The sequence below is a fragment of the Stenotrophomonas sp. Steno-C17 genome, assembly GCF_056393165.1.
Genome location: NZ_JBWJPD010000002.1, coordinates 224,485 through 280,944 on the forward strand (window position 1 = coordinate 224,485; position 56,460 = coordinate 280,944).

General features: G+C 67.7%; 50 protein-coding genes. 28 read left to right on the forward strand and 22 right to left on the reverse strand.

Annotated features, from left to right (window positions below; all coding sequences use genetic code 11):
* Nucleotides 1-69: 69 nt before the first annotated feature.
* The 7 genes from pyrH (at nt 70) to bamA (ending at nt 8,109) form a co-directional block, all read left to right on the forward strand.
* Nucleotides 70-798: a UMP kinase gene (gene pyrH, locus AC06FA_RS02855; protein WP_108749066.1), complete on the forward strand. Its 729-nt coding sequence runs from the start codon at nt 70-72 to the stop codon at nt 796-798.
* 97 nt (nt 799-895) lie between these two features.
* The gene (gene frr, locus AC06FA_RS02860; protein WP_108749065.1) at nt 896-1,450 is read left to right on the forward strand and encodes a ribosome recycling factor; all 555 of its coding nucleotides are present in this window, start codon (nt 896-898) and stop codon (nt 1,448-1,450) included.
* Between the two features lie 5 nt (nt 1,451-1,455).
* Entirely contained in the window at nt 1,456-2,223 is a 768-nt protein-coding gene (gene uppS, locus AC06FA_RS02865; RefSeq protein WP_478067024.1) for a polyprenyl diphosphate synthase, read from the forward strand.
* Nucleotides 2,220-3,065: a phosphatidate cytidylyltransferase gene (locus AC06FA_RS02870; RefSeq protein ID WP_478067025.1), complete on the forward strand. Its 846-nt coding sequence runs from the start codon at nt 2,220-2,222 to the stop codon at nt 3,063-3,065. The genes uppS and AC06FA_RS02870 overlap by 4 nt, the downstream gene beginning before the upstream one ends.
* Before the next feature lie 2 nt (nt 3,066-3,067).
* Nucleotides 3,068-4,258 (forward strand): 1-deoxy-D-xylulose-5-phosphate reductoisomerase, encoded by a 1,191-nt coding sequence (locus tag AC06FA_RS02875; RefSeq protein WP_478067026.1) that lies wholly within the window; start codon nt 3,068-3,070, stop codon nt 4,256-4,258.
* A 54-nt stretch (nt 4,259-4,312) separates the two neighbouring features.
* On the forward strand, nt 4,313-5,671 hold the full coding sequence (rseP, locus tag AC06FA_RS02880) for an RIP metalloprotease RseP (RefSeq protein WP_478067027.1): 1,359 nt from the start codon (nt 4,313-4,315) through the stop codon (nt 5,669-5,671).
* Between the two features lie 74 nt (nt 5,672-5,745).
* Nucleotides 5,746-8,109, forward strand: coding sequence for an outer membrane protein assembly factor BamA (gene bamA / locus AC06FA_RS02885; protein ID WP_478067028.1), 2,364 nt, complete (start codon nt 5,746-5,748; stop codon nt 8,107-8,109).
* 159 nt (nt 8,110-8,268) lie between these two features.
* Here bamA and AC06FA_RS02890 read toward each other — a convergent pair whose 3' ends face one another.
* Entirely contained in the window at nt 8,269-8,811 is a 543-nt protein-coding gene (locus tag AC06FA_RS02890) for a hypothetical protein (RefSeq protein WP_478067030.1), read from the reverse strand.
* 235 nt (nt 8,812-9,046) lie between these two features.
* Entirely contained in the window at nt 9,047-9,643 is a 597-nt protein-coding gene (locus AC06FA_RS02895) for an NMCC_0638 family (lipo)protein (RefSeq protein WP_478067031.1), read from the reverse strand.
* 148 nt (nt 9,644-9,791) lie between these two features.
* On the opposite strand from AC06FA_RS02895, the gene lpxD reads away from it, so the two are divergent.
* From lpxD to AC06FA_RS02935, 8 genes are all read left to right on the forward strand, one after another.
* On the forward strand, nt 9,792-10,814 hold the full coding sequence (gene lpxD / locus AC06FA_RS02900) for a UDP-3-O-(3-hydroxymyristoyl)glucosamine N-acyltransferase (RefSeq protein ID WP_478067032.1): 1,023 nt from the start codon (nt 9,792-9,794) through the stop codon (nt 10,812-10,814).
* On the forward strand, nt 10,811-11,266 hold the full coding sequence (fabZ, locus tag AC06FA_RS02905; protein ID WP_108749058.1) for a 3-hydroxyacyl-ACP dehydratase FabZ: 456 nt from the start codon (nt 10,811-10,813) through the stop codon (nt 11,264-11,266). Before lpxD ends, fabZ begins: the two co-directional genes overlap by 4 nt.
* A gap of 19 nt (nt 11,267-11,285) precedes the next feature.
* Nucleotides 11,286-12,077, forward strand: a complete 792-nt coding sequence (lpxA, locus tag AC06FA_RS02910; protein ID WP_108749057.1) for an acyl-ACP--UDP-N-acetylglucosamine O-acyltransferase — start codon at nt 11,286-11,288, stop codon at nt 12,075-12,077.
* Nucleotides 12,074-13,333 (forward strand): lipid-A-disaccharide synthase, encoded by a 1,260-nt coding sequence (gene lpxB / locus AC06FA_RS02915; protein ID WP_478067033.1) that lies wholly within the window; start codon nt 12,074-12,076, stop codon nt 13,331-13,333. Before lpxA ends, lpxB begins: the two co-directional genes overlap by 4 nt.
* Nucleotides 13,330-13,995 (forward strand): ribonuclease HII, encoded by a 666-nt coding sequence (locus AC06FA_RS02920; protein WP_478067034.1) that lies wholly within the window; start codon nt 13,330-13,332, stop codon nt 13,993-13,995. The genes lpxB and AC06FA_RS02920 overlap by 4 nt, the downstream gene beginning before the upstream one ends.
* A 168-nt stretch (nt 13,996-14,163) precedes the next feature.
* A complete protein-coding gene (dnaE, locus tag AC06FA_RS02925) occupies nt 14,164-17,757 on the forward strand; it encodes a DNA polymerase III subunit alpha (protein ID WP_478067035.1) in 3,594 nt (1,197 codons plus the stop codon).
* Between the two features lie 53 nt (nt 17,758-17,810).
* The gene (locus tag AC06FA_RS02930; protein WP_478067036.1) at nt 17,811-18,677 is read left to right on the forward strand and encodes a hypothetical protein; all 867 of its coding nucleotides are present in this window, start codon (nt 17,811-17,813) and stop codon (nt 18,675-18,677) included.
* 146 nt (nt 18,678-18,823) lie between these two features.
* Entirely contained in the window at nt 18,824-19,783 is a 960-nt protein-coding gene (locus tag AC06FA_RS02935; protein WP_478067037.1) for an acetyl-CoA carboxylase carboxyltransferase subunit alpha, read from the forward strand.
* A 27-nt stretch (nt 19,784-19,810) separates the two neighbouring features.
* Here the strand turns inward: AC06FA_RS02935 and AC06FA_RS02940 are convergent, their stop codons facing one another.
* Nucleotides 19,811-19,975 (reverse strand): hypothetical protein, encoded by a 165-nt coding sequence (locus AC06FA_RS02940; RefSeq protein WP_478067038.1) that lies wholly within the window; start codon nt 19,973-19,975, stop codon nt 19,811-19,813.
* Between the two features lie 47 nt (nt 19,976-20,022).
* The gene (locus tag AC06FA_RS02945; RefSeq protein ID WP_108752581.1) at nt 20,023-20,478 is read right to left on the reverse strand and encodes a CopD family protein; all 456 of its coding nucleotides are present in this window, start codon (nt 20,476-20,478) and stop codon (nt 20,023-20,025) included.
* Between the two features lie 137 nt (nt 20,479-20,615).
* Between AC06FA_RS02945 and AC06FA_RS02950 the strand changes: the two genes are divergently transcribed.
* Nucleotides 20,616-21,206, forward strand: coding sequence for a class I SAM-dependent DNA methyltransferase (locus AC06FA_RS02950; RefSeq protein ID WP_478067039.1), 591 nt, complete (start codon nt 20,616-20,618; stop codon nt 21,204-21,206).
* A 93-nt stretch (nt 21,207-21,299) separates the two neighbouring features.
* Nucleotides 21,300-22,607 (forward strand): polyhydroxyalkanoate depolymerase, encoded by a 1,308-nt coding sequence (locus AC06FA_RS02955; protein WP_478067040.1) that lies wholly within the window; start codon nt 21,300-21,302, stop codon nt 22,605-22,607.
* A gap of 112 nt (nt 22,608-22,719) precedes the next feature.
* Here AC06FA_RS02955 and AC06FA_RS02960 read toward each other — a convergent pair whose 3' ends face one another.
* The 3 genes from AC06FA_RS02960 to AC06FA_RS02970 form a co-directional block, all read right to left on the reverse strand.
* On the reverse strand, nt 22,720-23,697 hold the full coding sequence (locus AC06FA_RS02960) for a sensor domain-containing protein (protein WP_478067041.1): 978 nt from the start codon (nt 23,695-23,697) through the stop codon (nt 22,720-22,722).
* Nucleotides 23,694-24,059 (reverse strand): PadR family transcriptional regulator, encoded by a 366-nt coding sequence (locus AC06FA_RS02965; RefSeq protein ID WP_478067042.1) that lies wholly within the window; start codon nt 24,057-24,059, stop codon nt 23,694-23,696. The genes AC06FA_RS02960 and AC06FA_RS02965 overlap by 4 nt, the downstream gene beginning before the upstream one ends.
* 92 nt (nt 24,060-24,151) lie before the next feature.
* Nucleotides 24,152-25,636 carry a hypothetical protein gene (locus AC06FA_RS02970; RefSeq protein ID WP_478067043.1) on the reverse strand — a complete coding sequence of 495 codons (1,485 nt, stop codon included), beginning with the start codon at nt 25,634-25,636 and terminating at the stop codon, nt 24,152-24,154.
* 122 nt (nt 25,637-25,758) lie between these two features.
* Here AC06FA_RS02970 and AC06FA_RS02975 point away from each other — a divergent pair, with 122 nt between their 5' ends.
* On the forward strand, nt 25,759-26,661 hold the full coding sequence (locus AC06FA_RS02975; protein ID WP_478067045.1) for a peptidylprolyl isomerase: 903 nt from the start codon (nt 25,759-25,761) through the stop codon (nt 26,659-26,661).
* Nucleotides 26,662-27,229: 568 nt separating this feature from the next.
* Here AC06FA_RS02975 and AC06FA_RS02980 read toward each other — a convergent pair.
* Nucleotides 27,230-28,102 (reverse strand): DMT family transporter, encoded by an 873-nt coding sequence (locus AC06FA_RS02980; RefSeq protein ID WP_478067046.1) that lies wholly within the window; start codon nt 28,100-28,102, stop codon nt 27,230-27,232.
* A gap of 116 nt (nt 28,103-28,218) precedes the next feature.
* Between AC06FA_RS02980 and AC06FA_RS02985 the strand changes: the two genes are divergently transcribed.
* Both AC06FA_RS02985 and AC06FA_RS02990 read left to right on the forward strand, forming a co-directional pair.
* Nucleotides 28,219-29,163: a LysR substrate-binding domain-containing protein gene (locus AC06FA_RS02985; RefSeq protein ID WP_478067047.1), complete on the forward strand. Its 945-nt coding sequence runs from the start codon at nt 28,219-28,221 to the stop codon at nt 29,161-29,163.
* 69 nt (nt 29,164-29,232) lie between these two features.
* Entirely contained in the window at nt 29,233-29,526 is a 294-nt protein-coding gene (locus AC06FA_RS02990; RefSeq protein ID WP_108749042.1) for a hypothetical protein, read from the forward strand.
* Between the two features lie 44 nt (nt 29,527-29,570).
* Here AC06FA_RS02990 and AC06FA_RS02995 read toward each other — a convergent pair whose 3' ends face one another.
* Complete coding sequence (locus tag AC06FA_RS02995) at nt 29,571-30,386, reverse strand: DUF4349 domain-containing protein (protein ID WP_478067048.1); 816 nt, start codon at nt 30,384-30,386, stop codon at nt 29,571-29,573.
* Between the two features lie 112 nt (nt 30,387-30,498).
* Here AC06FA_RS02995 and AC06FA_RS03000 point away from each other — a divergent pair, with 112 nt between their 5' ends.
* A complete protein-coding gene (locus tag AC06FA_RS03000; RefSeq protein ID WP_478067049.1) occupies nt 30,499-32,307 on the forward strand; it encodes a DUF885 domain-containing protein in 1,809 nt (602 codons plus the stop codon).
* 91 nt (nt 32,308-32,398) lie between these two features.
* Here the strand turns inward: AC06FA_RS03000 and agp are convergent, their stop codons facing one another.
* Nucleotides 32,399-33,616: a bifunctional glucose-1-phosphatase/inositol phosphatase gene (gene agp, locus AC06FA_RS03005; RefSeq protein WP_478067050.1), complete on the reverse strand. Its 1,218-nt coding sequence runs from the start codon at nt 33,614-33,616 to the stop codon at nt 32,399-32,401.
* A 124-nt stretch (nt 33,617-33,740) separates the two neighbouring features.
* Here agp and AC06FA_RS03010 point away from each other — a divergent pair, with 124 nt between their 5' ends.
* Nucleotides 33,741-34,523, forward strand: a complete 783-nt coding sequence (locus AC06FA_RS03010; protein WP_478067051.1) for a hypothetical protein — start codon at nt 33,741-33,743, stop codon at nt 34,521-34,523.
* Nucleotides 34,524-34,577: 54 nt separating this feature from the next.
* Here AC06FA_RS03010 and smrA read toward each other — a convergent pair whose 3' ends face one another.
* Complete coding sequence (gene smrA, locus AC06FA_RS03015; protein ID WP_478067052.1) at nt 34,578-36,410, reverse strand: multidrug efflux ABC transporter SmrA; 1,833 nt, start codon at nt 36,408-36,410, stop codon at nt 34,578-34,580.
* A 111-nt stretch (nt 36,411-36,521) separates the two neighbouring features.
* Entirely contained in the window at nt 36,522-38,084 is a 1,563-nt protein-coding gene (locus tag AC06FA_RS03020; RefSeq protein WP_478067053.1) for a serine hydrolase, read from the reverse strand.
* Nucleotides 38,085-38,194: 110 nt separating this feature from the next.
* Here AC06FA_RS03020 and AC06FA_RS03025 point away from each other — a divergent pair, with 110 nt between their 5' ends.
* The gene (locus AC06FA_RS03025; RefSeq protein WP_478067054.1) at nt 38,195-38,638 is read left to right on the forward strand and encodes a VOC family protein; all 444 of its coding nucleotides are present in this window, start codon (nt 38,195-38,197) and stop codon (nt 38,636-38,638) included.
* Nucleotides 38,639-38,716: 78 nt separating this feature from the next.
* Nucleotides 38,717-39,664, forward strand: coding sequence for a DMT family transporter (locus AC06FA_RS03030; RefSeq protein WP_478067114.1), 948 nt, complete (start codon nt 38,717-38,719; stop codon nt 39,662-39,664).
* 173 nt (nt 39,665-39,837) lie between these two features.
* Here the strand turns inward: AC06FA_RS03030 and AC06FA_RS03035 are convergent, their stop codons facing one another.
* From AC06FA_RS03035 to AC06FA_RS03055, 5 genes are all read right to left on the reverse strand, one after another.
* On the reverse strand, nt 39,838-40,908 hold the full coding sequence (locus tag AC06FA_RS03035; RefSeq protein ID WP_478067055.1) for a sensor domain-containing diguanylate cyclase: 1,071 nt from the start codon (nt 40,906-40,908) through the stop codon (nt 39,838-39,840).
* 69 nt (nt 40,909-40,977) lie between these two features.
* Nucleotides 40,978-41,700, reverse strand: a complete 723-nt coding sequence (locus tag AC06FA_RS03040) for a pseudouridine synthase (RefSeq protein WP_312706132.1) — start codon at nt 41,698-41,700, stop codon at nt 40,978-40,980.
* A gap of 34 nt (nt 41,701-41,734) precedes the next feature.
* Complete coding sequence (locus AC06FA_RS03045) at nt 41,735-43,363, reverse strand: sensor domain-containing diguanylate cyclase (protein WP_478067115.1); 1,629 nt, start codon at nt 43,361-43,363, stop codon at nt 41,735-41,737.
* Between the two features lie 146 nt (nt 43,364-43,509).
* Nucleotides 43,510-45,927, reverse strand: coding sequence for a putative bifunctional diguanylate cyclase/phosphodiesterase (locus tag AC06FA_RS03050; protein WP_478067056.1), 2,418 nt, complete (start codon nt 45,925-45,927; stop codon nt 43,510-43,512).
* Between the two features lie 165 nt (nt 45,928-46,092).
* Nucleotides 46,093-48,018: a DEAD/DEAH box helicase gene (locus AC06FA_RS03055; protein ID WP_478067057.1), complete on the reverse strand. Its 1,926-nt coding sequence runs from the start codon at nt 48,016-48,018 to the stop codon at nt 46,093-46,095.
* Nucleotides 48,019-48,274: 256 nt separating this feature from the next.
* On the opposite strand from AC06FA_RS03055, the gene AC06FA_RS03060 reads away from it, so the two are divergent.
* Nucleotides 48,275-48,496 (forward strand): RNA-binding S4 domain-containing protein, encoded by a 222-nt coding sequence (locus tag AC06FA_RS03060; protein ID WP_108752563.1) that lies wholly within the window; start codon nt 48,275-48,277, stop codon nt 48,494-48,496.
* A 20-nt stretch (nt 48,497-48,516) separates the two neighbouring features.
* Here the strand turns inward: AC06FA_RS03060 and ubiM are convergent, their stop codons facing one another.
* The 4 genes from ubiM to AC06FA_RS03080 form a co-directional block, all read right to left on the reverse strand.
* The gene (gene ubiM / locus AC06FA_RS03065) at nt 48,517-49,695 is read right to left on the reverse strand and encodes a 5-demethoxyubiquinol-8 5-hydroxylase UbiM (protein WP_478067058.1); all 1,179 of its coding nucleotides are present in this window, start codon (nt 49,693-49,695) and stop codon (nt 48,517-48,519) included.
* Nucleotides 49,696-49,791: 96 nt separating this feature from the next.
* Nucleotides 49,792-50,181 (reverse strand): MAPEG family protein, encoded by a 390-nt coding sequence (locus AC06FA_RS03070; RefSeq protein WP_478067059.1) that lies wholly within the window; start codon nt 50,179-50,181, stop codon nt 49,792-49,794.
* Nucleotides 50,182-50,193: 12 nt separating this feature from the next.
* Nucleotides 50,194-50,739 (reverse strand): DUF4019 domain-containing protein, encoded by a 546-nt coding sequence (locus AC06FA_RS03075; protein WP_478067060.1) that lies wholly within the window; start codon nt 50,737-50,739, stop codon nt 50,194-50,196.
* Between the two features lie 58 nt (nt 50,740-50,797).
* On the reverse strand, nt 50,798-51,961 hold the full coding sequence (locus tag AC06FA_RS03080; RefSeq protein WP_478067061.1) for a COG3904 family protein: 1,164 nt from the start codon (nt 51,959-51,961) through the stop codon (nt 50,798-50,800).
* A 417-nt stretch (nt 51,962-52,378) separates the two neighbouring features.
* Between AC06FA_RS03080 and AC06FA_RS03085 the strand changes: the two genes are divergently transcribed.
* From AC06FA_RS03085 to AC06FA_RS03095, 3 genes are all read left to right on the forward strand, one after another.
* The gene (locus AC06FA_RS03085; protein ID WP_478067063.1) at nt 52,379-53,857 is read left to right on the forward strand and encodes an AlkA N-terminal domain-containing protein; all 1,479 of its coding nucleotides are present in this window, start codon (nt 52,379-52,381) and stop codon (nt 53,855-53,857) included.
* Nucleotides 53,854-54,345 carry a methylated-DNA--[protein]-cysteine S-methyltransferase gene (locus AC06FA_RS03090; RefSeq protein ID WP_478067064.1) on the forward strand — a complete coding sequence of 164 codons (492 nt, stop codon included), beginning with the start codon at nt 53,854-53,856 and terminating at the stop codon, nt 54,343-54,345. The genes AC06FA_RS03085 and AC06FA_RS03090 overlap by 4 nt, the downstream gene beginning before the upstream one ends.
* A gap of 471 nt (nt 54,346-54,816) precedes the next feature.
* Nucleotides 54,817-56,061 (forward strand): alkaline phosphatase family protein, encoded by a 1,245-nt coding sequence (locus tag AC06FA_RS03095; RefSeq protein WP_478067065.1) that lies wholly within the window; start codon nt 54,817-54,819, stop codon nt 56,059-56,061.
* Between the two features lie 110 nt (nt 56,062-56,171).
* Here AC06FA_RS03095 and AC06FA_RS03100 read toward each other — a convergent pair whose 3' ends face one another.
* Entirely contained in the window at nt 56,172-56,351 is a 180-nt protein-coding gene (locus tag AC06FA_RS03100) for a 30S ribosomal protein THX (protein WP_108749022.1), read from the reverse strand.
* Nucleotides 56,352-56,460 lie beyond the last annotated feature (109 nt).

A 56,460-nucleotide genomic window follows, 5' to 3' on the forward strand; every position in this document is an offset into this window, starting at 1 on the left:
ACAAAACGCTTTGGCCGCGCGCTGCATGCGCGTAGAATCGCCCGCGATTTCCACGCACCCGAGGTCCTCATGTCCAAGCTCGCCTATCGCCGCATCCTTCTGAAACTGTCCGGGGAGGCGCTGATGGGAGACGAGGACTACGGCATCGACCCGAAGATCATCAACCGCCTGGCCCGTGAAGTGATCGAGGCCCAGCAGGCCGGCGCCGAAGTGGCCCTGGTGATCGGCGGCGGCAACATCTTCCGTGGCGCCGGCCTGGCCGCAGGCGGCATGGACCGGGTGACCGGCGACCAGATGGGCATGCTGGCCACGGTCATCAACGCCCTGGCCATGCAGGATGCGCTGGAAAAGCTCGGCGCCAAGGCCCGCGTGATGAGCGCCATCAAGATCAACGACGTGTGCGAGGACTACATCCGCCGCCGCGCCATCCGCCATCTGGAAAAGGGCCGCCTGGTCATTTTCGCCGCCGGCGTCGGCAGCCCGTTCTTCACCACCGATTCGGGCGCCGCCCTGCGCGCGATCGAGATCGGCGCGGACCTGCTGCTGAAGGCGACCAAGGTCGATGGCGTGTACGACAAGGACCCGAACAAGTACAGCGACGCGGTGCGCTTCGACAGCCTGAGCTACGACGAAGTGATCCGCCGCGGCCTGGAAGTGATGGATACCGCCGCCTTCGCCCTGGCGCGCGACAGCGACCTGCCGATGCGCGTGTTCGACATGGGCCAGCCGGGCGAGCTGCTGAAGATCCTCAACGGCGCCAACATCGGCACCCTGGTCCAGGGCCGCGATCCGGCCTGAGCCTGAGCGCCAGCCGGGCCCTGCGCCGATCCAGGCCCGGCAGCGTCCCGTATTCGCCTATAATCGCCCGATTCCAGTTACATCCAGGACCCGGGCGATGCTCAACGACATCAAGAACAACGCGCAGACGCGCATGGCCAAGAGCATCGACGCTCTGAAGCACACCCTCACCTCCATCCGCACCGGTCGCGCCACGCCGGCCCTGCTGGACCGCGTGACGGTCAATGCCTACGGCAACGCCAGCACCCCGCTGAACCAGGTCGCGTCCATTTCCAATGCCGACGCCCACTCCCTGCTGGTCACGCCCTTCGACAAGAGCATGATCAAGGAGATCGAGAAGGGCCTGTACAACGCCGAGTTCACCCCGAACACCCTGGGCACCGCGATCCGCATCAACATGCCGCCGCCGACCGAAGAGCGCCGCAAGGAACTGGCCAAGCAGGTGCAGAAGGAAGGCGAAGGCGCCAAGATCGCGATCCGCAACATCCGCCAGGATGCGAACAAGGAAATCGCCAAGCTGGTCAAGGACAAGGCGATCAGCGAAGACGAAAAGAAGCGCGGCGAAGACGACATCCAGAAGCTGACCGACAGCAACATCAAGGATGTCGACAAAGTCGTAGCCGACAAGGAAAAGGAACTGTTGTCGGTCTGAAGTCGATGCCTTCAGTCCCGCCACCTCTGCCGGCCGCCCTGCCCCGCCACGTTGCCATCATCATGGATGGCAACGGGCGCTGGGCACAGCAGCGCCGCCGCCCGCGCGTGATCGGCCACCGTGCCGGTGCCCGCGCGGTCAATCGCACCATCGAGCGCTGCCTTGAACTGGGCATTCCGGCGCTGACCCTGTTCGCGTTTTCCAGCGAGAACTGGGGCCGGCCGCAGGAAGAAGTCGATGCCCTGATGAAGCTGTTCCTCGGCGCGCTCGATCGCGAAGTGGACGAGCTGCATCGGCGCGGCGTGCGCGTGCGCTTCATCGGCGAACGCGAACGTTTCGGCGCCGGGCTGGTCAGCCGCATGCAGCTGGCCGAACAGCGCACCGCCGAGAACACCACCCTCACCCTGTCCATCGCCGCCAGCTACGGCGGGCGCCAGGACATTGCCCGTGCCGCCCGCGCACTGGCGGTGGAAGTGGCCGCCGGCCGCCTGTTGCCCGAGCAGATCGATGAATCGCTGCTGGGCCGCCAGGTCGCACTGGCCGACCTGCCGCCGCCGGATCTGTTCATCCGCACCGGTGGTGACACCCGCATCAGCAATTTCCTGCTGTGGCAGCTGGCGTATACCGAGCTGTGGTTCACCGAAGCGCTGTGGCCGGATTTCGATGCCGCACTGCTGCAGCAGGCGCTGGACGCCTATGCCAGCCGTGAGCGCCGCTTCGGCCTGACCAGCGCCCAGATCGCCGCCATGGCCACCGAGACGTCCAGCCCATGACCAAGACCCGAGTCCTCGCCGCGCTGATCATGGCGCCGGTCGCCATCGCCGCGATCCTGCTGCTGCCCACGCAGTGGCTGGCCGCCGCCGCGGCCGCCGTGTTCCTTGTCGGCCTGTGGGAATGGCTGAAGCTGGCCGACGTGGAAGACACCCTGGCCCGTACCGTGCTGTTGGTGCTGAACCTGCTGCTGATGGTGCTGCTGGTCTGGGCCGATGCCGGCAGCCTGGTGCTGTACCAGATCGCCACCCTGGTGGGCGTCGGCTGGTGGCTGTGCGCCCTGCTGTGGCTGCGCTTCTACCAGTTCGGTGCGCAGCCGGGCAGCCCGGCGCGCATCCTCAAGCTGCTGGCCGGCACCCTGGCCATCGTCCCTTCGTGGGCGGCGCTGGTGCTGATCCACGCCGGTGGCGACGTCGACACCACGCGCAGCGGCAATGGCCACCTGTGGCTGTTCGCCGCGCTGGCGCTGGTCTGGGCCGCCGACTCCGGTGCGTATTTCGCCGGTCGCCGCTTCGGCAAGCACAAGCTGGCCCCGCGCATCAGCCCCAACAAGACCTGGGAAGGCCTGCTGGGCGGGCTGCTGGCCGGCGTGGCCGTGGCCGTCGGCCTGGGCCTGCTGGCCGGCGTGGACACCGCCCACCTGCCGGGCCTGCTGGTCACCGCCGTGGTGGCGGTGTTCGCCTCGGTGCTGGGTGACCTGTATGAAAGCCTGATCAAGCGCCATGCCGGCGCCAAGGATTCGGGCCATCTCATTCCTGGCCACGGCGGCGTGCTGGACCGCATCGACGGCGTGCTGGCCGCCCTGCCCGTGTTCGCGCTGGGCAAGGAAATCTTCGGGTTCTGACCATGGACGTTGCTGCACACCCCCGCCGGGTCGCCGTGTTCGGCGCCACCGGCTCCATCGGCGCTTCCACGCTGGACGTGATCGCCCGCCATCGGCAGCAGTACCAGGCGACCGTTCTGGCCGCCGGGCGCCAGGTCGAAGCGCTGCTGGCGCTGTGCCGGGTGCACCGTCCAGCGCACGCGGTCATCGCCGACGAAACCCTGTTCGCGCAGCTGCGCGACGGCCTGCGCGATGCCGGCCTGGCCACGCAAGCGCATGCCGGCGCCCGCGCCCTGGACCAGCTGGCCGCCAGCGATGCCTGCGACACCGTCGTGGCCGCCATCGTCGGCGCCGCCGGGCTGTCCTCGACCCTGGCCGCCGCCGCCGCGGGCAAGCGCATCCTGCTGGCCAACAAGGAGTCGCTGGTCCTGGCCGGCGAGCTGCTGACCCGCACCGCCGACCAGGCCGGCGCCGAAATCATCCCGATCGACAGCGAACACAGCGCCATCTTCCAGTGCCTGCGCTCGCGTGACGCCAGCCTGGACGGCGCCGGCGTGCGCCGCATCCTGCTGACCGCCTCGGGTGGCCCGTTCCGTGGCCGCAGCCGCGCCGAGCTGGCCCAGGTCACCCCGGCCCAGGCCGTGGCCCACCCGAAGTGGTCGATGGGCCCGAAGATCTCGGTCGATTCGGCCACCCTGATGAACAAGGGCCTGGAAGTGATCGAGGCCCACCACCTGTTTGCCGTGCCGGGCGAGCGCATCGAGGTGCTGGTGCACCCACAGAGCCTGGTCCATTCGCTGGTCGAATTCGTCGACGGCTCCACCCTGGCCCAGCTGGGCCTGCCGGACATGCGCACCACCCTGGCGGTGGGCCTGGGCTGGCCGCAGCGCATCGAATCGGGCGTGGGCGGGCTGGACCTGCTGGCCCAGGGCCGGCTGGATTTCGAGGCCCCCGACACCGAGGCCTTCCCGTGCCTGGCCCTGGCCTGGCAGGCCATGCAGGCCGGCGGCACTGCCCCGGCGGTGCTGAACGCGGCCAATGAAGAGGCCGTTTCAGCGTTTCTTCAGGGCCGGATCGCTTTCCTGAGCATTCCGGACCTCGTGGCTAACGCTCTTTCAACACTGCCCAGCGAGCCAGCCGATACACTGGAGGGCCTGTTGGCCGCCGACCAGCGGGCACGCCACCTCACCCTGAACGCCATCGCCGCTGCCTGAACGCCTCGACGAACTGCATGACGCTTCCGACCCTGTCCGCCACTGTGAGCCTGCATGACTGACTTCATCGGATCGGTCTGGTGGATGATTGTCAGCCTCGGGCTGCTGGTCACCTTCCACGAGTTCGGCCACTACTGGGTGGGCCGCATGTGCGGGGTGAAGGTGCTGCGCTTCTCGGTCGGCTTCGGGCGGCCGCTGTGGTCGCGCCGCGACAAGCACGGCACCGAGTTCGCCATCGCCGCCCTGCCGCTGGGTGGCTACGTGAAGTTCCTGGACGAGCGCGAGGTGGAAGTCCACCCGCATGAGCGCGGCCAGGCCTTCAACCACAAGACCGTCTGGCAGCGCATCGCCATCGTCGCTGCCGGCCCCGCCGCCAACCTGCTGCTGTGCATCCTGCTGCTGTGGGCGATGTTCGTGATCGGCAAGCAGGACTACTCGGCCACCCTGGGCCGGGCCACCGGCATGGCCGCCACCGCCGGCCTGGTCAGCGGCGACCGCGTGCTGCGCGTGGATGACCGCAGCGTGGTCACCCTGGGCGAGGCCAGCATGGCGCTGACCGCCGCCGCGATGGACCGCCGCGACGTGAACGTCGAGGTGGTCGACCTGGCCGACCAGATCCAGACCCGTACCCTGCCGCTGTCGCAGCTGCCAGCCGGCTTCGACGAACGCCGGGTGCCGCTGCTGGCCGGCCTGCACTGGCAGGCGTGGATGCAGCCGGCACTGGTGGACAGCCTGACCGCCGATTCGGCCGTGGCCGGCCAGCTGCAGGCCGGCGACCTGATCGTGGCCATCGACGGCCAGCGCATCGACAGCGCCGAACAGGTCAGCCCGGAAATCCAGGCCCTGGGGCGCCACGGCGGCCCGGGCATGATCGAAGTGCTGCGCGGTGGCGAGCGCCTGGCGCTGGAAGTCACCCCGCGCCAGGGCAAGGACGGCAAGGGCCAGCCGCAGTGGCAGATCGGCGTGGGCTTTGCCAGCACCTACAGCCCGCCATACGACACCCTGATGCGCTACGGCCCGCTGGATGCGGTCACCGCCGCCGTGCGCGAAACCGGCCGCCTGGGCGCCGATTCGCTGGCCATGATGGCCCGCATCGTCACCGGCAAAGCCTCGCTGCAGAACGTTTCCGGCCCGGTCACCATCGCCCGCGTGGCCAATATTTCGGCCAAGCGCGGCGTCGACTGGTTCCTGCAGTTCCTGGCGCTGCTGTCGCTCAGCCTGTGCATCATCAACCTGCTGCCCATTCCCATCTTGGACGGCGGGCACCTGCTGTATTACCTTATTGAGTTGGTCAAGGGCAGCCCGCTGAGCGAGCGTGCCATCGCCGCCGGACAGTACATCGGTCTGGCGCTGCTGGCCGGGCTGATGGGACTGGCGTTCTACAACGACATCCTCGGCCTGGTCCCGCGATGAACTTTTCCACGTTGTTGCCGTCTACAGCGTCGGCATCCCGCACCAATGAAATCGACCTTCCTACCGGACGTGACATGACGCGACTCCCCAATCGCCGCCTGCTGGCCCTCGCCCTCGCCGCCGTCACCGGCGCCCCCGTGCTGGCCCAGGCTGCCGAGCCCTTCACTGTCAGCGACATCCGCGTCGACGGTCTGCAGCGCATCAGCTCGGGCACGGTGTTCACCTATCTGCCGGTGGAACGCGGCGAGACCGTGACCGACAGCAAGGTCAGCGACACCATCCGCGCCCTGTACAAGACCGGCTTCTTCGAAGACGTGCAGCTGGACCGCCAGGGCAGCATCCTGGTGGTGACCGTGAAGGAACGCCCGGCGATCAACAAGCTGACCGTCACCGGCAACAAGGACATCAAGAGCGACCAGCTGTTGAAGGGCCTGTCCGACATCGGCCTGACCGAAGGCGGCACCTTCGACCGCCTGAGCCTGGATCGTGTGACCCAGGAGCTTCGTCGCCAGTACAACGACCGTGGCAAGTACAACGTGGAAATCACCCCGACGGTGAGCCCGCTGGACCGCAACCGCGTGGACATCGCCATTGCCATCAAGGAAGGCAAGGCGGCCAAGATCCGCCACGTCAACCTGGTCGGTACCGAGAAGTACGACGCGCGCGACATCCTGGAAATCTGGGAATCGAAGGAGCACAACTGGGCCTCGTGGTACCGCCGCGATGACCAGTACTCCAAGGAAAAGCTGTCCGGCGACCTGGAAAAGCTCAACTCCTGGTACCTGGACCGTGGCTACGTCGATTTCAGCATCGATTCCACCCAGGTCTCGATCAGCCCGGACAAGCGCGACATGTTCGTGACGGCCGGCGTGACCGAGGGCAACCAGTACAAGATCTCCGACATCAAGGTCAGCGGCGACACCATCCTCCCGCAGGAAGATGTCGAGCGCATGGTCGTGCAGAAGGCCGGCGATACGTTCTCGCGCGCCCTGCTGGAGTTCAGCTCCGACTCGATCACCAATTCGCTGTCCAACATCGGCTACGCGTTCGCCAAGGTGAACCCGATCCCGACCACCAACCGCGCCGAGCAGACCGTGGCGGTGAACATGCAGGTGGTGCCGGGCCCGCGCGTGTCGGTGCGCCGCATCATCTTCAAGGGCAACACCCGCACGTCCGACGAAGTGATGCGTCGCGAAATGCGTCAGTTCGAGAACACCTGGTACTCGCAGGCCGCCATCGACCGTTCCAAGATCCGCCTGCAGCGCCTGGGCTACTTCGAAACGGTGGACGTGGAAACCCCGGCGGTCAGCGGCAGCAATGACCAGGTGGACGTGGTCTACAACGTGAAGGAAACCACGTCGGGCAGCTTCGTGTTCGGCCTGGGCTATTCGCAGTCCTACGGCATGACCACCTCGGTGCAGCTGTCGCAGAACAACTTCCTGGGCGGCGGCAACCGCGTGTCGGTGGAAGCCTCGCGCAGCAGCTACCTGCAGCGCTACGGCTTCAGCTACACCAACCCGTACTTCACCGATGACGGCGTGTCGCTGGGCTACAACCTGTCCTGGCGCGAGCTGGACTACTCCGACTTCAACACCGCGCAGTACAACAGCACCAACGGTGCCGCGCAGGTGGTGTTCGGCGTGCCGCTGACCGAGACCGACACGGTCTCGCTGATGTTCGGCATCGACAGCAACCAGATCTCGACCTACAACTACGCCACGCCGCAGTCGATCATCGACTACATCAACGTGATGGGCAGCAAGACCTTCCATGCCTGGCGCACGGAACTGGGTTGGGCCCGCGATTCGCGCAACGATTACTTCATGCCGACCCGCGGTACCTACCAGCGCGTGGGCCTGGAAACCACCCTGCCCGGCTCGACCGTCGAGTACTTCAAGCTGAACTACCAGATCAGCAAGTACTGGCCGATCATCCCCTCGCTGGTCATCAACACCCGTGCGGAAATCGGCTACGGTGACAGCTATGGCAAGGACAAGACGGCCATCGTGCCGGATGCCGACGGCAACCTGCGCGAGGTGACCGCGTCGGGCCTGCCGTTCTATGAGAACTTCTACGCTGGCGGTACCAATTCGGTGCGCGGCTTCGAAGACAACACCCTGGGCCCGCGTGAGAAGACCCCGAGCTACCCCGATGGCCAGCCGCTGGGCGGTTCGCTGAAGACCGTCGGCTCGATCGAAGCCTACTTCCCGCGCCTGTTCGACAGCCCGTCGGCACGCGTGTCGGCCTTCGTCGACTTCGGCAACGTCTACAACGGCGTGGACAACTTCAAGGCCAACGAGCTGCGCGTGTCCACCGGTGTGGCCCTGCTGTGGCGCGCCCCGGTCGGCCCAATCTCGATCAGCTATGCGTTCCCGCTGAAGAAGGAAGACGGCGACGAAATCGAACGTCTGCAGTTCACCTTCGGCGGGCAGTTCTGACGAACCGCGGGGCGGTTCGCAGGAACTGCCCCCGCATTCCACCTATCCCCCGCGCCGTTGGCGCGCCCCCCTTAACAAAGGGGGGCTTTCCACCAGACGGGTTACGAAAACGCCGGGCGCTGCCCGGCGTTATTCGTTTCTGCGAGAACAGAGTGAGTGCTACAGGAACACGTAGCCAAGGACGCCGCCGGTGCCTCCAACACCCTCGCAGGCAAAATCACGGCTGTCGAAATGGCGGATTTTCCCCTGCCAGATGAAGCCGCAGCGGTACAGGGGGACCGAGCCCGGCACCTGGACCGTGGAAATGTATCCAAGGCGCTGATCACCCGGCATCACCACGCCCCCCGTCGCCGCCTCGCAGTCGGGATCCGGTGATGTGAATGAATTCCAGGGGTGCGGCCCGATGCAGTTTCGAATCAGGACGCTGTTCTCGAAGGGGGTGGCCGAGATGAAGCCGAGCGTGCCCTCGTACTGGTGCCCGATGTCCTCCCAATTTTCAGGCCAGTAAAAATGCGTGGTGTGGGTATTTGTTTTCGGACGATAAATGCGGAAAATCTCGCGCAGCTCGACCCCCGGCGGCAGCGACATCGCTGACACTTCGGGAGCCACACCGGCCCCTACGACAGGCGCCGCAGATGAAGCGGCGGCCGAAACCAGTCCAGCACACAGCAGCAATGCAACGCCCGTAACCTTTCTGCTCATACAAATTCCATCCAATGGACGCAGGCATCTTGCCTGCCATTCGATGCTATCAACGCGATTTTGACGCGACGAAATCCGCGGTCTTTTTCGTACTTTTCTCAATACGGAAGGTGACAAAACACCGCAATGTTCGTGTTCCCTCGTGCATTGCGGCGGATCACCAGACGGATTACGAAAACGCCGGGCATTGCCCGGCGTTTTTTTTGTCGTAGCGTCGAGCTTGCTCGACGGCGGTTCAACGCTGCTTCGGCGCCGCCACGGGAACGAACTCGCGGGTGGACACGCTGGCCATCGAGGCCATCGCCTGCAGCGGCATGGCCGGATCGGTGGACGTGGTGAGGGTGAACAGCACGCCGGTCGGGGCCTCCGGCGCATTCACGCCCCACGAGCGGGTGTGGGTGCCTTCGCGGTTCGGCCCGGACGTCTTCACCTCGGTGACCTGCAGCGGTGCCGGCACGCTCTGCAACATCCGCTGGAACTCGGCCACGAAGGCATCCGGCTGCGCCTGACGGGCAAAGACCGCGCACACCCCGTCGTCGGTCTGCGCCACCGCATAGTTGCCGCCGCCCAGGCTGATGGCCCAGGCCTTGCCGGTCTTTCCCAGCAGGAAACTCTGCGCGGTACCGGCGGGCAACGGGGCCAGCCCGTTCGATTCCATGAACTGCTCGACCTTGCGGGCATCGCCAAAGGCGGCCAGGCAGGTATTGGTGAACAGCCGACCAAAGTCGACGGCGCCCCCGGCGGGTGCGTCGGCGGCACGAACCGGGCCGGACAGGGCAAGGGCAGCGGCAACGGCAACGGCAACGGCCACCGGATACAACAGGTTTCGCATGAAAGATCCTTTTTCGTGGCCCACGCACACCGCGCGGGCATCCAGAGGGTGCGGCCACCCTAGCCTACGCAGCGCCTCGATGACCAGCCCGGGGCGGCCGCAGACGCCTGCGCATGACCGGAATGGCGTCACACGGTAAACTCCCGCCGTGAATACTCCTACCTACACCGCCCAGCAACTCGCCGATCAGTTCGGCCTGCAGGTCCATGGCGATCCTGCCACCGCCATCCACGGCGTGGCCACCCTCGCCCATGCCGGTGCCGGCCAGCTGACCTTCCTTGCCAACCCGCGCTACCGCGCCCAGCTGGCCGACAGCCACGCCTCGCTGGTGGTGCTGCGCGCCGACGATGCCGAGGCCGCCCCCGGCGCGGCATTGATCGCCAAGGATCCCTACACCACGTTCGCCAAGATCGCCGCGCTGTTCGACAGCGCGCCGGTGCGCGAGCCCGGCATCCACCCCAGCGCGGTCATCGACCCGCAGGCGCAGGTGGCCGCCAGCGCCCACATCGGTCCGTTCGTCACCATCGGCGCGCGCAGCGTGGTGGGCGAGAACTGCATCGTCGGCGCCGGCAGCATCATCGGCGAAGACTGCAGCCTGGACAGCGGCTGTGAACTGATCGCCCGGGTCACCCTGGTCACCCGGGTGAAGCTGGGCAAGCGCGTGCGCATCCACCCCGGCGCGGTGCTGGGCGCCGATGGCTTCGGCCTGGCCATGGATGCCGGCAAGTGGATCAAGGTGCCGCAGCTGGGCGGCGTGCGCATTGGCGATGACTGCGAGATCGGCGCCAATACCTGCGTCGACCGTGGCGCGCTGGAAGACACCGTGCTGGCCGAAGACGTGCGCCTGGACAACCTGGTGCAGATCGCCCACAACGTGCAGATCGGCGCGCACTCGGCCATCGCCGGCTGCACCGGCATTGCCGGCAGCGCCAAGATCGGCCGCTACTGCCTGCTCGGCGGCGCCGTCGGCGTGGTCGGCCACCTGGAAATCTGCGACAAGGTCGTGATCACCGGCAAGTCGGTGGTCCGCAACTCCATTACCGAACCGGGCGAGTACTCGTCCGGCACCCCCCTCACCGACAACCGCACGTGGCGCAAGAACGCCGCGCGCTTCAAGCAGCTTGATGCACTGGCCCGCCGCATCCTGTCTGTAAGCAAGGAGAAAGAATGAGCCAGACCCAGACCCTGCCGGACATGACGCAGATCCAGGCCCTGCTGCCGCACCGCTACCCGTTCCTGCTGGTGGACAAGGTGCTGTCGATCGACTACGAAAAGCGCACCATCGTGGCGACCAAGAACGTCAGCATCAACGAGCCGTTCTTCCAGGGCCACTTCCCCAACCAGCCGATCATGCCGGGCGTGCTGATCATCGAAGCCATGGCCCAGGCCGGTGGCGTGCTGACCCAGCTCACCCTGGGCCGCGATTCGCAGTCCAAGCTGTTCTACATGGTGAAGGTGGACAAGGCCCGCTTCACCAAGCAGGTGGTGCCGGGTGACGTGCTGGAAATGCACGTGGAGATCAAGCGCGTGATCCGCAACATGGCCGTGTACGACTGTGTGGCCAAGGTCGACGGCGAAGTGGTCGCCTGCGCCGAGGTGCTGTGCGCCGGCACCCGCGAATAACCCTGGCCGGAGGACCAAGATGAGCGACAACGCCCCCCTGATCCATCCCACCGCCGTGATCGATCCGTCGGCGCGCCTGGCCGACGATGTGCGCGTGGGTGCGTTCACCCTCATCGGCGCCGACGTTGAAATCGGCGCCGGCACCGAGATCGGCCCGCACTGCAGCGTGCACGGCCCGACCCGGATCGGCCGCGACAACCGTTTCATCGGCCATGTGGCGGTGGGCGGCGAACCGCAGGACAAGAAGTTCAGCGGCGAGCGCACCGAGCTGGTGATCGGCGACCGCAACGTGTTCCGCGAGTTCGTGACCCTGAACCGCGGCACCGGCGGCGGTGGTGGCATCACCACCATCGGCAACGACAACTGGATGCTGGCCTACACGCATGTGGCACACGACTGCCACGTGGGCAATTTCTGCGTGTTCTCCAACAACACCACCCTGGCCGGCCACGTGACCGTGGGCGACTACGTGATCATCAGCGGCTTCGCCGGTGCGCACCAGTTCTGCCGCATCGGCGCGCATGCCTTCCTGGGCATGGGTGCGCTGACCAATGGCGATGTGCCGCCGTTCACCATGGTCGGCACCGATTCGCTGGGCCGCCCGCGTGGCATCAACAGCGAAGGCCTGAAGCGCCGCGGCTTCGATGCCGGCCGCATCACCGCCATCAAGCGCGCTTACCGCACGCTGTACGTGGCGGGCCTGCCGCTGGCGGAAGCCAAGCAGCAGCTGGCCGAACAGGCACAGGGCAGCGACGACGTGAAGGCCATGCTGGACTTCATCGAGCATGCCGAGAGGCCCCTGCTGCGATGAGCAGCACGACCGGCCAGGCGCCGGCCGGCGCCGATGTGATCCCGCTGGCCTCGATGGCCGGCAGCGTGCCTGCACAGCGGGTGCTCAGCGAGCGTCCGCTGCGCATCGCGCTGGTGGCCGGTGAAGCGTCCGGCGACCTGCTGGGCGCCGGCCTGGTGCGCGAACTGAAGGCGCGCTTCCCGCATGCCGAATTCGCCGGCATCGGCGGCGATGCCATGCGCAGCGCCGGCTGCCAGACCTGGCACGACGCCAGCGAACTGGCGGTGATGGGGCTGACCGAAGTGCTGCGCCACCTGCCGCGCCTGCTGAAGCTGCGCTCGGCCTTCCGCCAGCGTGCGCTGGACTGGCAGCCGGACGTGTTCATCGGCATCGATGCGCCCGACTTCAACCTGGGCATCGAGCGGTGGCTGAAACAGCGTGGCGTGCCCACCGTGCATTACGTCAGCCCGTCGGTCTGGGCCTGGCGCGAGAAGCGGGCCGAGAAGATCGGCAGCAGCGCCGACCTGGTGCTGTGCCTGTTCCCGATGGAACCGCCCATCTATGCCCGGCATGGCATCGACGCGCGCTTTGTCGGCCACCCGATGGCCGACGACATCCCGTTGCAGGGCGATCGCGATGCGGCGCGCGCCGAGCTGGGTCTGCCGGCGTCGGCCAAGGTGCTGGCCGTGCTGCCAGGCAGCCGCCTGGGCGAGATCTCGCGGCTGGGCGAACCGTTCTTCGAAGCCGCCTGGCAGGTATCCGAACGCATTCCGGGCCTGCACGTGGTGGTGCCGGCAGCCAATGCGGCCTGCCGCCGCCTGATCGAAGAACAGCTGTCCCGCTCGGCACTGCCGGTGGCCTATTCGCACGTGCTGGATGGCCAGGCGCGGGCGGCGATGATCGCCGCCGATGTGGTGGTGCTCGCCTCGGGCACGGCCACCCTGGAAGCCATGCTGGTGAAGCGGCCGATGGTGGTCGGCTACCGGGTGAACGAGCTGACCTATCGCCTGGTGAAGGCCCTGGGCCTGATCAAGGTGGACCGTTTCGCCCTGCCCAACATCCTGGCCGGGCAGGACCTGGCGCCGGAACTGATGCAGCACGACTGCACGCCCGATGCGCTGGCCGCCGCCGTGCAGCAGTGGTTCGACCACCCGCAGCGCGTGGCCGATCTGCAGGGCACCTATGCGCGCCTGCACGAGCGCCTGCGCCGCAATGCCTCGGCCCGCGCGGCCGACGCGGTAGGCGAGCTGCTGATGCGCAGCCAGGCCACCGCATGAGCCGTCGCGCAGCCGCGGCGGCCAGTCTGGCGCTGTTCGACGGCGCGACCGTGGTCGAACCCGAACGCCTGATCGCGGGCGTGGACGAAGCCGGGCGCGGCCCCCTGGCCGGCCCGGTGGCCGTGGCCGCCGTGGTGTTCGACCCGTCGCGGCCGCGCATCAACGGCCTGGACGATTCCAAGCAGCTGACCGCCGCCCGCCGCGACCAGCTGTATGACCGCATCATGGAGCGGGCATTGGCCTGGCACGTGGTGCTGGTGGACGTGCCGGCCATCGACCGGCTGAACATCTACCAGGCCACCCTGCAGGGCATGCGCGATGTGGTGGCGGCGGTGGCCCACGTGGCCGGCTTCGCCCGCATCGACGGCAACGTGGTGCCGAAGGGGCTGGTGCTGCCGGCGCAGGCGCTGGTCGGCGGCGATGGCATCGACCGCGCGATCATGGCGGCCTCGATCCTGGCCAAGGTCTCGCGCGACCGCTACATGCAGGATCTGCACGTGCGGCACCCTGAATATGGCTTCGACCAGCACAAGGGGTATGGCACCCCGGCACACCTGGCCGCGCTGCGGGCCCACGGGCCCTGCGCCGAACACCGGCGCAGCTTCGCCCCGGTGCGTGAATGCCTGGAACCGGCAGCACCGGCCAGCGCCGCGATCGCCTGAGCCGTACCCGCCGGGCCATGCCCGGCGGAATGCACGTTATCGCCCACCGTCAAGTCCTTGTCGCCACCCCCTGCCCTCGCTACCCTGACCGGGCATTCAAGCGCTTTCCGACCCCGGCGACGATTCCCCGTCAGCTCCCGGGGCCCGCGCGCTCCAACCTGGTCCGGCATGTCCAACTCTCGCTTCGTACATCTCCACGTCCACACCGAGTTCTCGCTGGCGGACTCGACCATCCGCGTGCCGGCCAAGCCCGACCAGGCGGACCCGAAGAAAGCCAAGCAGGCCAACCTGCTGTCGCGCTCGGTGGAACTCGGCCTGCCCGCGCTGGCGGTGACCGATCTGAACAACCTGTTCGCCCTGGTCAAGTTCTACAAGGCCGCCGAAGGCGTGGGCATCAAGCCGATCGCCGGCGCCGACGTGATGATTGCCGAGGAAGGCCAGGACCCGTGGCGGATGACCCTGCTGTGCCGCGACCGCGAGGGCTACCTGAGCCTGTCGCGATTGCTGACCCGTGCCTGGATGGAAGGCCACCGCGCCGAAGGTGGCGTGGCCGTGCATCCGGACTGGCTGAAGGCCGGCAACGCCAGCCTGTTTGCCCTGGCCGGGCGCGAGAGCCTGGCCGGACGGCTGGCACTGGACGGCAAGCACGACCTGGCCGAGCAGCAGCTGGCCGACTGGCAGCGCGTGTTCGGCGATGGCCTGCACCTGGAACTGACCCGCACCGGCCGCGAAGGCGAGGAAACCTTCAACCGCTTCGCGCTGATGGCCGCCGGCCAGCGTGGCCTGCCGGTGATCGCCAGCAATGACGTGCGCTTCCTGGCGCCGACCGATTTCAGCGCGCACGAAGCGCGCGTGTGCATTTCCACCGGCCGCGTGCTGGACGACCCCAAGCGCCCGCGCGAGTACAGCGACCAGCAGTACCTGAAGTCGGCCGAGGAAATGTGCGCACTGTTCGCCGACATTCCCGATGCGATCGACAACACGCTGGCGTTGGCCGAGCGCTGCAACATCGAGATGCGCCTGGGCACCTACTTCCTGCCCAACTACCCGGTGCCCGACGACGAAACGCTGGACACCTGGATCCAGAAGATGTCGCGCGACGGCCTGACCGAGCGCCTGGAGAAGAATCCGCTGGCGCCGGGCAAGACCCGCGAGGAGTACTTCGAACGCCTGGAGTTCGAGCTCAACACCATCATCAAGATGGGCTTCCCCGGCTACTTCCTGATCGTGGCCGACTTCATCCAGTGGGGCAAGAACCAGGGCATTCCGATCGGCCCGGGCCGTGGTTCCGGTGCCGGTTCGCTGGTGGCATGGGCGCTGAAGATCACCGATCTGGACCCGCTGCCCTACAACCTGCTGTTCGAGCGCTTCCTGAACCCGGAACGCGTGTCGATGCCCGACTTCGACATCGACTTCTGCATGGACCGCCGCGACGAAGTGATCGACTACGTCGCGCGCAAGTACGGGCGCGAACGCGTCAGCCAGATCATCACCTACGGCACCATGGCGGCCAAGGCGGTGGTGCGCGACTCCGGCCGCGTGCTGGGCTTCCCGTATGGCCTGGTGGACGGCGTGTCCAAGCTGATCCCGAACATCCTGGGCATCCACCTGAAGGATGCGCTGGGCAAGGGCAAGGAAGGCCCCGGTTCGGAAATGGCGTCGCCGGAACTGATCCAGCGCTACGAGACCGAGGACGATGTCCGCGACCTGATCGACCTGGCGCTGCAGCTGGAAGACCTGACCCGCAACGCCGGCAAGCACGCCGGTGGCGTGGTGATCGGGCCCGAGCCGCTGAGCGAGTTCTGCCCGCTGTACGCCGAACACGACGAGAACGGTCTGGGCAAGAACCCGGTCACCCAGTTCGACAAGAACGACGTGGAAGAAGTGGGCCTGGTGAAGTTCGACTTCCTGGGCCTGCGCACGCTGACCATCATCGACTGGGCAGTGAAGGCGATCAACAAGCGCCACGAACGCGCCGGCATTCCGCCGGTGGATATCGCCGCGATCCCGCTGGACGACACCCCCACCTACAAGGACATCTTCGCCAACGGCAACACCGGTGCGGTGTTCCAGTTCGAATCGTCGGGCATGCGCCGCCTGCTGAAGGACGCGCGCCCCGACCGTTTCGAAGACCTGATCGCACTGGTGTCGCTGTACCGACCGGGCCCGATGGACCTGATTCCATCGTTCAACGCACGTAAACACGGCCAGGAAGAAATCATCTATCCCGATCCGCGCACCGAAGCGATCCTGAAGGACACCTACGGCATCATGGTGTACCAGGAGCAGGTGATGCAGATGGCGCAGATCGTCGGCGGTTACTCGCTGGGCGGCGCCGACCTGCTGCGCCGCGCGATGGGCAAGAAGGTGCCGGCGGAAATGGCCAAGCACCGCGAGATCTTCCGCGAGGGTGCGGCCAAGGATGGCGTGGACGAAGCCAAGGCCGATGCGATCTTCGACCTGATGGAGAAGTTCGCCGGCTACGGCTTCAACAAATCGCACGCCGCCGCCTATGCGCTGGTGAGCTACCAGACCGCGTGGCTGAAGCGCCATTATCCGGCCGAGTTCATGGCCGCTACGCTGTCCTCGGACCTGGACAACACCGAAAAGGTGGTCGGCTTCCTGGACGAAGTGCGCAACCTGGGCCTGACCGTGCTGCCGCCGAAGGTGAACCACTCGGCGTTCATGTTCGAAGCGGTGACCCCGGACACCATCCAGTACGGCCTGGGCGCGATCAAGGGCGTGGGCCAGGGTGCCTGCGAAGCGGTGGTGGACGAACGCCTGAAGGGCGGCGACTACAAGGACCTGCTGGACTTCTGCACGCGCGTGGGTTCGGCCAAGCTCAACCGGCGCACGCTGGAAGCGATGATCAACTGTGGCGCGCTGGACGAACTGGGCCACAACCGCGCTTCGCTGATGCTGCAGTTGCCGGAAGTGATCAAGGCCACCGACCAGATGGCGCGCGAGCGCGCCTCGGGCCAGAACTCGCTGTTCGGCGGCCCCGACCCGAGCGCGGTCAGCATCCAGCTGGACCTCCCTGAAGCGGAGGAATGGCCGCTGCTGCAGCGCCTGAACGGCGAGCGCGACACCTTGGGCTTCTACCTGAGCGGCCACCCGTTCGACCCGTGGCGCGACGATGTGCGCGACCTGGTCGGCAACGATCTGGGCGCGGTGGAAAAGATCTGGAGCGCCAACAGCGGTGGCGGCGGTGGCGGTGGCGAAAAGCGCTGGCGCCCGGAAGTGCAGACCGTGCTGGCCGGCCAGGTGGTGGGCGTGCGCCGCAAGGGCGAAAGCCAGATCTTCATCCAGCTGGAAGACGGCCGCGGCCGGGTCGAATGCAGCGCGTTCTCCGACGCGATGGCCGAGTTCGGCCACCTGATGACCAAGGATCGCATCCTGGTGGTCAAGGGCGGCCTGCGCGAAGACGAATTCAACGGCGGCTTCGCCCTGCGCATCCGCCAGTGCTGGGACTTCGATGAAGTCTGCGCCAACTACGCCACGCGCCTGTCGCTGCGCCTGGACCTGCGCCAGCAGCGCCCGGTGTGGGAGCGCGTGAATGCCGTGCTCGACCGCCATCGCCCCGGGCGCACGCCGCTGCGCCTGGACCTGCTGCTGAAGAGCCCGCAGGGCGGCGTGGCCGGCATGCTCGATGTGTCCGGGCAGAGCGCGGTGCGCATCGATTCCAAGCTGATGGAAGCGCTGCGCGCCGACCCGGCGGTGCGCACGCTGAAGGTGCGCTACAGCCCGCCATGGGCCAACTGAGCGCGCGCCTGATTTTCTTTTTCCGTTGTCTGTATCAAGGACGATTTCCCGTCATGAAAACGCTGTTGTTCCCCCTCGTCGCTGCGCTGGCGCTGTCCGCGTGCTCGTCCAAGGTCGATTTCGAGATCGACAACCCGACCGCCACGCCGCTGGCCATCCGCATCGACGGCAAGGACCTGCCGGTGGCCGCCAACGCATCGCGTGCGGTCAGCCTGGCCCCGGGTGAGCACCAGCTGCACACCGACCGCCTGGGCGACGTGCGTTTCATCGTGTACGCCGGCAGCCGTGGTGGCCTGATCAACCCGACCCTGAGTGAGTACGTGACCGCGCGCGAGATCTACGTGACCGGTGAGGACAAGCTGAAGAACTTCGGCGCCAGCGGGCTGGGCATGGAACTGGGCGGGGTGGAGTTCAAGGGCCCCTACGAAAAGCACCACGGCCTGTTCATCGACAAGACCTGGAACTTCGGCGTGCGCCAGCCGTTCCCCGAGGAGCAGATCGTGGCCCATGTGGATGCCAGCGGCGGCAAGATCAGCACCAAGGTGTTCACCGCCCCGGACTTCATCGACTACGTGGAACAGAGCATGGGCGAACCCGGTGCCTTCAAGCGCGAACAGCCGGCTGGCTACGTGGCCCCGGTCTACACGCTGGAACCGGCGCCGGCCACCCTGCCGGCGCTGGACCCCGCCTTCGAGGCGCACGCCGGCCCGATGCGCGATCTGTATGCGCGCTGGCTGAAGGCCAGTACCGCTTCGGAGCAGAAGGCCCTGCGCAAGGAAGACTTCCAGGTCAGCATGGCCTTCACCCAGGCCACCATGACCCTGGGCTCGACCCTGCCGGTGGCCGCCAACGAGGCCTACAACGACTTCGTGACGATCCGCAGCACCGAGATGGCGCGCAGCGCGCTGGTCCTGCCCTGACGCCCGCCCGAATGACGGGCACGTCGACGGCGCGCTGACTGGCGCGCCCTGCCCGGCTGGGTTACCGTCGCCTTCCAGACGAAGGCGTACGGGGCGTTCCGGCGCATTCGGCTAGAATTCCCCTCTTCTTTACACGACGGCTTCCGATGAATCCGAACTACCTCGACTTCGAGCAACCCATCGCCGACCTGGAAGCCAAGATCCAGGAACTGCGCAACGCCAGTGCCGGTCCGGCGGTCAATGTCGAGGCCGAAGTGCACGCGCTGCAGGACAAGCTGCGCATGCGCACTGCGCAGATCTTCCGCAACCTGACCTCGTGGCAGGTGCTGCAGCTGGCCCGCCACCCGTCGCGCCCGTATACCGCCGACTACATCCGCATCATCTGCGATGAGTTCCAGGAACTGGCCGGCGACCGCGCGTTTGCCGATGACAAGGCGATCATGGGCGGCCTGGCCCGCATCAATGGCCGCGCGGTGATGGTGATCGGCCACCAGAAGGGCCGCGACACCAAGGAAAAGATCAAGCGCAACTTCGGCATGCCCAAGCCCGAGGGCTACCGCAAGGCCCTGCGCCTGATGAAGATGGCCGAGCGCTTCGGCCTGCCGGTGCTGACCCTGATCGACACCGCCGGCGCCTGGCCGGGCATCGATGCCGAATCGCGCGGCCAATCCGAAGCCATTGCCCGCAACCTGATGGAGATGGCCGAGCTGAAGGTGCCGGTGATCTGCACGGTGATCGGCGAAGGTGGCTCCGGCGGCGCGCTGGCGCTGGGCGTGGGCGACCGCACCGTCATGCTGGAATACGCGGTGTATTCGACCATCACCCCGGAAGGCTGCGCCTCGATCCTGTGGAAGGACGCTGGCAAGGCCAAGGATGCCGCTGAACAGCTGGGCCTGACCGCGCCGCGCCTGAAGAGCCTGGGCCTGGTGGACAAGGTGGTGCGTGAGCCGACCGGCGGCGCCCACCGCAACCCGACCCAGATGGCCAAGCGCCTGAAGGCCGTGCTGCTGAACGAGCTGGACGCGCTGGACAAGCTGTCCACCGAACAGCTGATCGAGCAGCGCTACACCCGCCTGCGCAGCTACGGTACGTACGAAGCGGCCTGATCGGGCCGCGTTGCCTGTTCGGGATACTCACGACGCGGCCTGATCGGCCGCGTTTTCTGTCTGGGATACGCGCGACGCGGCCTGATCGGCCGCGTTGTCTGTCTGGGATACGCCCGACGCGGCCTGATCGGCCGCGTTGCCTTTTGTAGAGTCGAGCTTGCTCGACTGCTTTTGATCGAAGCAGTCGAGCATGGCTCGACTCTACAAGAGCCCATCCACGCGTGGCGTGGATCTACGGGTCAGAACGGCTTGGCCAGCACCAGCCACACGATCGGAATGAACGCCAGCAACGGGATCTCGTTGATCCAGCGCAGCGCGCGCGACGACGGCAGTGCGCGGCCCTTGGCCACGCCCTTCAGCAGGCGGCCGGTCCAGATGAAGTACGCCAGCAGCACCACCACCAGGCCCAGCTTGGCATGCAGCCAGCCGGCGCCGCCCGGCGCGACCATGGTCGGGAAGTCCGGAATCACCTTGTAGCCCAGCCACAACACCAGGCCCAGCACGAAGGCCAGGCCGAACATGGAATGGCCGAAGCGGTACAGGCGCATTCCCATCAGCTGCAGGCGGGCGACCACCGCCGGCTGCCCGGCCGTCTCGGCCAGGTTCACCAGGATGCGCGGCAGGTAGAAGACCGTGGCCATCCACGCCACCACGAACACGATGTGGAAGGTCTTGACCCAGTAGTAGCTCTGCATGCGCTCGCTCCGGCGGCTGGCGGGAAGCGACCATTGTCGCAGTAGAGCCACCCCATGGGTGGCTGCCGCGGCCAATTGCCGCACCATCGCCGCGACCCCGTACGATAGGCGCCGTTTTCATCACTACCCGCCTGCCCATGGACAAGACCTACGACGCCGCCTATTTCCAACGCTGGTACCGCCGCGCCGACATCGGCGGCAGCGCGCGCCTGGCCCGCAAAGTGGCCCTGGCCGTGGCCAGCGCCGAGTACTACCTGGAACGGCCGATCCGCAGCGTGCTGGATATCGGCTGTGGCGAAGGCGCCTGGCGCGCGCCGCTGCTGAAGCTGCGTCCGAAAGTCCAATACCTGGGTTTCGACAGCAGCGAGTACGCTGTGCGCCGCTACGGTCGTACCCGCAACCTGCACCTGGCCAGCTTCGGCGATTTCGCCTGGCTGCGCCCGTGCGCCCCGGTCGACCTGCTGGTGTGTTCGGACGTGATGCATTACGTGCCCAACCGCGAGTTGCGCGCGGGCCTGGCAGGCGTGGCCGAGCTGACCGGCGGCGTGGCCTTCCTGGAGACCTTCGCCGCCGAGGATGAATTCGACGGCGATCACGAGGGCTTCCAGGCCCGTCCGGCCCGCTGGTACCGGCGCGAACTGGCCCGCCACGGCCTGCAGGCCGTCGGTTCGCACCTGTGGCTGGGCCCGGGATTGGCCGGCGAGGCGGCGGCGCTGGAACGGATGTGAATCCGGATTCACTTTTTTCAGCCAACTTAACCCGCGGGACACTGGGATGGGATATGCTGCGCGGCAACATATGACCATACATATTCGGTCGGCATGCTCTATCAACTGCACGAACTGACCCGCAACCTGCTCGCCCCCTGGGTGCACCAGGCCCAGGCCAACGCCCGCTTCTTCACCAACCAGGGTCACTGGTGGTCGCAGATGCCCGGCGCTGATCGCCTGGCGGCCGTCAATGAACTGTTCCATCGCATCGGCAAGGATTACGAGAAGCCCGAATGGGGCATCAACGAAATCGAGGTCGAAGGCGAGCGCGTGCCGATCGTGGTGCACGAAGAGGTGAGCAAGCCGTTCTGCAAGCTGCTGCGCTTCAAGCGCCACAGCAACGAAGCCGAGCAGCTGCACACCATGCTCAACCAGCCGTTCGTGCTGGTGGTGGCGCCGCTGTCGGGGCACCACGCCACGCTGCTGCGCGATACCGTGCGCACGCTGCTGCGCGACCACCGCGTGTACGTCACCGACTGGGTGGATGCGCGCATGGTGCCGGCCAGCGAAGGCGAATTCGGCCTGGACGATTACATTGCCTACATCCAGGAATTCATCCGCCACCTGGGCGTTGAGCGCCTGCACGTGGTGAGCGTGTGCCAGCCGACCGTGCCGGTGCTGGCCGCCGTTTCGCTGATGGCCAGCCGTGGCGAACCGACCCCGCGCACGCTGGTGATGATGGGCGGGCCGATCGATGCGCGCTGCAGCCCCACCGCGGTGAACAACCTGGCCACGCAGAACCCGCTGTCGTGGTTCGAAAACAACGTGATCCACACCGTGCCAGCCAGCTACCCGGGCGCCGGCCGCCGCGTGTACCCCGGCTTCCTGCAGCACGCCGGCTTCCTGTCGATGAACCCCAGCCGCCACTTCAGTTCGCACTGGGATTTCTACGCCGACCTGGTCAAGGGTGACCTGGAAGACGCCGACGCGCACCGTCGTTTCTACGACGAGTACAACGCCGTGCTGGACATGCCGGCCAAGTACTACCTGGACACGATTTCCGTGGTGTTCCAGGACTTCCTGTTGCCGCGCGGCGAGTGGGTGGTCAACGGTGAGAAGGTCGATCCTTCGGCGATCCGCGATACCGCGCTGCTGAGCATCGAAGGCGAGCTGGACGATATTGCCGGCCTGGGCCAGACCGAAGCGGCGCAGGCGCTGTGCACCGGTATTGGCGCCGACCGCCGCGAGCACTTCATCGTGGAAGGCGCCGGCCACTACGGCATCTTCAGCGGCCGCCGCTGGCGCGAAGTGGTCTACCCGAAGGTGCGCGATTTCTTCGCCGCCCATGCCGAAGCCCCGGCTGCGAAGACCACGAAGAAGAAGAGCAACGTCACCCCGCTGCGGCGCAAGGCCGGGTAAGCCTTGACCTTGGGGTCGGATCCCTTTCCAACGGAAAGGGCTCTGACCCCAGCAGCCCGAGCGCGACGGGGTCAGAGCCCTGTTCTGCGAACAGGGATCCGACCCCGGGCTGTTACAGCCGCACCAGCAGCTGCTTGGCCAGCATGCCGTGCAGTTTGCCGATGCCGCGTGCCAGGTGCATCGTCAGCAGCAGCAGCAGCGCGCCCACCACCGCCAGCACCGGCGTGAACTGCAGCGGCAGCACATTGGCACCATCGATGTAGATGCTCGGCGCGGTCGAGTCGAACAGCGCCGCCACCGGCGACCAGATGAAGGCCAGCGACACCGCCAGCAGGGTGACCGCAATGGTGAAGTAGACGATGCCCAGCGGCAGCATCAGCAGGAAGTACAGCAGGGTCAGCCAGGTGCGGCCATCGGTGAACATGTCGCCGATGCGCTGCAGCCAGCTGCGGCTGCGATCGGTGTACTGCGGCCGGCGCGGCATGCGCTCGCCCAGCAGCGCTTCCACCAGGCGCCCTTCCAGCAGCGCCAGCCCGCGCACCGAACCGAAGAACAGCACCGTCAGCGGCACGCCGATGATCAGGATCATCAGGCCCAGCGACAGCGACAGTCCGGTCACCACCCAGGTGAAGAAGAAGATGCCAGTGGCCAGCGACAGCAGCATGTAGAACAGCGCGCCGTAGGTATGCGGGTCCAGCACCACGCCGAAGAAGCGCGCCCACCACGTGCGCGGCTTGGCCGCAGGCAGCGCGGCTGCCGGGGCCGCCCCGCTGGCCTCGGCGGCCGCACGCAGCACCGGCGCGGTATCGGCACGCGGCGTGCGCAGCGCGCGGTTCACGGTCACCTCGGTTTCGCGGTAGATCTCGGCCACTTCCTGCGGCGCGCCATAGCTGCCGGCCACATCGGCGATTACTTCGGCTTCGCCACGGCCGGGCTGCGCGGCCAGTTCCGAACGCAGGTATTCCTCGGCGTCGTACAGCGCATCCTGGACCATGGCCGGGTCGGCGCCGTCCAGCGCCACGCGCAGCTGCGCCAGGTACTGGGCAATGGTGGTGGGCAGGCCACTGCCTGCCCGGTTCAAGTCGTTCATTGCGGTACTCCCTCCAACACGGAATCGACGGAATCGCGGGTGGCCTGCCAGGCCTGGCGCCATTGCGCCAGCACCTGGTGGCCACGTTCATTGATGCGGTAGTAGCGCCGCGGTGGGCCACTGCTGGACGGCTCGACGTGGCTCTCCAGCAGGCCGGCGCCTTCCAGGTTGCGCAGCACCGGGTACAGCGCGCTCTGCTTGCCACTCAGTACGCCCTCGCCCACGCGCTCCAGCTCCTTGGCAATCAGGTAGCCGTACAGCGGCTCCCCGGCCCGGGCCAGCACCGCCAGCAGGGCCAGCGACACGGTGCCGGCGCTGAGCTCCTTCTGGAACTTCTTCAGGTGGACATCGTCTTCGGACATGGCCGGCCCTCCACTATGTTGGAGTCAACAGTAGTATGAAGTCCGGTATAGCGAATGTGTCGTTAGTAACCCTGCCGGGCGACAGTGGAGCCTCAGGCCTGGCGCACGGCCGTCAGCACCTGCGCCGCAACGGCCTCGGGCAACGCATGCCTGCCCGCTTCCAGCCGACTGACCAGGGCCTGCCGGCGGGCGGGCCCCAGGGGCGAGTACTGCCCGCTGCGGCCAAGCCAGTCGTGCGCGAGCTGCAGGTGCCAGGCGCGCTCATCTTCGCGCTGCGGCATCCCGTCCAGCAGCAGGTCCAGGTGCTGCCACAGCGGCAGCCGTGGCAGCTGTCGGCGCAGGCCGGCCTGCGCGATCGGCGAAGGGCCGTCGTGGCAGAACGCCAGCAGCCTCGGTGGATCCAGCTCCGCAATCCACAGCGCGTTCGCGCTGTCCAGCATCGCATTCACTGTGCGACCCGGCATTTCCAGTGCCACCCGCAGCAGCGCCAGGCCGGCGCCGCCCTCGGCCCGCACCCAACCGCGCAGGCAGTTGCGCTGATGACGCGCCGACACCTGCGGCAACCAGGCGCGCAATGCAGGCACATCCTCGGCCTCGGCGTGATCGGCAAGCGCTGCCAATGCCTCGCGCCAGCGCCCGCGTCCTGGCGGCTGCAACGCGTCGCGCCACAATGCGATGGCGGGCCGGCCCTGCCGTTGCTGCAGCAGCCATGCAGCCAAGCGGCGCACACCGCGCGAACGGTCGAATGCCGCCGCTTCGATGTGCGCGTCCAGTCCGGCCCCTTCGCGTTCGACCAGCGCGCGCAGCGCGGCACCCCGCACGCGGGCGGAGGGTGCGGACAACGCCAGCGGACACAGCACGTCGATGTCCGCGCTCGCGCCATGCTGCAGAAGGTCGGCCAGCGCCTGGTAGGACACGTGCGGATCACTGTCGCCCAGCGCATGTGCGCGCAGGGCAGCGCGATCCGGATGGGTCTGCAGGGCGATGCCGTAGGCCGACAGTCGGGTGCGTGCGTCGGGATGCCCCAGCAGTCCCTCAAGCACTACCCGGCGCGACGGCGATGCCAACCACGCGAGCAGGCTGTCCTGCAGCCACGCGCGGTCGATACGCTGTGCATCGCGCAGGCGCACCACGATCGGCCATGCCGCCAGCACCTGGTGGACCGCGCACTGCCCAAGCAGGGACATCACCACGTCCTGCGCCACCGCACGCACCTCGGCCACCCAGTCATTGCAGCGCAACAGGGCGCAGCACAACGTCAAGTGGCTGGGCACAGACCGCATCATCCGCAGCGCGGCCTCGCGCGTATGGCCATTGCCATCGCATCCGGCAAGGAACAGTGCCGCCGCACGCACTTCAAGCGGCGCACTCTGGTAGATCTGCACGCTGGAAAGCAGTTCGTTTCCCCGTGGTGCCCACCAGCTGCGTCGCCGCTCGTCCACTTCGAACAGCGTGCGCGACGGCAGTCGCTGCAACCAGCGCACAGCGTCCACGTCATCATCGACGATGCCTTTCAGTGTCGATGTGATCAACGCGCGCAACGCCGCTTCAGGCGTGGCGGATTGTTGTTCGCTCATTGCATGCTTCCCTGCCAATCAGCACACAATGCCGTACGCGCATCAGCAAGGCCAGAGGGCATCGATGGCGCAGGCGCCGCCGGTGGCGCAGAATCGGCTGACACCTTCGTTCCGGGGATCCCATGCCGCACCGCCGTCGCACTGCCCTGACCGCCCTCGCCCTCGCCTGCCTGCTGCCCGCCCTGGCCAGCGCGGCCACGCCCTACCGCAGCCCGCAGCAGATCCTCGATGCTTCCACGGCCGGCGATTGGCGCACCCCGGACCCGGCCAACCTGCTGTACATGGACCTGCCGGCCGGTCGGGTCATCATCGAACTGGCGCCGCAGTTCGCGCCGCGCCATGTGGCCAACATCCAGACCTTCGCCCACGAGCATTTCTGGGACGGCACCAGCATCTACCGTTCGCAGGACAACTTCGTGGTGCAGTTCGGCGATGCCGACGCCGACGACGCCAGCAAGGCCAAGCCGTTCGGCAGCGCCGCGCGCAAACTGCCGGCCGAATTCGAGCGGGCCAGCAGTGGTCTGAAGGTGAGCGTATTGCCCGACCGCGATGGCTGGGCCGCGCAGACCGGTTTCGTCGATGGCTTCCCGGTCGGCCAGGACCCGCAGGCGGGCAAGGCCTGGCTGGCGCATTGCTACGGCATGCTGGGGGCCGGCCGCAACAACGAAGAAGACAGCAGCATCGGCGCCGAACTGTACGTGGTGACCGGGCAGTCGCCGCGCCAGCTCGACCGCAACATCACCCTGGTCGGCCGCGTGCTGAAGGGCATGGAACTGCTGAGCGCGATTCCGCGCGGACCGGCGCCGATGGGCTTCTACGCGGACCCGAAGCTGCGCACGCCGATCGTATCGATCCGTCGCGCCAGCGACGTGCCAGCGGCCGAGCGCACCCCGATCCAGGTACTGCGCACCGATTCAAAGACCTTCGCCGATACGGTGGAAGCACGGCGCAACCGCGTGGATGATTTCTACAAGCGCCCGGCCGGGCATATCGATCTGTGCAACATCCCGGTGCCGGTGCGGTAGCGCCGGGCCATGCCCGGCGAGTGCAGCGGCGGGTTGGCAAAGCGAAGCCGAAAACATCCACGCATGGCGTGGACCTACTGGGTGCAGCTGTGGGTTTTGATCTGGGTCCGCCTTGAAGCGAGCCGAGCACCGCAGGTCCGGCGAGGGCGAAGAGGCGCGGGTGTCTGAGCGCAGCGAGTTCCGCGCCGTCCCTGCGGCGCGGTGCGCGCGCAGAGAACACTGGCGCCCACTACAGATGAACGGTAGCGCCGCGGCGGGTTGGCAAAGCGAAGCCGAAAACATCCACGCATGGCGTGGATCTACTGGGTGCAGCTGTGGCTTTTGATTTGGGTCCGCCTTGAAGCGAGCCGAGCACCGCAGGTCCGGCGAGGGCGAAGAGGCGCGGGTGTCTGAGCGCAGCGAGTTCCGCGCCGTCCCTCGACGGACCGAGGAGCGCAGGGTACCGGCGCGCAGCGCCGGCTCGCGGACGGCGGCGCGTTTCTTTTGGTTACTTTTCTTTGCGCGCGCAAAGAAAAGTGACGCCCATGAACGGTGAATCGCCTTCAGCACGCGTCACGCGCGCGATGCCTCAGCTCTTCTGGCTGACCGCCACGCTGCCCAGGATCAAGCCACCGGCAACCAGCATCTGCAGCGTTACCGGTTCGCCCAGGAACAACCACGCGAACGCGGCGCCGAACAGCGGAATCAGGTAGGTCACGGTCGAGGCACGCGACGGGCCGATGCGGCCGATCAGGCGGTAGAACATCAGGAACGCCAGGCCGGTGCAGGCCACGCCCAGCGCGATCGCCGCGCCCCAGGCCTTCATTGGAATGGCCCCCTGCGGCCAATGGGTCACGGCCATCGGCAGCATCCACAGCGATGCACAGCCCAGGGTGGCGGCAGCGGCGGCGGCCGACGGCAGGCCGGTCATGTGCCGCTTCACCAGGTTCACCCCCAGCCCATACAGCAGCGACGCCGCAGCGCCCGCCAACACCGCCATGCCGATGCTCAGGCCCGACACCTTGGCCGTGGCCAGCACCACCACGCCGGCAAAGCCGACCAGCAGCGCACCAGCACGACGCACGCCGATCTTTTCACCGAAGAACAGGAACGCGATCAGCGCAGCGAACAACACCGTCATCGCATTGCAGATCGCGCCGATCGCCGCCGGCGCCTGCTCGGCCGAATAGGCGAACAACACGAACGGCAGGGCCGAATTGATCAGCCCGATCGGCGCCAGCCACAGCCAGCGGCGCGGCGGAAACTGCGCGCGCGCGCGCCACAGGAAGGGCATCAATACCAGCGCACCCAGCACCAGCCGCACTTCCACCAGCGCGAACGGGCCGAACGACGGCACCGCCACGCGCATGAACAGGAACGAGCAGCCCCAGATCGCGCCGAGCAGGGTCAGTTCCAGCGGCGTGCGCCAATCGCGTTCTGCCACCTGAGGTACCGCGTTCATGTTGCTGCCTCCGTCCATCGTCATTTCGTCCACCGGGAAGACAGCATCGGCCGCAGACGTCCACCGCACAAGCGCGTAGTATCGCTGCCAGCCACAAATATGGTTTGAGGCTGGACATGCTGCTACGCCCTTCCCTGCTGCCCGCACTGGCCGTCTTCGCGGTGGCCGCACGCCACCAGAACTTCGCCCAGGCCGCGCAGGAACTGCACCTGACCGCCAGCGCGGTCAGCCACCACGTGCGGCGCCTGGAAGAGGTGCTGGAAACCCGCCTGTTCCTGCGCCATGCGCGCGGGGTACGACTGACCGCCGAGGGCCGCCAACTGGCCGACGCCGCCAGCGCGGCCTTCACCGATGTGGCCGCCGTGGCCCACCACCTGCAGCCCGATGCGGACAGCGTGACCCTGCGGGTCACCACGCTGCGCTCGCTGTCGTACTGCTGGCTGCTGCCACGCCTGCCGCGCTTCACCCAGGCCCATCCGCAGATCCGCATTGAACTGCACACTGGCAGCGGGCTGGACCGCTACGACGACAGCGGCCCCGAGGTCGGTATCCGCTACGGGCTGGGCCAGTGGCCGGGGCTGCACGCGCAGCACCTGATGGACGACCAGTTGTTTCCGGTGGCGTCACCGGCGCTGGCCGGGGTGGAAGCGCTGGATGACCCGGCACGCATCGCCGACCTGCCGCTGCTGAGCGATCTGTCACCGCAGGGCTGGCGCGACTGGTTCCGGCATGCGGGGGTGCGCCCGCCCTCGCCGCTGCCGCCCATGCACACCTTCGCCGACAGCACCGATGCAATGCGCGCGGCGGTGTATGGCATGGGCGCGGTGCTGGCACGCACCCACATCGCGCAGCCCTACCTGCAGCGCTACGAAGTGGTGCGCCTGCCAGGCCCCGCGATGAAAGCCCGTTACAGCTACTACGTGGTGCATGCCGAAGGGCAGCCGCCGAGCCCGGCGGCACGCGTGTTCATCGACTGGCTGCTGGAGCAGGCGCACGACGAGCGCACGCCGATTCCCGCCCTGCCCGACAGCCTGCTGGGCCGCCCGCCTACCGTCGGCTGACAGCGCCCTCACCCGGTCTTTGCCTGCCGCTGGCTAGGCTGCGCTGAACTCCCACCACGTGCCACTGCCATGTCCATGCTGCGACTGCGAATCACCGGAACCGAAGACGATGCCCGCGCCATCAGCGATCTGCTGCTGGGGCTGGAAGGCATCGAGCATGTTGAAGAAACCGATGACCTGATGCCGCACATGGATGACGACGATTCCAGTTCGGCCGGCCTGTCGGACGACATCGGCCCGGGCATCCATGAACTGGAAGTGGAAGTGGGCAACGAGAGCACCGCGCAGAAGGTGCGCGATGCGGTGCAGGAACTGGCCCTGGAACTGGATGTGTTCGTCGAATACGAGACCGACGAGGGCTGAGGTTCGCCGGGCATGGCCCGGCGCTACCTGCACTGCGCCGCCGGTCAGGCCTTGCGGCGGCGGCGGCGCCACCAGGTGCGGATGCCCCAGCCACACAGCAGCGCGATGATCGCCACCGGCAACAACGCGGCGGCCGCGCGGATCAGGAACGCCACGCTGGTGCTGAGAATGCTGCCCGATTCGCTCAGCGCTTCACCGATCTCGCTGCGGCTGCGCTGGCCCGAGGTCGTGCCGAAGTGCACCGTCACCAGCTGCGTGTCGATACGGCGGCGCTGCTGTGCGCTGTCCTTGTTGGCCTGCTCCACGCCCGCCTCGATTTCAGACAGCCGCGCGGTGACCGCCAGCAGTTCTTCCACCTTCAGGTCCTTGCGGTCCTGGTAGCTCAGCAGGCGCGCGTGTTCCTTTTCCAGCCGCGCCTTGGTCAGGGCGGTATCGGCCACCTGCTGGGCCAGGTCTTCGGCACGGGTATTGCGCGACTGCACGGTGCCACCTTCGCCGGCCAGGGCGATCAGCGGTTCAGTGCCCTTGGGCGCGATGCGCACGCGCACCTCGCCATCGGGGCGCTCGCCGCTGCGCTGGTTGACCTGCAGCACCGCGCAGTCGCCGAACTTCGCGCTCTGGCAGGCCTGGGCGATCTGCTGGATGCGCGGCGCGATCTGCTCGGCCGGCAGCTGCACCTGCACGTCGTGCTCATAGGCCAGGAACGCGCCTTCCGGTGAAGCGACCGCGGCGGCGGCCACACCGCCGGCATCGGCGGCCATGTCAGCGCTCTTGCCACAGCCGGCCAGTGCCAGCGCCAGCAGCGCCCCCTTGGCCATCACCGCCATCGTGCCGTAGCGGCTGCGTCCCTGTTCCTGCATGTCCTGCGCTCCAATGAAGATTCCCTGAGGCGCACATGGTAATCCTATGGCAGGGGGACAAAGCAGCCCCGGCGGCCTATGCTCGGGGTTTGACCCCGTACAGGAACGCCTGATGCGCCCGCATCTTCTTGCCCTTGCCCTGGTCGCCGCCCTGGCCGGCTGCCAGCCGGCCGACGCCCCGACGTCCGCTTCCACCCCCGCCGCTGGCCAGCAGGCCGCTGACCAGGCCGCCGATGCGGCCTTCGCCGATCTGTCCAAGCGCGCCCTGGATACCTGGATGCAGCTGTCGCCGGTCAGCGCGACCCAGATCGGCGACCACCGCTATGACAGCGAGATCGACGACCTGAGCGCCGCCGGCCAGCAGAAGACCGTGGCCGCCTACAAGGCCCTGCTGGGCGAGCTGGACAAGATCGAGGTGGCCAAGCTGGGCCGCGAGAACCAGGTGGACGCGGCGATCCTGCGCAACCAGCTGCAGTCGGAAATCTGGAACGCCGAGGTGCTGCAGTCCGGCAAGTGGGACCCGCAGATGTACAACGGCCTGGCCGGCAGTGCGATCTATGGCCTGATGGCCCGCGAGTTCGCCCCGCTGCCGGAACGCCTGAAGTCGGCCACCGCGCGCATGGAAAAGCTGCCGGCGATCTTCGCCCAGGCGCGCGAGAACCTGGACCCGGCACGCGTGCCGAAGATCCATGCCGAGACGGTGGCCAAGCAGAACAAGGGCATCCTCAGCATCGTCGATACCTTCATCACCCCGCACATCGGCGAGCTGCCGCAGGCCGACCAGCAGCGCCTGCAGGCGGCCATCGACGGCCTGAAGAAGGCCGTGGACGAGCAGCAGACCTGGCTGGACAAGACCCTGGTGCCGAATGCAAAGGGTGATTTCCGCATCGGTGCGGAAAAGTACGACCAGAAGCTGAAGTTCGCGCTGAACTCGTCGCTGTCGCGGCAGGAGATCGGTGAGCGTGCGCGTGCCGAGCTCAAGCGCGTGCGCGAAGACATGTACGGCATCGCGCAGACCGTGCTGAAGGACAAGCCGGGCGCACCGGACATGCCGGCCCAGCCGACCGATGAGCAGCAGCAGAAGGCGATCGAAGCGGCGCTGGAGCTGGCCTACGCCGACAAGCCGGCGCGCGACAAGGTGGTGGACGATGCCAAGGCCGCGCTGGAGCAGTCCACCGCGTTCGTGCGCGAACACGATCTGATGACCCTGCCCGATGCGCCGGTCGACATCATCCTGATGCCCGAATTCCAGCGTGGCGTGGCCGTGGCCTACTGCGATTCGCCGGGCCCGCTGGACAAGAATCTGAAGACCTTCTACGCGGTCTCGCCCATTCCCGACGACTGGAATGACAAGCAGGTCGATTCGTTCCTGCGCGAATACAACTCGCGCATGATCCACCTGCTGAGCATCCATGAAGGTACCCCGGGCCACTATCTGGAAGGCTGGCATTCGGCCAAGTTCCCCTCCACCCTGCGCGCCGTGCTGCGTTCGGGCCTGTTCGCCGAAGGCTGGGCGGTCTACACCGAGCGCATGATGCAGGAGCAGGGTTACCTCAACAACGACCCGCTGTTCCACCTGGTGCAGCTGAAGTTCTACCTGCGCACCATTTCCAACGCGATCCTGGACCAGGGCGTGCACGTGGACAACTGGGATCGCGAGAAGGCGATGCACCTGATGACCCACGATGCGTTCCAGCAGGAGAGCGAAGCGAGTGGCAAGTGGGTGCGCGCGCAGCTGACCTCGGCTCAGCTGCCGACCTACTTCGTCGGTGCGCAGGAGCACTTCGACACCCGCAAGGCCATGCAGGACAAGCTGGGCGACAAGTTCAACCTGAAGGCCTACCACGACCAGATGCTGTCCTACGGCGCGCCGCCGGTGCGCTTCGCCCGCCAGCTGATGCTGGACCAGCCGATCGAGTGATCGGTCAGGCATGAGATGAAACCAGAACGGCCCGGGAAACCCCGGGCCGTTTTTCATGCAATCGCCCCGCGTTTTGATCCACGCAGGGCGTTCAATTCAATGCACGATGCAGCAATCGCTCGAACTGCACGTCACTGCATCCGTCCTGCGCGCATCCCGGCAGGGTCAACTCGACCCGCCCCGGCGGCTGTGCGTCGGTCAGCGGCAGCGCATCACGCAATTGATCGCGTGTCGGATAGACATACGCCAGCCGGTAACGCGCCGCCCCGCTTTCGCCCCGCCACCGCTCGAACTGCAGCAGGCCGCCGATAGGCGTTCGCTCAAGCTGGCCAGGCAGCGTGTAATCAGAGGCACCCAACGCCGCCAGCACCGAGCCGATGTTGGAATCGTGGCCGACCAGCAGACTGACGTTCGGCGCCTGCGGATCGGCAAACGCGGCGCTGATGTGCGCCAGCAGCGGCGCCGCCACATCGCGCGCCACCTCCGGCGTGCCAAACAGGATGTCCTGGTAACCGTTGCGCACGCGCGCCAGGGCCTGCCACTGCGCATCATCGTGCAGGCGGCCCCAACCTGCCGTGGTTCCCGGGGCCGCCTGGTAATCCTCCATCAACAGCGCATCGACCATGCCGTTGGCCAGCGCCAGCAAGCCTGAGGCCCCCGGCTCTCTGCCCGCTTCCACGCGGAACGTGCTGTCGCCCGCAGCCAGCGCGCACGGGCTGCGTCCGGCGCAGGCCGGCGAGGCCGCGTGTTCCACCACGCCCTCCACCACCTGCAGGTCCGGCGCCAAGCGCGCCTGCGATTCGGCCCTGTGCATGGCACGCAGGGCCCGGCGCTGGAAGCGAGCGTCATCGCGATGGATCACCGGGTCGAACAACGGATCCATCGTGCCCAGCGGGCGGCGCTGTTCCACCGTCACGTGGCAACCAGGGAACGCGCCGGCAATGAAGAACTGCGCCGTAGCCTGGGTGCGCTGCAGGCTGTTGGCCAGCGCATGGAAGTCGCCGGCCTGCGGGCAGCCCGTTGCCGGAAGCACCTGCTGCCGGCGCAGCCACTGGCCCACGTAGCGGCCCATGTAGACCTCCAGCACGCCGCCCTTGGTGGTCAGCTCGCCGGCGGCAACATCCCACTTCACCCAGGCATGCGGTGTCGCTTCGGCCAGCGTTCCCGAGGACACCAGTGGCGCGCGCAGGTTGTGGCGGCTGAGCAGCACCACCTGCTCCAGCTGTGCCCCACCCGCTTCGGCGGCAGGGCACAGCGTCGGCGCAGACAGGAGGGCCAGCAGCAGGGCGCAGCGCGTGGGCAGAAGCATGCAGGACCTTATCTGGGGAAAACGTGTGGCAGTACAGGATAGAGCCTGCGCGCCAACACAGGGGCGGCGGCCGGCTGCGCTACTGTACCGGTGTCGGCCACCGGCCAATCGAAGGATCGGGATCATGCACAGGAACGGACGCAACGCCTTCATCGCGCTCTGCGCAGCCCTCGCCGCCACGTTCACCGCACCTGCGACCTTCGCTGCCGATGCCTACGACTTCGAGCAATGGGCCGCACCAGGCAATTGCGCAAGCCTCCATTCGACACCGCCAGAGCAGCGCGGGTTGATCGACCAGGCCGACCCGAAGGATGTCTCCGACCGGCTTGTGCACTTGCTTCTGTCATTGCGTGGTACGCCAACCGATCTGCAGCCGCTGCGGCTGCCGGAGCTCTGCCGCCGCTTGCCGCTCAACCTGTTCGAATTGCCGATGCCGCCGCCGCGGGCCGAGCCCTGGAACCCGAACCCGCCGCGGGAACGCGCCGTGCAGGTGTCGGAGATGAACGGCACGGCTGAGCAGCCGTTCAGCCAGGACTTGGAGGTGACCTACTACCCCGCCGCGGTGTACATGCGTTATTCGGTGACCAAGCGCCGGCCCCCGGGCGAGGAGCGCCCTTACGGCAGCAAACCGCTGTACGAGGACGTCGGCGCACAGTGCCCACTGCGTGCCGCCGAGCTGCGGCAGCGCCTGCTGCAGGCCGGCTATGCGCAGAAGATGTACGGGCAGACGCCCCCGACCGACGAGTTCGCATTCACTGACAACGGGCCGTCCTACCAGTTCACCCAGGGCGACCGCAGCATCCGCGTGCACATGCAGGGCGACTACGCCGAACAGCGCCGTGATCCGGCCTCGAAGTGTGTCGCGCTGATCGAGGTCAGCATCGAACCGGGGCAGCAGGAACGCTAGCGCTGAATGGGGTCGGAGCCCTTTCCTGCGGAAAGGGATCCGACCCCCGAAGCATTACTGATCGGCGGCCATGAAACCGCCGGTCTGCCGCGCCCACAGCCGCGCGTACAGGCCACCGGCATCAACCAGTTCGGCATGGGTGCCGGTTTCGACGATGCGGCCCTGGTCCATCACCACCAGCCGGTCCATGCGCGCGATGGTGGACAGGCGGTGCGCGATGGCGATGACCGTCTTGCCACCCATCAGTTCGTCCAAGCTGTCCTGGATGGCCGCTTCCACTTCCGAATCCAGTGCCGAGGTCGCTTCGTCCAGCACCAGGATGGGCGCGTCCTTCAGCAGCACGCGGGCGATGGCGATGCGCTGGCGCTGGCCACCGGACAGCTTCACCCCGCGCTCGCCCACATGCGCGTCGTAGCCGCGGCGACCCTGCCCGTCCACCAGCGTGTCGATGAACGCCTCGGCACGGGCCTTGGCCACGGCGGCGCGCAGCTGTTGTTCGCTGGCGTCGGGGCGACCGTACAACAGGTTGTCGCGGATCGAGCGGTGCAGCAGCGAGGTGTCCTGGGTGACCACGCCGATCTGCTGGCGCAGGCTTTCCTGGGTGACGTGGGCGATGTCCTGGCCGTCGATCAGGATGCGCCCGCTTTCCAAGTCGTACAGCCGCAGCAGAATGTTGACCAGGGTCGACTTGCCGGCGCCGGACGGACCGACCAGGCCGATCTTTTCGCCCGGCTTCACCACCAGGTCCAGGCCGGCAATGACGCCGCCCTTCTTGCCATAGTGGAAATGGATGTCGTGGAAATGCACGCCGCCACGGGTCACCTGCAGCGGCACGGCATCGTCGCGGTCCTGCACGGTCAGCGGCTGGGCGATGGTGGTGATGCCATCCTGCACGGTGCCGATGTCTTCGAAGATGCCGTTGATGGTCCACATGATCCAACCGGACATGTTGTGGATGCGGATCACCAGGCCGGTGGCCAGGGTGATCGCGCCCACGGTGATATGCCCGCCGTTCCACAGCCACAGTGCCAGGCCGCAGGTACCGGCGATCAGGAAGCCGTTGACGATGGCGATGGTCAGGTCCATGCCAGTGGTGATGCGCGTCTGCGCACGATGCTTGACCGCCAGTTCCTGGATCGATTCGGCCACATAGGCCTGCTCGCGGCCGCCGTGGGCGAACAGCTTCAGGGTGGGAATGTTGGTATAGCCATCGACGATGCGGCCCATCGCCTTGGAGCGCGCCTCGGAGGCGATCCACGCCCGCTCCTTCGCGCGCGGCACGAAGTAGAACAGGATCACCGCATAGGCCAGCAGCCACAGGATCAGCGGCACCATCAGCCGCCAGTCGGCCTGCGCGAACAGGTACAGCGCGGTGCCAGTGTAGACCACGATGTACCAGAGCGAATCGACCATCTGCACCGCCGATTCGCGCAGCGACGTGCCGGTCTGCATGACCCGGTTGGCCACGCTGCCGGCGAAATCGTTCTGGAAGAAGCTCAGGCTCTGCCGCACCACGTAGTTGTGCATCAGCCAGCGCGAGCGGTTGCTCAGGCCGGGCACGATGGCCTGGTTCACCAGCAGGTTGTGCAGGCCCACCAGGATCGGCCGGGCGATGACCGTGATGAACAGCATCCAGCCCAGCTCGTTGGCGTGGCGCCGGAAGAAATCGGCACCGGGCTGCTCGGCGACCATGTCGACGATGCGGCCCAGGTAATCGAACATCGCCACTTCCACCAGCGCCAGCAGCAGGCCGGCGATGAGGGTAGCCAGCAGCACCGGCCACACCGGGCGCAGGTAATGCAGGTAGAACGGCAGCACCTTCTGTGGCGGCATGCGGCCGTCCACGGGCGGGAACACCGGGATCAGGGATTCAAACCAACGGAACATCGCACTCCCTCGCCATCAATCAGCGCGGGGATTATCCCATGTTGGAGGTGTGTGCCGCGTTCCCGCCGCGGCCCGGCGGGCACGTTTCGATATGCCGACCAAGGTCGGCATCTACCGATTCGTGGGGGTGAACTGCAGGTCCTGGAAGTCGAAGCTGAAATCGGTCAGGTCCGAGATGGACTGCATGCGCACCTCGCGCACCTTGCCGTCCGGGTCCAGGCTGAAGTTCACGAACGCATCGGCGTTGAGCGAACGGTCGTCCCAGCGCACGATGAAGGTGTCGTGCTGCCAGTGCTCCAGGCGGCCGGTCAACTGCGCCGTCTTCGCAAACGACAGGCGCAGGCCCTTGCCCTCGGTCACGATGGCCATGTCGCCATACCAGCGATCGCGGTACTGCCCGGCATAGCCACGCAGCGGCAGCGACGGCGTGCTGCCCTTGGCCCGTTCGGCCTGGTGCCTGGCCCAGGCTTCGTCGGCCTTGTCCTGGCCCTTGGCCACGCCCTTGGCATAGGCGTCGACCCAGTCATGTTTCTCGCCACCCAGGTAGGCGTCGAGCACGCTCAGGGTGATCGCGTTGAAGGCGGCGCCCGATTCCTGGTTGGTCAGCACCACCACGCCCAGCTTCTGCCCCGGCACCAGGGTCAGCCGCGAAACCATGCCCGGCCAGCCGCCGGTGTGCCACACCAGCTTCTGCCCGCGGTAGTCGCTCAGGTTCCAGCCCTCGCCATAGCCGGCGAAATTGGCCCGTGCCGGCTCCAGTTCGGGCACGCTCGGCACGGCGATGGCCTGCGGCGTGATCATCTGCCACATCTCTTCCTGGGTCTTGGCACTGAACAGCGGCGTGCCGTCGGCCAGTGCGCCCTCTGCCAGCTGCACCTGCATCCAGCGCGCCATGTCGTGGGCACTGGAATAGATGCCACCGGCGCCGGCATTGTTCGACCAGGTGAGCGGCGCCACGGTGCGCAGATCCTTGAAATCGTACTTGGCGTGGCCGATGGCCGCGTTGTCGCCCGGCTGCAGGTGGTCGGCGTTGTAGCGGGTGCCGGCCATGCCCACCTTGTCGAAGATGCGGGTCTGCAGGAACTGCTGGTAACTCATGCCCGACACGCGCTCGATCACCTGCTGGGCGACCGCGTACAGGATGTTGTCGTAGGCATAGCGCTCGCGGAAGCCGCCCTTCAGCGGCACCTGGCCCAGCCGCTGCACCACCTCGGCGTTGCTGTAGGACGTGGTCGGCCAGAACAGCAGGTCGCCGGCGCCCAGGCTCAGCCCGCTGCGGTGCGAGAGCAGGTCGCGGATGGTCATCTGCCCGGTCACGAACGGGTCGGACATGCGGAACGACGGCAGGTGGTCGATTACCTTGTCGTCCATCTTCAGCTTGCCGTCCTCGGCCAGCAGGTTCAGCGAGGTGGCGGTGAAGGCCTTGGTGTTGGAGGCGATGGCAAACAGCGTGTCGGCCTGCACCGGCGCCGGCTTGCCCAGTTCACGCACGCCCCAGCCGCGTTCCAGCACGACCTGCCCATCCTTCACCACGGCCACGGCCACGCCCGGCACATCGAACTGCGCGCGCACGCGCTCGATCGTTGCGTCCAGGTCCTGCAGTTGCGGCGGGGTGGCCGCGTTGGCCAAGGTGGTGCACGCCAGCAGCACGGCGCCTCCGATCCAGGTTTTCATCCAGCACCATCTCCGAACAGGGGTCGCGGCCATGTGCAGGCCGTCACCGGGGTTTCGCACGATGGTAACGGGCGGCGATCCACCCTGCCCTGTGCCATAGGAGGGGTGTCATGGTTGACGAACATGTGGGGGGCAGCGGCTCCACCATCATTCCCTGCCTGCGTTACCGCGACGCGCTGGGGGCAATCGACTGGCTGCAGCGCGCCTTCGGTTTCCACGCGCAGGCGGTGTACGCCGAGGGCAACACGGTTTTCCATGCGCAGCTGGTGTTCGGCCAGGGCATGATCATGCTGGGCTCGGCCAGCAACGGCGGCGAGTGGTCGAAGCTGGCGGTGCTGCCCGACGAGGTCGGTGGCCGGCAGACCCAGAGTGCCTGCGTGATCGTGGCCGATGTGGATGCCCACTACGCCCGGGCCAAGACCGCCGGTGCGCGCATCGTCATCGATATTGCCGACCAGGACTATGGCGGTCGCGGCTACGCCTGCGCCGACCCGGAAGGCTACCTGTGGTGGTTCGGCAGCTACGATCCGTGGCGCGCCGGGCAGGAGCCGTAGCCGCAGCGCAGCGGATCAGCGGGAACTGCGTTGCCGCCGCCATCGCCGGCGGCCCTGCGCATGCCGCACAATACGGCGATGACCACCGCCGACACCCGTAAAGCCCTCTGGCAGATCCACTTCTGCGTCCTGCTCTGGGGCGTCACCGCCATCCTGGGCAAGCTGATCACCCTGCCGGCGCTGCCGCTGGTGTGGTGGCGCATGTTGCTGGTGGTGGCCATGCTGGCGCTGCTGCCGCGGGTCTGGCGCGGCCTGCGCACCCTGCCGCTGCGACTGGTGGCCGGTTATGCCGGCATCGGCGCGCTGGTGGCGCTGCACTGGTTGACGTTCTACGGTGCGGTGAAGCTGGCCAACGCCTCGGTGGCGGCGACCTGCATTGCGCTGGCGCCCGTGTTCACCTCGATCATCGAGCCGTGGGTCGCCAAGCGGCCGTTCCAGCTGCGCGAACTGGCCTTCGGCCTGGCGGTGCTGCCGGGCGTGGCGCTGGTGGTGGGTGGCGTGCCCGACGGCATGCGCCTGGGGGTACTGGTGGGCGCGCTGTCGGCGCTGCTGGTGGCCGTGTTCGGCTCGCTCAACAAGCGCATGGTCAGCCATGCCGACCCGCTGACGGTGACCGCGCTGGAACTGGGCGCCGGCACCCTCACCCTGACCCTGCTGGCCCCGGTGATGCCGTATCTGCTGCCGGCCCTGGCCAGCCCGCTGTGGGTCGTGCCGGACCTGCACGACGGCATCCTGCTGCTGGTCCTGGCCGGCGCCTGCACCCTGCTGCCGTTCGCACTGGCGCTGGTGGCGCTGCGCCACCTGAGCGCCTATACCGTGCAGCTGGTCACCAACCTGGAACCGGTCTACGCGGTGGTGCTGGCCGTGGTGCTGCTGAACGAGCAGCACGAAGTGACCCCGTGGTTCTACCTGGGCGTGGCGATCATCGTCGGCGCCGTGTTCCTGCACCCGCTGCTGAACCGCCGCAAGCCGGTGCAGCACCCGGAGATCCTGGGCACCGCCGAGGCGCGCAACATCGCCGATTGAAGCGCCGACGGTAGAGTCGAGCTTGCTCGACTGCTTTTCGCCGGATGCAACGCGTAGAGTCGAGCTTGCTCGACTGCTTTTCGCCTGGCGCCAACGGCAGTCGAGCAAGCTCGACTCTACAGAATCAGTCGAGCAAGCTCGACTCTACAGAATCAGTCGAGCATGGCTCGACTCTACGGGGCCAGCTCGACGCGGTTGCGGCCGCCGGCCTTGGCCCGGTACAGGGCGGCGTCGGCGCGGGCCAGGGTCTGGTCGGTGCTTTCACCGGGCTGGTACTGGGCCACGCCGATGCTGATGGTGACCGGGAACCCCAGCGGCAGGTCCGCCACGGCCATGCGCAGGAACTCGCACTGCAGTTCGGCCGTGCGCAGGTCGATGTCGGGCATCAGCGCCACGAACTCCTCGCCGCCATAGCGCGCCGCCATGCCCCGCCCGCCAAAGTGCGAGCGCAGCAGCACCCCCAGTTCGGCCAGCACCCGATCGCCGGTGGCATGGCCCTGGAAATCGTTGATCTGCTTGAAGTGGTCGATATCCACCAGCGCCACGCAGGTCTGCCGCAGCTGCCCGTCGGGAGTGGCGACCGCCTCGGCCAGTGCGACGGCCAGCGCGCGCCGGTTCGGCAGGCCGGTCAGCGCGTCGGTGCGGCTCTGCTCGGTCAGGTCGGCGTTCTGCGCCAGCAGCACCTCGTGGTACTCGGCCAGCAGACGCTCGTAATCATCGCGCTCCAGCATGTGGCTCTGTATATCCAGCGCGAAGCGGCGCAGTTCCATCACCAGCATGACCTGCCGCGACAGCGCAGCCAGCGCTTCGGCCTTGTCCGGTGCCAGCTGCTGCGGGCGCGCATCGAACACGCACAGCGTGCCCAGCGGCAGTCCGTCGCTGCTGACCAGCGGCGCACCTGCATAGAAACGCACGTGCGGGTCGCCGGTCACCACCGGGTTGTCATGGAAGCGGATGTCCTGCTGCGCGTCCTCCACCACCATGATTTCCTGCGGATGCAGGATCGCGTGCCCGCACATCGATTCGCTGCGCAGGTTTTCCGCCGCATCGATGCCCTGGATGGACTTGAACCATTGCCGCTCGACATCGATCAGGGTGACCGCCGCCATGCTGGTACCGCACACCGCCTTGGCGATCACCACCAGGTCGTCGAACGACTTTTCACGGTCCGAATCGAGAATGCGGTAGCGGTACAGCGCCTCCAGGCGCTGGGCTTCGTTGGCGGGCTTGTCGGGCTTGATCATGCAGCGTCACGTTCCGGCAGGTCGTCGCCGAGTCTAGCGGAAGCAGCGCCGGGCCGTGCCCGGCAGCGCTTACCAGTCCTGCTGCTGCGGCAGCAGCCCGTGCAGTTCCTGCTCGGTCAGGTTGCGCCACTGGCCCGGCTTCAGCGCGCCGATCTTGATGTTGTCGATGCGCACGCGGCGCAGCTGGGTCACGCGGAAACCGAACTCCGCGGCCATCAACCGGATCTGCCGGTTCAGGCCCTGCTGCAGGGTGATGCGGAAACCGAACTTGGCAATGCGCGAGGTGCGGCACGGCAGGGTCATCTGGTTATGGATGCGCACGCCGCGGGCCATGCCACGCAGGAATTCGTCGGTGACCGGCTTGTTCACCGCCACCAGATACTCCTTCTGGTGGCCGTTCTCGGCACGCAGGATCTGGTTGACGATATCGCCATTGCTGGTCATCAGGATCAGACCTTCCGATTCCTTGTCCAGGCGGCCGATCGGGAAGATGCGCTGCTCGTGGCCGACGAAGTCCACGATGTTGCCCTTCACCGACGTTTCGGTGGTGCAGGTCACGCCCACCGGCTTGTTCAGCACGATGTAGACATGGCGGCGTGCGCCCGGCTTGCGCGCGGTACGCACGCGCAGCGGCTGGCCGTCGACCAGCACGGTGTCGTCCGCGCCAACCACCGCGCCGGTGCCGGCCGGGTGGCCGTTCACGGTCACGCGCCGTTCGGCAATCAGACGGTCAGCCTCGCGGCGGGAGCAGAAGCCGGTTTCGGCAATGTATTTGTTGAGTCGGGTGGTCATCTGCCCATTATCCGGCATTGCCTCCCTTCCCGCCTCATGCAACGGCAACGGAATCTGCGGTTTCGCCGTCGAAGACCCGGTTGCGGCCACCGCGCTTGGCCACGTACATGGCATGGTCGGCACGCCGCAGCAGGGCCGCCAGGTCGTCCTGGCCCGGGCGCCACTGCGCCAGCCCGATGCTGGCGGTGACCTGCAGGCCGGGCACCTGCAGGCTCTGGCAGGCTTCGGTGATGCGCTGGCGCAGCACGTCCAGGCGCCGCCGCGCATCCTCGCGCGACACCCCCGGCAGCACCACCAGGAACTCCTCGCCGCCCATCCGTGCGACCTCGTCCTGGCCACGCACGCTGGCGCGCAGCGCGCGGGCCACCGCCACCAGCACCTGGTCGCCCACCTCATGCCCGTGGCGGTCGTTGATGTCCTTGAACAGGTCGACGTCGAGGAAGCCGATGACCAGCCCATCGTCGTCGCGGCCACCCCGCTGCAGGTGCTCACCCAGCTGCTGCAGGCCGGCCCGGCGGTTGGGCAGGCCGGTCAGTGAATCGGTCTCGGCCAGGTGGCGCATCTCGTCGCGCTGCTGGCGCAGGCGGCCCAGGCGCAGGTTCAGTGCATAGGCGGCCATCATCAGCAGCCAGGTGACCGCCAGCTGCAGCGCTTCCACGCGGTATTCCAGCAACCAGCCGGCACTGACGGCGTCGGCGGCAATCAGCACCAGCATGGGGGTCAGCGCGGCCAGCCCGGCCTGCGACCAGACATCGCCGCGCAGCCGGGCCCACAGCCCCACGGCCAACGACAGCGCGCAGCCCACGATGAAGCTGACCTGCAGGCCCACCGTCACCACTTTCAACCCCTCGCGGCCCAGCCACGGCACCAGCGCGGCCACGGCCAGCAGGCCCCACAGCACGATCTGCTGTGGCAGGCGCGAGCGCGGCAACTGCCGGTCACCGCCGTTCAGCCGCCACAGCGCCGGCAGTGCCATGGCCTGGGTGGCCGCGGTCAGCGCGATCAACCACCAGGCGGCGCGCTCGCCCACCGGCAGCCAGGGCTCGGGGTAGCCGGACAACCCGCCCAGCACCGCCTGCCAGAGCACCAGGATCAGCGTGGCGCCGATGTAGAACAGGAAGCTGCGATCGCGGGTGGTCAAATAGCCCATCAGCGCCGACAGTGCCAGCGCGATGGCCACCGCAATGCACGCAGCGCGCACCAGCAGGCGCGCGGTGTCGTTCTGCTGCACCGGGCTGGGCGCGCCCAGCCGCAGGGTCGGCACCCAGCGTGCTTTCAGCGGGGTCTGCCAGGACACCAGGAAGGGTTCGTGGCTGCCGGCCCGCGGCACGGCCACCATGCCGATGCCGGCGCGGAAGCGCGAATCGCGGGTGCGCGCGTCGTCCATGTTGCCGCAGATCTCGCGCTCGCCATGCTGCAGGCGGACTTCGCCGGCAAACACGTTGAACACATCCAGCGCCTGCGGTTCGCCCGACCACCCGCCGGGCGGCGCATCGACGCGCACCTGCTGGCGCGGCCCGGCCAGCATCTGCGGCGTACACGCGCGGTGCGGGGTGGGCACATCGGTGGCGGCGCCCACCAGCAGATAGTCGCGCCCGGCTTCGGCCGCGCGCGCATGCCCCAGCCAGGGCAATGCCAGCCAGGCCAGCAGCACCACCAGCACTGCCCCTACTTCAAACCGCACGTGCCTGCCGACCACGCTGTGTCCCGCTGTTGCTTACGTCCGCGCCCAGTGCACGTCGCCCCTGCGGTCATTATCGCAGTCTGCGGCGGCACCGGTGTGTAGACCAAAGGTGGGGCCGTCGCCGGTCAGACCGGTGGCCCCGGCTGGCCCACCAGGCGCAGCGGACGCTGGTCGGCCAGGGTCAGCCGTTCCAGCGGTTGCGGGCGTTCAATGGCAAAGCCCTGCAGGCCCTGCACGCCCAGTGCCGCCAGCGCGGCGGCCACCTCCTCGGTTTCCACCCATTCGGCCACCACTTCCATCTGCAGTTCGCGGCCCAGTTCGCTGATCGCGCGCACCGTGGCATGGCTGACCGGATCGCTGCCCATGTCACGCACGAAGGCCCCGTCGATCTTCAGGATGTCGGCCGGCAGCTGCCGCAGGTAACCGAACGAGGACAGCCCCGAGCCGAAGTCGTCCAGCGCCATGCGGCAGCCGCGCGCCTTGACCGCATCGATGAAGGCCCGTGCCTGGGTCAGGTTGCTGATCGCCGCCGTTTCGGTGATCTCGAAGCACAGCTTCGCCGCCAGTGCACGGTTGCGCTCCAGCAGGTCGCAGACGAAGGCCAGGAAGCCCGGCTCGGCGATCGACTGGGCCGACACATTCACGTTGCACAAGCCGAGCTGGCGCACATGCGCCGGGCAGACCTGCAGATGGCGGAACAGCAGGCCCAGCACATGGCGGTCCAGCGCCACGGCCATGCCATAGCGCTCCACCGCCGGCATGAACTGGCCGGGCAGGTGCAGCGCGCCGGCGGCGTCGCGCATGCGCACCAGCACTTCGTAGTGCAGATAGCTCGGATCGCCCACCTTGGCGATGCGCTGGGCATAGAGCAGCATGCGGTTATCGGCCATCGCGCGGCTGACCCGCTGCAGGCGCTCGGCCTCCTGGCGCCGCTCGTCCAGCGCCAGGCGGTCTTCGTTGAAGCAGTGGATGCGGTTGCGCCCGGCCTGCTTGGCCGCATAGCAGGCACTGTCGGCCGCGCTCATCAGCCAGTTCACATCCTGCGCGTCGGCGGTGACTTCCACCACGCCGATGCTGCAGCTCAGCTGCGGGCTGCCCTCGCTGATCGGGAAGGTGGCCTGGCCCAGGTTGCGCAGCAGCCGCTGCAGCACGCGCTTGGCCTCGTCCTGGCTGGCGCGGGCCAGGAACACCGCGAACTCATCGGCGCCCAACCGCCCCACCCAGTCGCCATCGCGCACCGCGCCGATCAGGTATTCGGCGAAACCGCGCAGCATCTGGTCGCCGGCGGCATGGCCAAAGCTGTCGTTGACCAGCTTGAAATGGTCCAGGTTGATGTAGCACAGCGAATGCACGCCGCCTTCCGAGCGCACCTGCAGCAGGGCATTCTCCAGCAGCCGTTCGATCTCGCGGCGATTGATCAGGCCGGTCAGCGGATCATGGCTGGCGTGGTGTTCGATCTCGCGGGCCAGCGCATGGTGCTGGCTGACGTCTTCGATGATTGCAAACACCGACAGGCCGCGACCGGGCGTGCGCACCCCGGTGCCACTCCAGCGGCCCCACACCAGGCTGCCGTCGCGCCGGCGGAAGCGCAGTTCGCCCGGCCGCAGCTGGCGTTCCCAGTCGATCTGCCCGTGCTCGTCCAGCACCAGCTCGCCCTCCATCAACAGATCGGCGAAGGCCATCTGCAACAGCTGGTCGCGGCGGTAATCCAGGATATCGGCGATGGCCTGGTTGGCCTCGACCACCCGCCCCCGCGCATCCAGCTTCAGCATGCCCACGTTGGCCTGGTAGAACGCCGCGCGGAACCGGCTTTCGTGTTCCCCCATGTCCTTGCCCACGCGCCGGGCCAGGGCGATGGCCATCAGCGTGATGCCCAGCACCGACACACCGCCGACCACCAGGGTGGCGATGCGCACCGCGCGGGACATGTCCAGCAGCGCCTGTGAAAAGGCCCTGGCCTGCCCCTGCAGGGTCTGGTCGATGTCGCGCAGCCGCTGCAGGTAGGCGTCGCGGGCAGTCACCGGCAGCGGACCTTCGTGGTGGCGCTGGCGCAGTTCGGCAATCAAGGCCTGCATGGCCAGCACGCCTGGGTCGGTCTGTCGCCACAGGGCGGTGGCATCACGGAACGCACCGAAATCGCGGGCGTGGCGGAAGGAAAACATCAGGCGCGCCACATCGCCCTGGGCATTGCCACCGCGCAGGAAGCCGGCGCGGGCAGTCGCTTCGTCCGGATCGGATTGTTCCAGTGCCAGGCGCGCCTGCAGATCGCCCAGCGGCAACTGCAGCGCGCGCTCGGCATCGTTCAGGTCGATCAGCTGGCCACGCACCAGATAGCGGCTCAGTGCCGAGGTGGCCTCCTGCTGCCCACGCGACCAGTGCCCCTGGCCGGCAATCCACGCCGTGGACGCGGCCTGCAGCTCCTGGATGACAGCCGACAACGCGACCAGGCTGATCGCCATCCCGGTCAGCAACACAAAGCGCAGCCCCAACCCTCGGGTCATCGGCACCCGCCGATCCTGCTGCTCGCTACCCCTCCTACCCATCCTGGATCCCCCCGGACGCGATTACGGTGGCAACCTCCTGCGGAACCCGTTCAGCCTAGAACCGTGGATGTGTGGATGGCGCGAAGCCCACGAAAAAGGGCGGGCGGCGCCCGGGCCATCCGAAGATGAATGCCCGGTCGCCCCCCGCCCCTTCAGGCGTGACGCTTAGAAGCTGCGCGGACCGCGCGGCTTGAAGCCATCGCGGCGCGGCGGGCGACCTTCACGGTCACCGCCGGGACCACCCGGGCCACCGCGACGCGGGCCACCCGGACCACCCGGGCCACGCTTGTCGAAGCGCGGCTTGAACGGACGCGGGGCCGGATTGATCTCTTCGCCGGCCGCCAGCGGGCGCATCTGCAGCTGCTGGCCCGACACCCACACCTTCTGCAGGTGGCTGAGCACGTCCTGCGGCATCTGCGCCGGCAGGTCCAGCAGCGAGAAGTCGTCGTGGATGTCGATGCGGCCGATGTAGCGGCTTTCCAGGCCGGCTTCGTTGGCGATGGCGCCGACGATGTTGGCCGGCTTCACGCCGTGCTGGTGGCCCACCGAAATGCGGTAGGTCTCCATGCCCTGGTCCGGCGCACCACGCGGCGGCACTTCACGGCGCGGGCGCTGCTCGAAGCCACCCTCGCCCTCTTCGCGGCGCGGGCCACGTTCGAAGCGCGGGCCGCGCTCGTTGCGGTCGAAGCGATCGCCGCGTTCCGGGCGGTCGCCACGGTCGAAACGCTCGCGCGGGGCACGCTCTTCACGCGGCGCACGCACCGGCGGCTGCAGCAGGAACGGGGTATCGCCCTGCAGCATCTTCGCCAGAGCAGCGGCCACTTCGATGGCCGGCACGTTCTGCTCGCTCTCGAAACGCTCCAGCAGCTGGCGGTAGAAGTCCAGGCCGCCGGCGCCGAGGGTTTCGCTGATGCGCGAGGTGAACTTGTTGATGCGGGTGTCGTTGACCGCTTCCACGCTCGGCAGCTGCATTTCTTCGATCGGCTGGCGGGTGGCGCGCTCGATCTGGCGCAGCATGCCCTTTTCGCGCGGGGTGGCGAACAGGATCGCCTCGCCGCTGCGGCCGGCACGACCGGTACGGCCGATGCGGTGCACGTAGCTTTCGGTGTCGTACGGGATGTCGTAGTTCAGCACGTGGCTGATGCGCTCCACGTCCAGGCCACGGGCGGCCACGTCGGTGGCCACCAGGATGTCCAGCTTGCCTTCCTTCAGCATGGCGATGGTGCGCTCACGCTGGGCCTGCTGCATGTCGCCGTTGATGGCGGCAGCGGCCAGGCCACGGGCCTGCAGCTTGCTGGCCAGTTCTTCGGTGCCGGCCTTGGTGCGCGCGAAGATGATCATCGCGTCGAACGGCTCCACTTCCAGGATGCGGGTCAGCGCGTCCAGCTTGTGCATGCCGCTCACCCACCAGTAACGCTGGCGGATGTTGGCCGAGGTGGTGGTCTTGGCCGCGATGGTCACTTCCACCGGGTTCTGCAGGTAGGTCTGCGCGATGCGGCGGATCTGCGGCGGCATGGTGGCCGAGAACAGGGCCACCTGGCGCTGCTCCGGCAGCTTCTTCAGCACGGCTTCGACGTCGTCGATGAAGCCCATGCGCAGCATTTCATCGGCTTCGTCCAGCACCAGGGTCTTCAGCTCGGACAGGTCCAGGGTGCTGCGGTCCAGGTGGTCGATCACGCGGCCGGGGGTACCGACCACGATGTGCACGCCGCGGCGCAGGGCCGACAGCTGCTGGCCATAGGGCTGGCCGCCGTACACCGGCAGCACGCGGAAGCCGGGGATCTTCGAGGAATACGACTGGAACGCCTCGGCCACCTGGATGGCCAGCTCGCGGGTCGGCGCCAGGATCAGGGCCTGCGGCTTGGTCTGCTGCAGATCGATGTTGGACAGCACCGGCAGCGCGAAGGCCGCGGTCTTGCCGGTACCGGTCTGGGCCTGGCCCAGCACGTCGCGGCCTTCCAGCATGGCCGGAATGGTGGCCGCCTGGATCGGCGAGGGGGTTTCGTAGCCGATGGCGCTGACCGCCTGCATGACAGGCTCGGACAGGCCGAGCTGCGCGAACTGCAGCGGCGCGTGGGAATCTTGGGACATGGAAAACTCCAAAGGCACGGCCATCTGCATGGCAGTGCGATAAAAAAGGGATGGTCCGCGCTTTGGGCGCCCTTCTTATCGCGTGCCCTGGCGCTGCTCGTTCGGAGGGAGATTCACTCGCTCAGAGCGGAATGATACCGCACCCTGCCTGAACGGCGCGTACAGGAAACCATTCGCATCCATGACCGCCCGCCCTGGCGCACAATACGCGACCCGCGCGGCCAGCCCTGGCCCGCCCCAGCCGGAAACGTGTTCCATGCAGATTCTCGAATTCGACCTCGACGGCGAGTACGTCGAACTGAAGCAGTTGCTGAAGCTGGCCGACCTGGTCACCAGCGGCGGCGAGGCCAAGATGGTGATCGGCGACGGCCAGGTGCTGGTGGACGGCCAGGTCGAGCTGCGCAAGGCCTGCAAGATCCGCGCAGGCCAGGTGGTGGAATTCAACGACAGCCAGATCCGCGTGCTGGCTGCCGGCTGACCCGGCCGGGCAAGGCAGGGTCAGGCCACGCGCTGGGTCAGGTGCGAGGCAATGACCCTGCGGAACGGCGCCACGCCCTGCGCCAGCCGCAGACCGGCCGCGCGCAGCAGGCGCGCCGGCGCACGGTCGTCGGTATACAGGCTGGCGATGGCGTTGGTGGCCTCGTACAGCGGCCGCGAGGCCAGCCGGTGCCCGCGCTCGTAGCGGGCCAGCATGCCGTCGGCGCCGATGTCCGCCCCGCGACGCTGCTGTTCGGCGATGCCCTGCGCCAGGCGCTGCGCACTGGCCAGACCCAGGTTGAACCCATGCGCGGTGACCGGGTGCATGCCCACGGCGGCATCGCCGATCAGCGCACAGCGACTGCCGACGAAACGGTGCGCGTAGACGCCTACCAGCGGATACGCCTGCGGCGTGGCCACCGGCTGCATCTGCCCCAGGCGGTGCTCGAAGAATCCAGTGATGGCGTGGCCGAAGGCCACCTCGTCCATCGCCAGCAGCTGCTCGATCTGCCGCGGCGGAAGGGTGACCACCGCTGACGCCTGCCCTTCGTTGAGCGGCAACAGGGCCAGGGTGCGGCCATAGCCGAACCATTCCCACGCCGTGTGGCGATGGTCACGTTCGACCTGCATGCGGCACACCAGCATCGATTTACCGAAGTCGCGCATCTGCGCACCGATGCCCAGCAGGCGGCGGGTGCCGGAGAAGCGGCTGTCAGCGGCCACCAGCAGGCGGGCGTGCAGTTGGCTGCCATCGTCCAGGGTCACCACGTGGCCCTGCGCATCCGCACGCAGCGACTGCACCTTGCGCCCATCAAACAGGGCCAGGCCCGGCTGGCCCTGCACGCTCTGCCAGGCTGCCCGACGGATCAGGTGGTTGGGCACCAGCCAGCCCAGCGGCTGGTCGGCAGTGCGGTCGCTGGCGAAGGTAAGTGCGAACGGCGAACCGCCGTTGAGCACCTTGGCATCGCGCAGTTCGGCAATCTCACTGGCCGGCAGGCGTTGCCACAGGCCCAACTGTTCCAGACTCTGGCGGGACGCGTGGGTCAGCGCGATTTCGCGGCCGTCGAAGGCCGCATCGGCCAGTGCCTGGCGCGGCTGCGCTTCCACCAGCCCGACCTGCAGGCCACTGTCGGCCAGCGCGCGCGCGAAACACAGACCTGCCGGTCCTGCGCCCACCACCACCACGTCCATTCCACGCATGCCTGTCTCCTGACCCTTGTCCGTTCGCTGCCAGCTTAGCGCCCTGCACGTTAAGGACCTTGATCTGGATCAGGCCGCCGGCTTCCCGCCGCACGTCTACAGCAGCGCGAACACCAGCGACAGTACCGCCACGATCGACACCACCCAGACCAGGCTGCGCACGTACGGCACGCCCGTGGCATACAGCGGCAGGTACACCACCCGGGCCCAGAAATACACCTGGGCGGCCAGCGCCGTGTGCTCGCTGCTGCGCCCGGACAGCACCACCGCAATGGCGGCGGCAGCGAAGAACGGGAAGGTTTCGAAGAAGTTAGACTGGGCCCGTGCCAAGCGGGCGGCCAGCGCGCCCAGGGGCGGATTCTGGCCATCGCGGGCCGACGCGTTCCATTTCAGCCCACGTTCGTGGGTGGCCGCACCGGTGGCGGCAAAGATATGCACGAAGCCCAGCAGCATCGCCCAGGCCAGCATCGTCAGTTCGGTCGCCATGTTCGATCTCCGTCAGGGAGCGGAAGCGCGCAGGCTGTAGCCGGCCAGGCGCCAGGTCTGGTCTTCGTCGAAACGGAACGACACCAGTTCGCGCACCGGCTGTGCGCTGCTGGCAAAACGGGTGGGGAAGCTGACGTTGATGTACAGCCCTTCCGGCACGGCGGCGCCCGGGCCGTACTTCACCCGGGTTACGCTGGGCTGGCCGCGCCCGGCCAGGGACCCCAGGCGGGTGCGGTCGGCCGTGAGCTGGCTGACGAAGGCGGCCTTGGGCACGGCGCGGCGCGCCACGGCCGAAGCACCGTCCCACAGTTCATCGGCGCGGTTGGCGTCGACCAGCTGCGCGGCCTTCAGCGCCGCGGCGGTCATTTCCGCATCCTGCTTCTGTACCTGGGCCTGCTGCGCCGGGGTCAGCGTTGGCGTGGCGGCGGTGGCCGGCCTGGCGGCGGCCGGGGCCGCCGGGGCCGGGCGCGCCGGTGCAGGGGCCGGCGTGGCCGGCGACGGCGCCTGTGCCAGTGCAGTCAGAGGCAACAAGGACAGCAACAGGAACGCGCGCTTCATGGGCACCGCCACTTCAATGAATGGAAGCGCAGTCTACGCCAGCCCGGTGATCGGTTCGTCAGCGCGCGGTGCTGCTCGCTTCCACCGCGGCGGCATCGGCTTCGGCAGGGGCGCCACCGCTGCCAGAGGCGGGCGGCTGCTCGGCCAGCGGCGGCTCGGGCGGTGCCGGTGGCAACGTCGCCACATCGATTTCCGACAGCGGGCTCTCTTCCGGGCACACCGGATCGGGGAAGCCGAAACGTTCCTTCAGCGCCTGCCCGCAGCTGTTGATCGATTCCATGTCCACGCCCTCGCGCTTGCACTGCTGGTCGAAGGCGATCAGGAAGGCATCCTTGCGCTGCACGAAATCATCGCCACAGGCGCGCATCTGCTTGATCCGCTCCAGATCGTCCTGCACCGCGTTGGTGCCATCCAGACCGAACTGGCGCAGCTCCTCGGGGGTCAGCAGGCGCAGGCTGCGGTTGGGCACGGTCATCATCAGATCGGCCACGCCCACCGCAACGCCGTTGCGCTGCAGGTAGTCCTTCACGTTGTCGTAGACCTCGTGCAGTTCGCGGTTCAGTTCGGCGCGCGAGGTCGCCTTGGAGCTGATGCGCATCATGCGGTGGATGCCGACCTTGCCCGACAGCAGGCGGTTGTCGCCGGCCGCGAGGACGAACACGCAGGCACTGTGGCAGATCGAACCTTCGCGCACCCAGATCGTCCAGCCCGATTCACCGATGCTGTCACCGGCCACGATGGCCGATTCCACCTGGCCACCGCTGGAATCCAGATCGAGGATGCGCTTGTGGATCTTCAGCGCATCGGCGACCACGGCCAGGCGCCAGACCAGTTCAGCGAACCCGGGATTGATCTTGCCGGCATAGCGCACGCGCAGCAGCCCACGCTCGGCACACGGCGCCAGCGCCTGCTGGATCTGATCGCGCCCCAGCCCGTCCAACGCCACGCCGTCACCGCCCTCACCGGCGTAATCGGTGCTGCAGCTGATCCAGACGTTGCCGTTCTCCAGCTGCGCCTGCGGCCACGGCCGGTCCGCCCGGCTGCGCGGCGGCGCCGGCGGCGGCGGTGCATCGGCCGCGTTGATCGACACCATGTTCTCGCCATCGCTGGCCGGCGCCCGCGCTGCCTTGTCGGCGGCGGTCACGTTGCCGGGATTTTCCAGTTGCTTGCAGCCGGCAAGGGCCAGGCACAACAGGGGCAACCAGCGGAATCGGAAAGACATCGGGCAACCGGTATTCGAGGGAAGCGAGAGCCACAGTCTACCCGCCAATGCCGCGCATTCAGCGTGCGCCACTGAACCCTTGGTGACCCTGGGGAACGCATCCACGCATGGCGTGGATGCAGCCGTCAGTCACCGGAATCCATCCGGGGTCAGAGCCCGTCGCTGCGCAACGGGATCCGACCCCATGCCGTTCCAACAGATCGCAGCCATCTGTCGAAGGCGGGGTGGTATGGGCAGGCGGGACCGCAGGCGCCATGGATGGCGCCCATACCATCCGCCCTCCCACGGATAGCCCGCTTTTGACGTTGACGTTGACGTTGATTCGGCGGGTGCAGGGCGCAGCCCTGCCGGACCCCCTTCAGCATCCATGTCCGAAAATGGCGAGTATCCACCCGCAGCGCAGCCTAGACTGGCGCCATGGACACCTCCCCCGCCCTCGACACCGCTGCCTGCGACCGCGCCCGCCTGGCCCGCGACGCGCGCTTCGACGGCGTGTTCTTCACCGCCGTGCGCAGCACCGGCATCTATTGCCGCCCGGTCTGCCCGGCACCACCGCCGAAGCCGCGCAACATCAGCTACTACCGCACAGCCGCTGCGGCCGCCGCCGCCGGTTACCGGCCCTGCCTGCGCTGCCGGCCCGAACTGGCGCCGCAGGCGCAGCAGGCCCTGGCCGGACAGACCGTGCAACGTGCACTGGCACTGATCCACAACGGCTTCCTGCAGGAACAGTCCATGGCCGAACTGGGCCACCGCCTGGGCCTGAGCGCGCGCCAACTGCAGCGCCTGTTCGTCGAACACCTGGGCGCCACGCCCGCACAGATCCACGCCACCCATCGCCTGCTGCTGGCCAAGCAACTGCTGACCGAAACCGCGCTGCCGGTTACCGACGTCGCACTCGCCGCCGGCTACAACAGCCTGCGCCGCTTCAACACCGCCTTTCTGCAGGGCTGCGGCATGCCTCCCACCGCGCTGCGTCGCCAGCATGCCCCGCGGGTCGGCGCCGACGATGGCCTGGTGCTGCGCCTGGGCTACCGCCCGCCCCTGGATTTCCCGCGCATGCTGGCCTTCCTGCGCAAGCGCAGCCTGCCCGGCATCGAACTGATCGACGAGGACAGCTACCAGCGCGTACTGGGCACGCCCGAACGCCCCACCCTGCTGCGGGTCACTGCCGACCCCAAGCGCCCGGAACTGCGCCTGCAGCTGGGCGCGGTCGATCCGCGCCTGATTCCGGACATCGTGCGCCGCGTGCGCCGCGTGTTCGATCTGGACGCCGACCTGCAGCAGGTGCATGCCGCCCTGGGCGAAGAACCCCTGCTGGCCCGCGGCATCGCAGAGCGCCCCGGGCTACGCGTACCGGGCGGCTGGGATGGTTTCGAGGTGGGCGTGCGCGCCGTGCTCGGCCAGCAGGTCAGCGTCGCGGCGGCCACCACCTTCGCACGCCGTCTGGTGGACGCCTGGGGCGCCCACCTGCCCGGCATGCCAGCCGCGTTCGACCGTCAGTTCCCGCTGCCGCAGGTGTTGGCCGAGGCACCGCTGGAATCGATCGGACTGCCACGCACACGGGCGGCGACGGTGCGTGCGCTGGCTGCGGCCTGCGCCAGCGGTGCGCTGGATTTCGGGCCCGGCCAGGCCCTGGACGAGTTCGTTGCACGCTGCGTCGCGCTGCCGGGTATCGGGCCGTGGACGGCGCAGTACATCGCCCTGCGCGGGCTGGGCCAGCCCGACGCGTTCCCCGCCGGCGATCTGGTGCTGCAGCAGGTGCTGGGCCACGCCCAGGGCCAGCGCCTGAGCGAGCGCGCCACCGAGGCCCGCTCGCAGGCATGGCGGCCGTGGCGCGCCTATGCGGTGCTGCACCTGTGGCACCTGTCCGGCACTTTTGTTGGAGAACCGACATGACCTTGTTGTTCGATCGTTTCGACAGCCCGATCGGCGAGTTGACCATCGCCGGTGACGAGCATGGGCTGGCCCACGTACTGTTCCCGGAAAACCGCCACCCGGCGCGTGGCCGCGCTGATTGGCAGTACGCGCCCGGCGCGCTGCCGCAGGCACGCGACCAGTTGCTGCAGTACCTGCATGGGGAGCGCAGACACTTCGATCTGCTGCTGGCCCCGCGTGGCACACCGTTCCAGCTGCGTGTGTGGCAGGCGCTGGCGGTCATTCCGTTCGGCCAGACCTGGAGTTACCTGCAACTGGCCCAGCACCTGGGGCAACCCACCGCCACCCGTGCGGTGGGCGCGGCCAACGGCCGTAATCCGCTGCCGATCGTGCTGCCCTGCCACCGTGTGATCGGCAGCAATGGCACGCTGACCGGCTTCGGCGGCGGATTGGCAACCAAGGCCGCACTGCTGCGGCTGGAGCAGCGGCAGGCCCCCCTGTTTGCCTGAAGGTTCGGGTTTGCAGGCAGGGCTGCGCCCTGCACCCGCCGACGCAACGTCAACGTCAACGTCAACGTCAAAAGCAACAGCGGGGTATCCGTGGGTTGGCGGGGCGGTGTGGGTGGGCAGGACACGCCGCAAGTACGTCCTTGTAGGCTCGTAGGCGCCATCCATGGCGCCTGCGGTCCTGCCCACCCACACCGCCCCACCTCTGACAGTTCCTCGCGGCTGTTGGTAGGTGTCGACCTTGGTCGACACGCTGGATCGACTGACGGAGTGTGTCTGGAGAGGAGCCCCCTTCTTGTTGAAGGGGGCGCGCCGAAGGCGCGGGGATAAGGAAAAATGCGCGGACACGGCGCGCTTTCCAGCGCCGTGTAGGGGGCGCGCCGAAGGCGCGGGGATAAGGAAAAATGCGTGGACACGGCGGGCGACAGCACGCCGTGTCTTGGGCGCGTCATTGCCGCCGCTTATCATGTGGCGATGACTTCCGTACGCCTGACCTGTTCGCTGGCGCTGCTGCTGCCACTGGCCGCCTGCACGACCACGCCCTCTTCGTCCGCGCCGGTGTCGCGCGCCGACGCGCCGCCGCCGAAGCTGCTGCTGATTTCCATCGACGGACTGCGCGCCGATGCGCTGGATCGTGGGCTGACCCCGAACCTGCAGCGCATCATCGACGGCGGCGTGCGCGCACGCTGGATGACGCCGTCCTACCCGTCGCTGACCTTCCCCAACCACTACACCCTGGTCACCGGGCTGCGCCCGGACCACCACGGCATCGTCAACAACAGCATGGAAGACCCTGCGCTGGGGCGCTTCAGCCTGGGTGACCGTGACGCGGTGACCAACAGCGGCTGGTGGGGTGGCGAACCGATCTGGGTCGGGGCGGAAAAAGTGGGCGTGCGCACCGCCACGACTTCCTGGCCCGGCAGCGAGGCCGAGATCGACGGCACCCGGCCCAGCCGCTGGCAGGTGTACAACATGAAGGAACCGCTGCAGCAACGTGCGCAGACCGTGCTGGACTGGCTGGCGCAGACCGATGCCGATGCCCCCCGGCTGACCACGCTGTACATGGAAAACGTGGACAAGGCCGGGCACAACCATGGCCCGGATTCGCAGCAGTACGCCGACGCGATCGTGCTGGCCGACCAGGTGATCGGCCAGGTGCTCGATGGCCTGGAATCGCAAGGATTGGCCGCATCCACCAATGTGGTGGTGGTCTCTGACCACGGCATGGCGTCGGTGCCGGAAGGCCAGGTGATTGCCACCGAATCGATGGTCGACCCGTCGATCGCGCGCAACATCAGCCAGGGACAGTCGGTGGGCTTCGAGCCCGTGGCCGGCCGCGAAGCGCAGGCCGAGCGGATGCTGCTGGGTCGCCACGCGCATTACGAATGCTGGAAGAAGGAGGCACTGCCGCCGCGCTGGCATTACGGCAGCCACCCGCGCGTGCCACCCATCGTCTGCCAGATGGATGAAGGCTGGGACGCCCTGCATGCCGAGCGCATCGCCAAGCGCGACCACCAGGACCGTGGCTCGCATGGCTACGACAATGCCCTGCCCTCGATGCGTGCGGTGTTCCTGGCGCGCGGGCCGTCGTTCCAGCAGGGCCGGTTGATCGACGGGTTCGACAATGTGGATGTCTACCCGCTGCTGGCGCACCTGCTGCAGGTGCCGGCTGCGCCGAACGATGGCGACGCCGAGACGTTGAAGAAGGCGCTGCGCTGACCGCACAACATCCGCCGGGCATGGCCCGGCGAGCGCAGCGGCAGAAAAACCAGGCACAAAAAAAACGCGGCGCCAGGCGCCGCGTTTTCTTCAAGCAACCGCCGGCCGGATCAGGCCTTGGCAGCTGCCTTCTTCGCCACAGCCTTCTTGGCCGGAGCCTTGGCCACGGTCTTCTTGGCAACCGGGGCGGCGGCGCCTACAGCGACCTTGCTCGCGGTGTGCGAACGGGCGTTGCCGTAGCTGGCGTTGTAGCGCTTGCCCTTGGCGGTCTTGCGGTCACCCTTACCCATGTCTTCAACTCCTCAAGTGTGAAATCTGGTTACCCCGTACTGACACGGGTTCGGCGGGGCCGCCTTGCTGGGCGCCCCCGCGCACGATCAGAAAGCCTATCACGACGCG

Bases quoted from the DNA above. Each gene is read 5' to 3' on its own strand.
- pyrH (WP_108749066.1), top strand. From the start codon at position 70: ATGTCCAAGCTCGCCTATCGCCGCATCCTTCTGAAACTGTCCGGGGAG.
- frr (WP_108749065.1), top strand. From the start codon at position 896: ATGCTCAACGACATCAAGAACAACGCGCAGACGCGCATGGCCAAGAGC.
- uppS (WP_478067024.1), top strand. From the start codon at position 1,456: ATGCCTTCAGTCCCGCCACCTCTGCCGGCCGCCCTGCCCCGCCACGTT.
- AC06FA_RS02870 (WP_478067025.1), top strand. From the start codon at position 2,220: ATGACCAAGACCCGAGTCCTCGCCGCGCTGATCATGGCGCCGGTCGCC.
- AC06FA_RS02875 (WP_478067026.1), top strand. From the start codon at position 3,068: ATGGACGTTGCTGCACACCCCCGCCGGGTCGCCGTGTTCGGCGCCACC.
- rseP (WP_478067027.1), top strand. From the start codon at position 4,313: ATGACTGACTTCATCGGATCGGTCTGGTGGATGATTGTCAGCCTCGGG.
- bamA (WP_478067028.1), top strand. From the start codon at position 5,746: ATGACGCGACTCCCCAATCGCCGCCTGCTGGCCCTCGCCCTCGCCGCC.
- AC06FA_RS02890 (WP_478067030.1), bottom strand. From the start codon at position 8,811: ATGAGCAGAAAGGTTACGGGCGTTGCATTGCTGCTGTGTGCTGGACTG.
- AC06FA_RS02895 (WP_478067031.1), bottom strand. From the start codon at position 9,643: ATGCGAAACCTGTTGTATCCGGTGGCCGTTGCCGTTGCCGTTGCCGCT.
- fabZ (WP_108749058.1), top strand. From the start codon at position 10,811: ATGAGCCAGACCCAGACCCTGCCGGACATGACGCAGATCCAGGCCCTG.
- lpxA (WP_108749057.1), top strand. From the start codon at position 11,286: ATGAGCGACAACGCCCCCCTGATCCATCCCACCGCCGTGATCGATCCG.
- lpxB (WP_478067033.1), top strand. From the start codon at position 12,074: ATGAGCAGCACGACCGGCCAGGCGCCGGCCGGCGCCGATGTGATCCCG.
- AC06FA_RS02920 (WP_478067034.1), top strand. From the start codon at position 13,330: ATGAGCCGTCGCGCAGCCGCGGCGGCCAGTCTGGCGCTGTTCGACGGC.
- dnaE (WP_478067035.1), top strand. From the start codon at position 14,164: ATGTCCAACTCTCGCTTCGTACATCTCCACGTCCACACCGAGTTCTCG.
- AC06FA_RS02930 (WP_478067036.1), top strand. From the start codon at position 17,811: ATGAAAACGCTGTTGTTCCCCCTCGTCGCTGCGCTGGCGCTGTCCGCG.
- AC06FA_RS02935 (WP_478067037.1), top strand. From the start codon at position 18,824: ATGAATCCGAACTACCTCGACTTCGAGCAACCCATCGCCGACCTGGAA.
- AC06FA_RS02940 (WP_478067038.1), bottom strand. From the start codon at position 19,975: ATGCTCGACTGCTTCGATCAAAAGCAGTCGAGCAAGCTCGACTCTACA.
- AC06FA_RS02945 (WP_108752581.1), bottom strand. From the start codon at position 20,478: ATGCAGAGCTACTACTGGGTCAAGACCTTCCACATCGTGTTCGTGGTG.
- AC06FA_RS02950 (WP_478067039.1), top strand. From the start codon at position 20,616: ATGGACAAGACCTACGACGCCGCCTATTTCCAACGCTGGTACCGCCGC.
- AC06FA_RS02955 (WP_478067040.1), top strand. From the start codon at position 21,300: ATGCTCTATCAACTGCACGAACTGACCCGCAACCTGCTCGCCCCCTGG.
- AC06FA_RS02960 (WP_478067041.1), bottom strand. From the start codon at position 23,697: ATGAACGACTTGAACCGGGCAGGCAGTGGCCTGCCCACCACCATTGCC.
- AC06FA_RS02965 (WP_478067042.1), bottom strand. From the start codon at position 24,059: ATGTCCGAAGACGATGTCCACCTGAAGAAGTTCCAGAAGGAGCTCAGC.
- AC06FA_RS02970 (WP_478067043.1), bottom strand. From the start codon at position 25,636: ATGAGCGAACAACAATCCGCCACGCCTGAAGCGGCGTTGCGCGCGTTG.
- AC06FA_RS02975 (WP_478067045.1), top strand. From the start codon at position 25,759: ATGCCGCACCGCCGTCGCACTGCCCTGACCGCCCTCGCCCTCGCCTGC.
- AC06FA_RS02980 (WP_478067046.1), bottom strand. From the start codon at position 28,102: ATGAACGCGGTACCTCAGGTGGCAGAACGCGATTGGCGCACGCCGCTG.
- AC06FA_RS02985 (WP_478067047.1), top strand. From the start codon at position 28,219: ATGCTGCTACGCCCTTCCCTGCTGCCCGCACTGGCCGTCTTCGCGGTG.
- AC06FA_RS02990 (WP_108749042.1), top strand. From the start codon at position 29,233: ATGTCCATGCTGCGACTGCGAATCACCGGAACCGAAGACGATGCCCGC.
- AC06FA_RS02995 (WP_478067048.1), bottom strand. From the start codon at position 30,386: ATGCAGGAACAGGGACGCAGCCGCTACGGCACGATGGCGGTGATGGCC.
- AC06FA_RS03000 (WP_478067049.1), top strand. From the start codon at position 30,499: ATGCGCCCGCATCTTCTTGCCCTTGCCCTGGTCGCCGCCCTGGCCGGC.
- agp (WP_478067050.1), bottom strand. From the start codon at position 33,616: ATGCTTCTGCCCACGCGCTGCGCCCTGCTGCTGGCCCTCCTGTCTGCG.
- AC06FA_RS03010 (WP_478067051.1), top strand. From the start codon at position 33,741: ATGCACAGGAACGGACGCAACGCCTTCATCGCGCTCTGCGCAGCCCTC.
- smrA (WP_478067052.1), bottom strand. From the start codon at position 36,410: ATGTTCCGTTGGTTTGAATCCCTGATCCCGGTGTTCCCGCCCGTGGAC.
- AC06FA_RS03020 (WP_478067053.1), bottom strand. From the start codon at position 38,084: ATGAAAACCTGGATCGGAGGCGCCGTGCTGCTGGCGTGCACCACCTTG.
- AC06FA_RS03025 (WP_478067054.1), top strand. From the start codon at position 38,195: ATGGTTGACGAACATGTGGGGGGCAGCGGCTCCACCATCATTCCCTGC.
- AC06FA_RS03030 (WP_478067114.1), top strand. From the start codon at position 38,717: ATGACCACCGCCGACACCCGTAAAGCCCTCTGGCAGATCCACTTCTGC.
- AC06FA_RS03035 (WP_478067055.1), bottom strand. From the start codon at position 40,908: ATGATCAAGCCCGACAAGCCCGCCAACGAAGCCCAGCGCCTGGAGGCG.
- AC06FA_RS03040 (WP_312706132.1), bottom strand. From the start codon at position 41,700: ATGACCACCCGACTCAACAAATACATTGCCGAAACCGGCTTCTGCTCC.
- AC06FA_RS03050 (WP_478067056.1), bottom strand. From the start codon at position 45,927: ATGGGTAGGAGGGGTAGCGAGCAGCAGGATCGGCGGGTGCCGATGACC.
- AC06FA_RS03055 (WP_478067057.1), bottom strand. From the start codon at position 48,018: ATGTCCCAAGATTCCCACGCGCCGCTGCAGTTCGCGCAGCTCGGCCTG.
- AC06FA_RS03060 (WP_108752563.1), top strand. From the start codon at position 48,275: ATGCAGATTCTCGAATTCGACCTCGACGGCGAGTACGTCGAACTGAAG.
- ubiM (WP_478067058.1), bottom strand. From the start codon at position 49,695: ATGCGTGGAATGGACGTGGTGGTGGTGGGCGCAGGACCGGCAGGTCTG.
- AC06FA_RS03070 (WP_478067059.1), bottom strand. From the start codon at position 50,181: ATGGCGACCGAACTGACGATGCTGGCCTGGGCGATGCTGCTGGGCTTC.
- AC06FA_RS03075 (WP_478067060.1), bottom strand. From the start codon at position 50,739: ATGAAGCGCGCGTTCCTGTTGCTGTCCTTGTTGCCTCTGACTGCACTG.
- AC06FA_RS03080 (WP_478067061.1), bottom strand. From the start codon at position 51,961: ATGTCTTTCCGATTCCGCTGGTTGCCCCTGTTGTGCCTGGCCCTTGCC.
- AC06FA_RS03085 (WP_478067063.1), top strand. From the start codon at position 52,379: ATGGACACCTCCCCCGCCCTCGACACCGCTGCCTGCGACCGCGCCCGC.
- AC06FA_RS03090 (WP_478067064.1), top strand. From the start codon at position 53,854: ATGACCTTGTTGTTCGATCGTTTCGACAGCCCGATCGGCGAGTTGACC.
- AC06FA_RS03095 (WP_478067065.1), top strand. From the start codon at position 54,817: ATGACTTCCGTACGCCTGACCTGTTCGCTGGCGCTGCTGCTGCCACTG.
- AC06FA_RS03100 (WP_108749022.1), bottom strand. From the start codon at position 56,351: ATGGGTAAGGGTGACCGCAAGACCGCCAAGGGCAAGCGCTACAACGCC.